Annotated in this window: 42 protein-coding genes, 1 tRNA gene and 3 pseudogenes; 21 read left to right on the top strand and 25 right to left on the bottom strand. The window is 71.7% G+C overall.

Annotated elements, in window-relative coordinates:
- Nucleotides 1-61: 61 nt before the first annotated feature.
- The 4 genes and pseudogenes from ACWD0Y_RS25355 to ACWD0Y_RS25340 all read right to left on the bottom strand — a co-directional run.
- Nucleotides 62-1,270: pseudogene (locus ACWD0Y_RS25355) on the bottom strand (FGGY-family carbohydrate kinase); the annotation flags it as partial.
- A 52-nt stretch (nt 1,271-1,322) separates the two neighbouring features.
- Nucleotides 1,323-2,711, bottom strand: coding sequence for an MFS transporter (locus tag ACWD0Y_RS25350; protein ID WP_450262616.1), 1,389 nt, complete (start codon nt 2,709-2,711; stop codon nt 1,323-1,325).
- Nucleotides 2,712-2,822: 111 nt separating this feature from the next.
- On the bottom strand, nt 2,823-3,596 hold the full coding sequence (locus ACWD0Y_RS25345; RefSeq protein WP_450262615.1) for a DeoR/GlpR family DNA-binding transcription regulator: 774 nt from the start codon (nt 3,594-3,596) through the stop codon (nt 2,823-2,825).
- A complete protein-coding gene (locus tag ACWD0Y_RS25340) occupies nt 3,593-4,237 on the bottom strand; it encodes a histidine phosphatase family protein (RefSeq protein ID WP_450262614.1) in 645 nt (214 codons plus the stop codon). The genes ACWD0Y_RS25345 and ACWD0Y_RS25340 overlap by 4 nt, the downstream gene beginning before the upstream one ends.
- A 161-nt stretch (nt 4,238-4,398) precedes the next feature.
- On the opposite strand from ACWD0Y_RS25340, the gene ACWD0Y_RS25335 reads away from it, so the two are divergent.
- Both ACWD0Y_RS25335 and ACWD0Y_RS25330 read left to right on the top strand, forming a co-directional pair.
- Entirely contained in the window at nt 4,399-5,442 is a 1,044-nt protein-coding gene (locus tag ACWD0Y_RS25335; protein WP_450262613.1) for a 2-hydroxyacid dehydrogenase, read from the top strand.
- Nucleotides 5,439-6,929, top strand: a complete 1,491-nt coding sequence (locus ACWD0Y_RS25330) for an FGGY family carbohydrate kinase (RefSeq protein ID WP_450262611.1) — start codon at nt 5,439-5,441, stop codon at nt 6,927-6,929. Before ACWD0Y_RS25335 ends, ACWD0Y_RS25330 begins: the two co-directional genes overlap by 4 nt.
- An 81-nt stretch (nt 6,930-7,010) precedes the next feature.
- On the opposite strand, the gene ACWD0Y_RS25325 is transcribed toward ACWD0Y_RS25330, so the two are convergent.
- Nucleotides 7,011-7,505, bottom strand: coding sequence for an NUDIX domain-containing protein (locus tag ACWD0Y_RS25325; protein WP_450262610.1), 495 nt, complete (start codon nt 7,503-7,505; stop codon nt 7,011-7,013).
- A 130-nt stretch (nt 7,506-7,635) separates the two neighbouring features.
- Between ACWD0Y_RS25325 and ACWD0Y_RS25320 the strand changes: the two genes are divergently transcribed.
- Nucleotides 7,636-8,391, top strand: a complete 756-nt coding sequence (locus tag ACWD0Y_RS25320; RefSeq protein WP_450262609.1) for a ZIP family metal transporter — start codon at nt 7,636-7,638, stop codon at nt 8,389-8,391.
- A gap of 37 nt (nt 8,392-8,428) precedes the next feature.
- Here ACWD0Y_RS25320 and ACWD0Y_RS25315 read toward each other — a convergent pair whose 3' ends face one another.
- Both ACWD0Y_RS25315 and ACWD0Y_RS25310 read right to left on the bottom strand, forming a co-directional pair.
- Nucleotides 8,429-9,523, bottom strand: a complete 1,095-nt coding sequence (locus ACWD0Y_RS25315; protein WP_450262608.1) for a sialidase family protein — start codon at nt 9,521-9,523, stop codon at nt 8,429-8,431.
- Nucleotides 9,524-9,811: 288 nt separating this feature from the next.
- Nucleotides 9,812-10,315, bottom strand: a complete 504-nt coding sequence (locus ACWD0Y_RS25310; protein WP_450262607.1) for a metallophosphoesterase family protein — start codon at nt 10,313-10,315, stop codon at nt 9,812-9,814.
- A 163-nt stretch (nt 10,316-10,478) separates the two neighbouring features.
- Here ACWD0Y_RS25310 and ACWD0Y_RS25305 point away from each other — a divergent pair.
- The 3 genes from ACWD0Y_RS25305 (at nt 10,479) to ACWD0Y_RS25295 (ending at nt 11,324) form a co-directional block, all read left to right on the top strand.
- Nucleotides 10,479-10,554: transfer RNA gene (locus ACWD0Y_RS25305), tRNA-Trp, on the top strand.
- Nucleotides 10,555-10,781: 227 nt separating this feature from the next.
- Nucleotides 10,782-10,973, top strand: a complete 192-nt coding sequence (locus tag ACWD0Y_RS25300; protein ID WP_344494135.1) for a DUF6381 family protein — start codon at nt 10,782-10,784, stop codon at nt 10,971-10,973.
- A gap of 174 nt (nt 10,974-11,147) precedes the next feature.
- Nucleotides 11,148-11,324 (top strand): hypothetical protein, encoded by a 177-nt coding sequence (locus ACWD0Y_RS25295; protein WP_450262606.1) that lies wholly within the window; start codon nt 11,148-11,150, stop codon nt 11,322-11,324.
- 512 nt (nt 11,325-11,836) lie between these two features.
- Here ACWD0Y_RS25295 and ACWD0Y_RS25290 read toward each other — a convergent pair.
- A complete protein-coding gene (locus ACWD0Y_RS25290) occupies nt 11,837-12,322 on the bottom strand; it encodes an excalibur calcium-binding protein (protein ID WP_450262605.1) in 486 nt (161 codons plus the stop codon).
- A 522-nt stretch (nt 12,323-12,844) separates the two neighbouring features.
- Here ACWD0Y_RS25290 and ACWD0Y_RS25285 point away from each other — a divergent pair.
- Nucleotides 12,845-13,792, top strand: a complete 948-nt coding sequence (locus ACWD0Y_RS25285) for a glycosyltransferase family 2 protein (protein ID WP_450262604.1) — start codon at nt 12,845-12,847, stop codon at nt 13,790-13,792.
- A 178-nt stretch (nt 13,793-13,970) separates the two neighbouring features.
- On the top strand, nt 13,971-14,399 hold the full coding sequence (locus tag ACWD0Y_RS25280) for a DUF5709 domain-containing protein (protein ID WP_450262603.1): 429 nt from the start codon (nt 13,971-13,973) through the stop codon (nt 14,397-14,399).
- A 66-nt stretch (nt 14,400-14,465) separates the two neighbouring features.
- Here ACWD0Y_RS25280 and ACWD0Y_RS25275 read toward each other — a convergent pair whose 3' ends face one another.
- The 3 genes from ACWD0Y_RS25275 to ACWD0Y_RS25265 form a co-directional block, all read right to left on the bottom strand.
- Complete coding sequence (locus ACWD0Y_RS25275) at nt 14,466-14,741, bottom strand: GlsB/YeaQ/YmgE family stress response membrane protein (protein WP_450262602.1); 276 nt, start codon at nt 14,739-14,741, stop codon at nt 14,466-14,468.
- Between the two features lie 103 nt (nt 14,742-14,844).
- Nucleotides 14,845-15,126 carry a hypothetical protein gene (locus ACWD0Y_RS25270; RefSeq protein ID WP_450262601.1) on the bottom strand — a complete coding sequence of 94 codons (282 nt, stop codon included), beginning with the start codon at nt 15,124-15,126 and terminating at the stop codon, nt 14,845-14,847.
- Between the two features lie 124 nt (nt 15,127-15,250).
- On the bottom strand, nt 15,251-15,883 hold the full coding sequence (locus tag ACWD0Y_RS25265; protein ID WP_450262600.1) for a hypothetical protein: 633 nt from the start codon (nt 15,881-15,883) through the stop codon (nt 15,251-15,253).
- A 178-nt stretch (nt 15,884-16,061) separates the two neighbouring features.
- Here ACWD0Y_RS25265 and ACWD0Y_RS25260 point away from each other — a divergent pair, with 178 nt between their 5' ends.
- Complete coding sequence (locus ACWD0Y_RS25260; RefSeq protein WP_450262599.1) at nt 16,062-16,388, top strand: STAS domain-containing protein; 327 nt, start codon at nt 16,062-16,064, stop codon at nt 16,386-16,388.
- 74 nt (nt 16,389-16,462) lie between these two features.
- Here ACWD0Y_RS25260 and ACWD0Y_RS25255 read toward each other — a convergent pair whose 3' ends face one another.
- Nucleotides 16,463-17,218: an aquaporin gene (locus tag ACWD0Y_RS25255; protein ID WP_450262598.1), complete on the bottom strand. Its 756-nt coding sequence runs from the start codon at nt 17,216-17,218 to the stop codon at nt 16,463-16,465.
- A 119-nt stretch (nt 17,219-17,337) separates the two neighbouring features.
- Between ACWD0Y_RS25255 and ACWD0Y_RS25250 the strand changes: the two genes are divergently transcribed.
- Together ACWD0Y_RS25250 and ACWD0Y_RS25245 are read left to right on the top strand one after the other, a co-directional pair.
- On the top strand, nt 17,338-17,772 hold the full coding sequence (locus ACWD0Y_RS25250; RefSeq protein WP_450262597.1) for a hypothetical protein: 435 nt from the start codon (nt 17,338-17,340) through the stop codon (nt 17,770-17,772).
- Nucleotides 17,773-17,919: 147 nt separating this feature from the next.
- The gene (locus ACWD0Y_RS25245; RefSeq protein ID WP_450262596.1) at nt 17,920-18,237 is read left to right on the top strand and encodes a hypothetical protein; all 318 of its coding nucleotides are present in this window, start codon (nt 17,920-17,922) and stop codon (nt 18,235-18,237) included.
- A 66-nt stretch (nt 18,238-18,303) separates the two neighbouring features.
- On the opposite strand, the gene ACWD0Y_RS25240 is transcribed toward ACWD0Y_RS25245, so the two are convergent.
- Nucleotides 18,304-19,044, bottom strand: a complete 741-nt coding sequence (locus ACWD0Y_RS25240; RefSeq protein ID WP_450262595.1) for an SDR family NAD(P)-dependent oxidoreductase — start codon at nt 19,042-19,044, stop codon at nt 18,304-18,306.
- A 219-nt stretch (nt 19,045-19,263) separates the two neighbouring features.
- Entirely contained in the window at nt 19,264-20,007 is a 744-nt protein-coding gene (locus tag ACWD0Y_RS25235; RefSeq protein WP_450262594.1) for an SIR2 family NAD-dependent protein deacylase, read from the bottom strand.
- 306 nt (nt 20,008-20,313) lie between these two features.
- Here ACWD0Y_RS25235 and ACWD0Y_RS25230 point away from each other — a divergent pair, with 306 nt between their 5' ends.
- Together ACWD0Y_RS25230 and ACWD0Y_RS25225 are read left to right on the top strand one after the other, a co-directional pair.
- Complete coding sequence (locus ACWD0Y_RS25230; protein WP_450262593.1) at nt 20,314-21,810, top strand: family 43 glycosylhydrolase; 1,497 nt, start codon at nt 20,314-20,316, stop codon at nt 21,808-21,810.
- The gene (locus tag ACWD0Y_RS25225) at nt 21,810-23,204 is read left to right on the top strand and encodes a family 43 glycosylhydrolase (RefSeq protein ID WP_450262592.1); all 1,395 of its coding nucleotides are present in this window, start codon (nt 21,810-21,812) and stop codon (nt 23,202-23,204) included. The genes ACWD0Y_RS25230 and ACWD0Y_RS25225 overlap by 1 nt, the downstream gene beginning before the upstream one ends.
- A gap of 140 nt (nt 23,205-23,344) precedes the next feature.
- On the opposite strand, the gene ACWD0Y_RS25220 is transcribed toward ACWD0Y_RS25225, so the two are convergent.
- The 4 genes from ACWD0Y_RS25220 to arfA form a co-directional block, all read right to left on the bottom strand.
- Nucleotides 23,345-24,217, bottom strand: coding sequence for a carbohydrate ABC transporter permease (locus ACWD0Y_RS25220; RefSeq protein WP_450262591.1), 873 nt, complete (start codon nt 24,215-24,217; stop codon nt 23,345-23,347).
- The gene (locus tag ACWD0Y_RS25215; RefSeq protein ID WP_450262590.1) at nt 24,214-25,125 is read right to left on the bottom strand and encodes a carbohydrate ABC transporter permease; all 912 of its coding nucleotides are present in this window, start codon (nt 25,123-25,125) and stop codon (nt 24,214-24,216) included. Before ACWD0Y_RS25215 ends, ACWD0Y_RS25220 begins: the two co-directional genes overlap by 4 nt.
- Nucleotides 25,122-26,480, bottom strand: a complete 1,359-nt coding sequence (locus tag ACWD0Y_RS25210; protein WP_450262589.1) for an extracellular solute-binding protein — start codon at nt 26,478-26,480, stop codon at nt 25,122-25,124. The genes ACWD0Y_RS25215 and ACWD0Y_RS25210 overlap by 4 nt, the downstream gene beginning before the upstream one ends.
- Before the next feature lie 78 nt (nt 26,481-26,558).
- Complete coding sequence (arfA, locus tag ACWD0Y_RS25205) at nt 26,559-28,070, bottom strand: arabinosylfuranosidase ArfA (protein ID WP_450262588.1); 1,512 nt, start codon at nt 28,068-28,070, stop codon at nt 26,559-26,561.
- Nucleotides 28,071-28,363: 293 nt separating this feature from the next.
- On the opposite strand from arfA, the gene ACWD0Y_RS25200 reads away from it, so the two are divergent.
- Nucleotides 28,364-29,392 carry a LacI family DNA-binding transcriptional regulator gene (locus tag ACWD0Y_RS25200; RefSeq protein ID WP_450262587.1) on the top strand — a complete coding sequence of 343 codons (1,029 nt, stop codon included), beginning with the start codon at nt 28,364-28,366 and terminating at the stop codon, nt 29,390-29,392.
- A gap of 35 nt (nt 29,393-29,427) precedes the next feature.
- Here ACWD0Y_RS25200 and ACWD0Y_RS25195 read toward each other — a convergent pair.
- The 3 genes and pseudogenes from ACWD0Y_RS25195 to ACWD0Y_RS25185 form a co-directional block, all read right to left on the bottom strand.
- Nucleotides 29,428-29,834 (bottom strand): annotated as a pseudogene (locus tag ACWD0Y_RS25195) (mycothiol transferase).
- Between the two features lie 56 nt (nt 29,835-29,890).
- Nucleotides 29,891-31,204, bottom strand: a complete 1,314-nt coding sequence (locus ACWD0Y_RS25190) for an amidohydrolase (protein WP_450262586.1) — start codon at nt 31,202-31,204, stop codon at nt 29,891-29,893.
- On the bottom strand, nt 31,201-31,599 hold the full coding sequence (locus ACWD0Y_RS25185) for a hypothetical protein (RefSeq protein ID WP_450262585.1): 399 nt from the start codon (nt 31,597-31,599) through the stop codon (nt 31,201-31,203). The genes ACWD0Y_RS25190 and ACWD0Y_RS25185 overlap by 4 nt, the downstream gene beginning before the upstream one ends.
- Before the next feature lie 105 nt (nt 31,600-31,704).
- Here ACWD0Y_RS25185 and ACWD0Y_RS25180 point away from each other — a divergent pair, with 105 nt between their 5' ends.
- The 4 genes from ACWD0Y_RS25180 (at nt 31,705) to ACWD0Y_RS25165 (ending at nt 34,264) form a co-directional block, all read left to right on the top strand.
- The gene (locus ACWD0Y_RS25180) at nt 31,705-32,733 is read left to right on the top strand and encodes an Lrp/AsnC family transcriptional regulator (protein WP_450262584.1); all 1,029 of its coding nucleotides are present in this window, start codon (nt 31,705-31,707) and stop codon (nt 32,731-32,733) included.
- Nucleotides 32,734-32,870: 137 nt separating this feature from the next.
- Nucleotides 32,871-33,290: a helix-turn-helix transcriptional regulator gene (locus ACWD0Y_RS25175; protein ID WP_450262583.1), complete on the top strand. Its 420-nt coding sequence runs from the start codon at nt 32,871-32,873 to the stop codon at nt 33,288-33,290.
- 10 nt (nt 33,291-33,300) lie between these two features.
- A complete protein-coding gene (locus ACWD0Y_RS25170; RefSeq protein WP_450262582.1) occupies nt 33,301-33,717 on the top strand; it encodes a VOC family protein in 417 nt (138 codons plus the stop codon).
- 343 nt (nt 33,718-34,060) lie between these two features.
- A complete protein-coding gene (locus tag ACWD0Y_RS25165; protein WP_093797295.1) occupies nt 34,061-34,264 on the top strand; it encodes a cold-shock protein in 204 nt (67 codons plus the stop codon).
- A 182-nt stretch (nt 34,265-34,446) separates the two neighbouring features.
- Here the strand turns inward: ACWD0Y_RS25165 and ACWD0Y_RS25160 are convergent, their stop codons facing one another.
- Nucleotides 34,447-34,821: a hypothetical protein gene (locus ACWD0Y_RS25160; protein WP_093797293.1), complete on the bottom strand. Its 375-nt coding sequence runs from the start codon at nt 34,819-34,821 to the stop codon at nt 34,447-34,449.
- Between the two features lie 427 nt (nt 34,822-35,248).
- On the opposite strand from ACWD0Y_RS25160, the gene ACWD0Y_RS25155 reads away from it, so the two are divergent.
- Together ACWD0Y_RS25155 and ACWD0Y_RS25150 are read left to right on the top strand one after the other, a co-directional pair.
- Nucleotides 35,249-35,452 (top strand): cold-shock protein, encoded by a 204-nt coding sequence (locus ACWD0Y_RS25155; RefSeq protein ID WP_450262581.1) that lies wholly within the window; start codon nt 35,249-35,251, stop codon nt 35,450-35,452.
- Nucleotides 35,453-35,675: 223 nt separating this feature from the next.
- Nucleotides 35,676-36,299, top strand: a complete 624-nt coding sequence (locus ACWD0Y_RS25150; protein ID WP_450262580.1) for a histidine phosphatase family protein — start codon at nt 35,676-35,678, stop codon at nt 36,297-36,299.
- A 167-nt stretch (nt 36,300-36,466) separates the two neighbouring features.
- Here the strand turns inward: ACWD0Y_RS25150 and ACWD0Y_RS25145 are convergent, their stop codons facing one another.
- From ACWD0Y_RS25145 to ACWD0Y_RS25135, 3 genes are all read right to left on the bottom strand, one after another.
- A complete protein-coding gene (locus ACWD0Y_RS25145; protein ID WP_450262617.1) occupies nt 36,467-38,023 on the bottom strand; it encodes a molybdopterin-dependent oxidoreductase in 1,557 nt (518 codons plus the stop codon).
- 229 nt (nt 38,024-38,252) lie between these two features.
- Complete coding sequence (locus ACWD0Y_RS25140) at nt 38,253-38,675, bottom strand: DUF2637 domain-containing protein (protein ID WP_450262579.1); 423 nt, start codon at nt 38,673-38,675, stop codon at nt 38,253-38,255.
- An 813-nt stretch (nt 38,676-39,488) separates the two neighbouring features.
- Nucleotides 39,489-40,808, bottom strand: a complete 1,320-nt coding sequence (locus tag ACWD0Y_RS25135; RefSeq protein WP_450262578.1) for an aldehyde dehydrogenase family protein — start codon at nt 40,806-40,808, stop codon at nt 39,489-39,491.
- Nucleotides 40,809-41,397: 589 nt separating this feature from the next.
- On the opposite strand from ACWD0Y_RS25135, the pseudogene ACWD0Y_RS25130 reads away from it, so the two are divergent.
- Nucleotides 41,398-41,707 (top strand): annotated as a pseudogene (locus ACWD0Y_RS25130) (hypothetical protein); the annotation flags it as partial.

The following is a 41,707-nucleotide window of genomic DNA, read 5'->3' as shown; positions in this document are numbered from 1 at the left end:
ACGATGGGCTTCGCGCCGGCCGCCGAGTCGGCGGCCGGAGACGTACTGATCACCCGGGCCCACTCCTACCGCACCCCGCCGCGCACCGCCCCCGCACCTCGACGCCCAGCGCCTGGACGTGTTCCAGGGCGAGGCGCTCCAGGAAGGCCACGCCCTCCAGCGTCGCCCGGTGCCGGTCCGCCTCGTCCTGCGGCGTACCGGTACGAAAACCGCGCGCCTCGCCGCAGACGAACGGGAACCGCTCGCCCTCACGGCGCAGCGGGTACTCCAGGTACGAAGCCGGACCACGGACGTCCGCCGCCGCGTCCAGGCCGGGCAGGCGGGCCGGGTCCACCGCGGCGAGCGCTTCGCCACCGGTGTTCGAGGCGCCGCCCGGCAGCCACCAGCCGTCGGGGTGGCGGTGGCTGTAGAGGGCGCCCGCCGGGTCGGTGACCAGCTCTCGGGTGACGCCCTTGAGCACGTACGTCGTCCCCAGTACGCCCACGAACTGTCCCGGCTCCACGGCGCCCGTGGCGATCTGGCCCGCGCACCCGTCCGTCATGCCGAGGCGGACCCGGCAGCCGGCGGGCAGGCCGGTCTCGGCCGCCGCCCGCGCCGAGACCGTGCCGGCCTCCGTGCCGGGGGCCCGCACGGCGGGCAGGAGGCCGGAGGGGACGCCGAAGGCGTCGAACACCTCGGTGGCCCACTCGCCCGCGCGCGGGTCGTAGCCGGTCTTGAGCGCGTGGCTCCAGTCGGTGGCCACCGGGTGCCCGGTCAGCCGGCGGCCGAGCAGGTCCGGGGTGTGCAGGAGGAGCCGGCCGGGGCGGGAGCGGTTCGCGTACCAGACGAGCTTCCCGAGCGCGGCCGTCGGGCCGACGGTCAGGCCCAGGGCCCGCCACCGCGGCGCGCCCAGCCCCTGCGCCTTGGCGTTGAGGCCGGCGGCCCGCCGGTCGTCGTACATCAGGGCCGGGCCCACGGGCTCCCCGTCCGCGTCCGCCAGGACCAGCGTCCCGGAGGTGGCGGACACGGCCACCGCCAGGACCTCCCGGCCGCCGCCGGGCAGCGCGGCCGTGGCCTGCCGCAGGGCGGCGGCGGTCGCGGGCCACCAGGCGCGGGCGTCCTGCTCGCTGTGGCCGCCCGCACCGCGTACCGGCTGGGGCAGCGGAGCCCGCCCCTCGGCGAGGACCCGTCCCCGGGCGTCGGCGCACACCACTCTCACCGCGGCGGTGGCCACATCGATGCCGGCCACGACGGGGGCGGGGGAGCGGGGTGCGTCGGCGGTGCTGCTCATGGGCGGGCCGGTCCTTTCGGGTACGCGTGCATGCGTGTACGCGGGTGCGGGGTCAGGTGGTGGCGCGGGCGGCGACCGGTTCGGTGGCGGCCTCCTGGAGGGACTTGCCCTGCACGATGGCCTCCTCCGACGCCCTCGGCAGCTTCAGGAAGAGCGTCAGCACGGCGGCCACGACGTACAGGCCGGCGAAGATCAGTACGACGCCGTCCCGGCCCAGCGGGCCGAGGAACAGCGAGACGATCGCGGGCCCCACGAAGGCCGCGCCGCCCGCGCCGAGGTTGAGGAGCGCCATCGCGCCCCCCTTGTTCTCGGGGGCCAGGGACGGCATCAGCGCGGAGATCGGTACGAACCCGGCGAGCGTGGCGCCGTACACCATGCCGACACCGACCGCGACCCAGTAGTTGTCGGTCAGCAGCTTGGGCACGAAGTACAGGGCAAGGACGCTCAGCGCGCAGCCGACCGCGCCGAACCAGCCGATCGTGGTGCGCCAGCCGATCCGGTCGCTGACCACTCCGAAGAGCAGGTTGAAGAAGATGTTGGTGGCGAACATGATCGACAGCAGACGCAGCCAGTCGCCGTCGGTGAAGCCCATCTCGTCGGTGAAGAACGCCGGGAGGATCACCCAGAGGCCGAACTGCGGGGCGGTGTTGATGACGCGCACGACGCAGCCGACGGCGACTTTCGGGTTGGTCCAGGCGATGGACAGGCTGCGGGCCAGCGACTGGACCGGCTTCACCCCGGGTGGCGCGAGCCGGGAGTACCCGGTCCTTTCGCGTACGCCGAGGAGGCAGAAGGCGCCGCCGATCGCGATCAGGGCGAGCGCGACCCACAGCGTGCCGAACTTCCCGAAGAGCGGGTTGGTGACGGACGCGGTGAGCGAGCCGAGTGTGGGCAGTCCGCCGGTGAAGGCGAAGTAGAACCAGCCGACGGCCGCGCCGAGCCGGGCCACCGGGGCGGTGGCCGTGACCCACACGAGGAACGAGAAGGCGAAGAGCGGATAGCCGAAGCCGCGCAGGCCGTAGAAGACCAGCATCAGCGCGTAGTTGTCCTGGGCGGCGCCGAGGGCGAGGAAGAGGATGTCGAAGACGATCCAGATGGCGAGTCCCAGCTGCATCACCCGCCGCGGGCCCCACAGTTCGGACAGGGCGCCCGACAGCCAGGAGGCGAGCATGACCGTGACGCCGTACGCAGTGATCACATAGCTCGCCCGGACCTCGCTGCCGGCGCCGTTGCCCTCGATGAACGGTGCGATGAAGCCGGACTCGATCCCGTCGCCGATCATGAAGATCAGGACACCGACGAAGCCGAAGAGGAGAGGCCGGGGGATGCCGATGCGGTCCCAGACCGTCTCCGTGCGTCCTGCGGCGGGCGGGGTGCGTCCGGCGGGCGGGGTGCGTCCGGCGGGCGGGGTACGTCCGGCGGACGCGGCGGTGCTGCTCATTGCTCGTGCCTCCACAGTGAGGTGCCGATGGGCCCGCGGACGTACAGCCGCGACGGGAATGCATCATGACCCCTGTGAAATTAACACGCAATATTTTAAGAAGCCTTGTCGTCAGCCGGTGGGCGCGACTCGGACGTCCGTACGTTCCTTCAGTGCGGCCAGCAGGTCCCCGTCCACCCCGTCGTCCACCACCAGGTGGTGGAAGTCGTCGAGCGGGCCGAGCCGGTGCAGCGCGGTCCTGGCCAGCTTCGTGCGGTCCATCAGCAGTACCTTGCGGGTGCCCGAGGCCAGCATCGCCCGCTTGACCAGCACCACGTCCTGCTCCTGGTGGTACGTCATCCGGGCGTCCATCGCCGAGGTGGAGACCAGCACCATGTCCACCGAGAGCGCCTCTATGGCCTCCAGGCAGGGCACGCCCAGGAAGGAGTCGTGGGGGTGCGAGTACTCCCCGCCCAGCGAGATCAGGCGTATGTCCTCCCGGCCGACGAACAGGTCGATGACCCGCCGGGCATTGGTCACCACGGTCAGCGGGGCGTGGTCCACCAGCAGCCGGGCCAGCGCGAGCGCGGTCGTGGAGTCGTCCAGCATCACCGACATGCCTGGCTCGACCAGGTCGGCGGCGGTCCTCGCGATGGCCTCCTTCTCGGCCGTGTTGACGCCGAGCCGGTAGTCGAGATTCGACTCGAAGACCGTCGACGGCAGCGCGGAGACCCCGCCCCGGAAACGGCGCAGCACCCCGCGCCTGGCCAGCTCGTCCAGGTCCCGGTGCACCGTCATCAGGCTCACGCGGGTGAGCTCCGCGAGCTCGGCCCCGCTCGCCGTCCCGTGTTCCAGTACGTGCTCGGTGATGATCTGCCTGCGGGCTTCGGCGCCGGTCGTCGTCATGTGTCCAAGTTTCGCGTACCACCGGGCAGGGGCGCCCAGGTGGGGACGTTGAGCGACCGCAGGGCGGTGTGGGTGTCCGTCACCTCGATCTCGGTCACGGCCGCGTTGTCCAGCCGGGGGAACACCAGGCGGTAGCGGCCGACCGGGATGGAGAGCATCGCGCACAGCGCCATGCGCAGCAGCGTGTTGTGCGCCACCACCAGGACCGTGCCGCCCGGGTGCTTGCGTGCGAGGCCGCGCAGCGCGACCGAGGCGCGGGCCGCGGCCTCGGACGGCGGCTCCGATCCGGCGAAGGCGCCGAGCTCGGCGTCCTCGAGGAAGCGCCGTACGGCCTCGGGGTCCTCGGCCGCCATCTCCGCGATGGTGCGGCCCTCTCCCCAGCCGAAGTCCACTTCGCGCAGCCCCTCGACGACCTCCGGCTCCACACCGAGAACCTCGGCGGCCGGCCGGGCGGTCAGCCGGGCGCGGCTGACCGGCGAGCAGGCCACGGCGTCGACGCCGCGCCGCTTCGCCCAGTTCCCGAGCTCCTCCGCCTGCCGCAGCCCCTTCTCGGTCAGCGCGACGTCGGAGATGCCGGCGTACCGGTTCTCCGCGTGCCATTCGGTCTCTCCGTGCCGTACGAGCAGCAGTCGGGACGTCATCGGAATCTCTCCCTCGCGAGCGGCCGGCGCGGACCGGGGCCGTGCCGGTGGAGCATTGCTTCTTCAAAGCAATGATGTTAAATCTATCAGCGCCAGTGTTAGTTGCGCTGCGGCACTGCTGGAGCCCGGCGCCACCGCGACCCCCGAGAAGGGCCCGCCCCATGCGCATCCTCGCCGCCGGCGATCATTTCGTACGCCCCGACCTCCTGTGCGCCGCCCTGCGCGAGGAGCTCGGATCCGCCCCGGAGATCACCGAACTCACCCTGCCCTGGCCGCACGAGCCCTTCGGCCCGGTCGGGGACGTCCAGGAGGCGAGCGGCACGGAGGAACAGATGGCCGAGGCGCTGGACGGCGCCGAGATCTGCGTGACCCAGATGGCGCCCTTCACCGAGAAGGTCTTCACGGCCTGCCCGGACCTGCGCATGGTCGCCGTCTCCCGCGGCGGCCCGGTCAACGTCGACCTCGCCGCCGCCACCCGCCACGGCGTCGCCGTCTCCTTCGCCCCCGGCCGCAACGCCCCCGCCGCCGCCGAGTTCGCCATCGGCCTGATGCTCACCGCCATGCGCCGCATCACCACCGCCGACGCCGAACTCAAGCACGGAAAGTGGCGCGGCGACTTCTACGCGTACGACGAGGGGGGCATCGAACTCGACGGCGCCACCGTCGGGCTCGTCGGCTACGGCGCCATCGGCCGCATCGTCGCCCGCGTCCTGCGCGCCTTCGGCTCCCACGTCCTGGTCGCCGACCCCTACACCGACCCGGCGGCCGCCCGCGCGGAGGGCGTGGAACCGGTCGAGCTCGACGAACTCCTGCGCCGCAGCAGCGTGGTGAGCCTGCACGCCCGCCTCACCCCCGAGACCCACCACCTCATCGACGCCGCCAAACTCGGCCTGCTCCCCGAAGGCGCGGTGCTGGTCAACTCCGCCCGCGGCGGCCTCCTCGACTACGCCCCACTGCCGGAGCTGCTGAGGAGCGGCCGCCTCGGCGCTCTCGCCCTCGACGTCTACGACATCGAACCGCCGCCCGCCGACTGGCCGTTGCACGACGCCCCGAACGTCGTCACCGCCCCGCACCTGGCCGGCGCCACCCGGCAGACCGCGCACCGCGCCGCCGCCATCACCGCCGCAGAGGCCGGCCGCTTCGTACGCGGAGAGAAGCTCGCCCACCCGGCCAATCCCGAGGTCCAGGAGGCCGCGCGCCCATGAGCGTGATCATCGGCGTCGACATCGGCACCTCCGTCACCAAAGCCGTCGCCTTCGACAGCGAGAACACCCCACTGGCCTCGGCTGCCCGCCGCAGCAGCGTGGTGCGCCTGTCCGGCGGCCGCGTCGAGCAGGACCTCGACGACGTCGTCCGTACGGTCACCGAAGTCGTACGGGAAACCGCCGCCGCACTCGCCGGACCGCCCGCCGCGCTCGCCCTCACCGGCCAGGGCGACGGGCTGTGGCTGCGCGACGCGGACGGCCGCGCGGTCCGGCCCGCCATCTCCTGGATGGACGGCCGCGCCTCGGACCTCGTCGCGCGCTGGCTGGAGAACGGCACGGTCCAGGAGGTGTACGGGCACACCGGCTCCGGCATGTTCCCCGGCTGCCACGCCCCGCTCCTCGCCCACCTCCGGGAACACGAACCGCAGACCCTCCGCCGCGCGGCCACCGCCGGTTACTGCGTGGACGCCGTCGCCCAGCGCCTCACCGGCCGCGTCAGCGTGGACGCCTCCGACGCCACCCTGCCCTTCCTCGACCCGGTGAGCCGCACGTACGCGCCCAAGGCGCTCGCCGCCTGCGGACTGGAGGACCAGGCGCACCTGCTGCCCGCCCCCGCCGCGCCCGGAACCGTCCTGGCCCTCGACGCCCACGGCGCCGGTCTGCTGGGGCTGCCCGCCGGGCTGCCGCTCACCGCGGGGCCGTACGACCTGCCGGCCTGCGCGACAGGCAGCGGCGTACGCGACGTGGGCGACGGACTGCTGATCGTCGGCACCACCCTCGCCTGCCAGGTCCTCACCGACCACGTCCGGACGGACGGCTCCGCCGAACCGGCCGGCATGTGGCTCTGCACCCCGGATCCCGGCCGCTGGCTGCGGGCGATGCCCGCGATGGTCGGCACCGCCGCCCTCGAATGGTTCCTCGCCCTCACCGGCGCCACCACGGCCGACCTCGACCGGCTGCTCGCCGACAGCCCGCCGGGTGCGAAGGGCGTCACCGCGCTTCCGTTCCTCTCCGACGCGGGCGAGCGCGCCCCCTTCGTGGACCCGGCGGCCAGGGGCCGCTTCGACGGACTCACGCTCGCGCACACCCGCGCCGACGCCGTACGTGCCATGTGCGAGGCCATCGGTTACGCCGCCCGCCACTGCCTGGAGGCCGCCGGTCTCACCGGCACCCTCGCGGCCTGCGGCGGCGGCACCCGCTCCGGCCCGTGGGCGCGCCTCTTCGCCGACATCCTGGGGCGTCCGGTCCGCATCCCGCAGGAGAACGAGGTGGGCGCGCTCGGCGCCGTACGGGTGGCACGCCGCTTCCTCGGCGAAGGCCCGGAGACGAAGCCGCAGTCGTTTCGCACCGTGGAGCCGCGCCGGGCGTCACGCGCCGTGTACGAGGACGGCTACGCCGCCTACCGCTCCGCGCTCGACGGGGCACGCGCCCAGTGGGGCGAGGCGGCCCCGCACGCGCACCGGCCCGGGGCCCGGCCGGCCCGGTGACCGGGAACGCCGTCACCGTCACGCTCCCGCCCGGCGGAGGCCGGTGACCGGGGCCGGTCCGCGCAGTCGGCGCCGGCGCGGTCAGCGGCCCGGCGGCGACGGCGGACGGCTGTCCCGCAGGTACTGGGCGAGCCGGTCGAGGAAGACGCGCTGGCCGGTCACGAGCCGGTCGTGGGCGCTCTCGGGCGTGCACCACGCGGCCCGGTCGATCTCGGGGAACTCGCGCCGGACACCGGACCCCCTCGGCCACTCCATGGTGAACGTCCCGAAGACCGCCAGGGCGGGGTCGAGGTCCGCCTCGATCGCCCAGACCGTGACGATCTTGCCGCTCGCCTGGCGGGACTCTCCGAGAGGCACCAGTTCACCGTCGGGCACCGGCAGGCCGAGCTCCTCCGTGAACTCCCGGCGAGCGGCCGCCTCGGGCGTCTCGTCCGGTTCGTACTCGCCCTTGGGGATCGACCAGGCCCCGGTGTCACGGCCGCTCCAGAACGGGCCGCCCATGTGACCGATGAGCACCTCGACCCCCGTTCCCGAGGGCCGGAACAGGAGGAGCCCCGCGCTTCGCTTGCCCGACATGCCGTCAAGTCTGCGTGCCGGGGCGGTGCGACGCCAACGGGAAAGGCCGGTCCCCGGGCGGGCGGGTCCGTTGGTGTGCGCGGCACCGCGTTCCGGCTGTTCAGGTGGGCTTGTGGGGTACACGGGGGGCATGAGCGAAGTGGTGCAGGCAGGAATGTGGGGGCTGGTGGCCGGGTCGGCTCTTCTGCTCGGAGCGGTGTTCGGGTACGGGGTGCGGGTCCCGCAGTGGGTGGTGGCGTCGGTCATGGCGTTCGGCGCGGGGGTGCTTCTGTCCGCGGTGTCCTTCGAGCTGGTCCAGGAGGCCTACGACCAGGCAGGGCTGGTCCCGGCGGCGCTCGGGACGGTGGGCGGGGCGGTGGCCTACACGGCGGGAAACGTGTGGCTGGCGCGCCGGGGTGCCCGGCACCGCAAGCGGTCCGGGCACCGGCGGTCTCAGCCGTCGGAGTCCCAGCAGGCCGGTTCCGGCCTGGCCCTGGCGCTGGGCGCCCTGCTGGACGGTGTGCCGGAGTCGGCGGTGATCGGCGTCAGCCTGGTCGACGGCGGGGCCGTCAGCGTGGTGACGGTGGCAGCGGTGTTCATCAGCAACGTGCCCGAGGGCCTTTCGAGTTCTGCGGGGATGCGCAAGGCCGGCCGCGGCAAGAAGTACGTCTTCGGCATCTGGGGCGCGATCGCCGCCGCCAGCACGGTCTCCGCGGTGCTCGGCTACGCCGTGGTCGGCGGGCTGCCGACCGGTGTGGTGGCGGCGGTGACGGCAGTGGCGGCCGGCGCGATCCTGGCGATGATCGCCGACACCATGATCCCGGAGGCCTTCGAGGACGCCCATCTGGCGATCGGCCTGATCACCGTCAGCGGGTTCCTGGTGTCCTTCGCGCTGTCCCACGCATGACGGGATCCGGGCCACCGGCCCCTGCGCCCTCGTCCTTTCACCCCCCGGACGGCCGTCCGCCGTCACGCCACGCGGCGGTGTGCTCCGGGGGCAGTGGTGTGAAGCGGATGGTGTCGTGGGAGGACAGCGGTCCCGTCTCGTAGAGCAGGCCGACGGCGGAAGCACCCGTCTGCACCAGGTCCGAGTAGCCGGCCGGGTCCTTCGAGACCGACCACACCGGCCGCCACGACCGTCCGCCGTCGTCGCTGGCACGCACCTGCATCCGGAGCCGCCTGTCCGGGTGGGACGGCCCGGAGTACAGCAACGGCCCCTTCTTCCACGGCCGGCCAAAGACCTGAAGCACGCTGCCCTGGACCGTCGGCCCCGTCAGCCGGGGCTGCGGCCGGAAGGGAACGGACAGGGTGAGACCGCCGTCGGCGCTGTAGGCGTCCGCACGGGTTCCCTCGGCCGTCCGGTCGTGGTCGCGGGCGTTGATGTAGACCGTGCCGTCCGGGAGCTCGGCCAGCGTGCTCTCGTTGAGCGAGAGCGGGCCGCTGACCGACCCGCTCACGTACCCGATGCGCCAGGTGTGCCCGCCGTCGTCGCTGTAGAGCGAGTGCGCGCCGCTGAGTCCTGTCGTGCCCGAACTGTGGTTCGCGGGCACCAGCAGCCGGCCCCGGTGGCTTCCGTGCCGCAGGGCGACCGCATGGCCGGGGCCGACGGCGTACCAGCGCCAGTCCGCGGACTTGACCGATCCGGTGATGTCCCGTTGCGCGGACCAGGTCCTGCCGCCGTCGGTACTCCGCTGGACGTACACGCGGCGCACCGAGGCGGCGGCCTTCCCGGACATCACCTGCCGCTTCGTGACACCGCCGATCGTCCGGCAGGTCAGCAGCACGATGTCTCCGGTACGGGGGTCGATCACCGGAACGGGGTTGCCGACCGTGTCCTTCCCGGCGTCGGCGACCAACTGCATCGGCTGCCAGGTGCATCCGCCGTCGAGTGAGCGCCGCAGGACCAGATCGATGTCGCCGTCGTCGGCGGAGGAGTTCCGCCGGCCCTCGGCGAAGGCGAGCAGCGCACCGCCGGGCACGTGGAGCGCGGCCGGGATGCGGAAGGTGTGGTATCCGGACGCCCCCGACCGGTAGGGCACGGAAGCGGCGCACGGCTCCGGTGGCTCGTGTGCCGCGGGCGCCGGAGCCCGGGTGACTCCCAGCCCGGCGACCAGTGTCAGCAGAAGGGCCAGTCGCCGACTGGCAGTGGCACGGAGTCTCATCGCGTCTCTCGTCCGGTGTGGTGTTCCAGGCTTCATCCCGCCCGCCGGAAGGAACGTAACGGCAGGAAACGCCTGTGCCCGCGAGCGCCACGCCCGCGGAAGGAGGTGGCCGGACAGTCCGGTGGCGGCGGACGCGGCGGCGGGGCCACGACGCAGCCCGGGACGTCAGCGGCGGCGGGGGAGGCGGTGCAGGCGGACCTCGCTCAGCCGTCCGTCCTCGACGACGGCGGTCATGCAGGTGCAGTGGGGCTGTCGCCGCCGGTCGGTCGGTGAGCCCGGGTTCAGCAGCCGCAGCCCGCCGGGAGCGGTCGTGTCCCACGGAATGTGGCTGTGGCCGAAGACCAGGACGTCCAGATCGGGGAAGCGCTCCGCGCACCTGAGCTCCCGCCCCCGGGCGGCTCCGGTCTCGTGCACGACGCCGAAGCGCAGCCCGCCGAGCTCGGCCCGCGCCACCTCGGGCAACCGTGCCCGCAGCTCGGGACCGTCGTTGTTGCCGTACACCCCGATGAGGAGCCGTGCGTGCGCGTCGAGCAGGTCGAGGGCGGCCGTGTCCACCCAGTCGCCGGCATGGATCACGACGTCGGCTTCCTGCGCCCGCGCGAGGAGCTCGGCGGGCAGCTCCCGGGCGCGTGTGGGCAGATGGGTGTCGGAGGTCAGCAGCAGGCGCACGTACACCACCGTAGGCGCGTCGGCCGTCCCCGGCGCGGATGCCGGCGCGGGCGCTCGTACACCGGCTTCCTGCGATCGGGTGACCGTCCGTCAAGACGAGTGCGGGACACGGGAAAATGACTCGCCTCTCCCGCCTCGGGAGTGCGAAGCTGATGCGCGTCGAAGGGGCGTAGCTCAGAGGCCAGAGCGCCGGTCTCCAAAACCGGATGCCGCAGGTTCGACCCCTGCCGCCCCTGCCACCGGCACGTGGCCCACGGACTCCGGACGTGGGCCACGGAAGCCTCCCCTCCCCCCGCCCGCGGCGCACGGACGTGCCGACGCGGCTCGCTTCGCCCTTCACCGGGCTCCTTGGGAGACACCGCCTCTGGCCTGCGCGGATAGCGGTGGGTGACCGTTCGGAATGCGCCGGTGCGCGCGTCCTGCTTCGCTAGTGCCGCCCGCTCTTCCCTTCACCCGAGGAGTGATCATGAGCGTTGCAGGTGAGTCCGGCGGTCGTGCCCAGCAGCTGCGTCAGATGGCGCAGGAAGTGGAGCAGGCCGCGGAGCGTGCCACTGACCCGGAGCAGCGTCAGCGGCTGAAGGACAAGGCCCGCCGCCTCAAGGAACAGAGCGAGCAGGCGAGCAGCATGGGCGGCGGGGACATCTACCCCCCGCAGTAGCGCCCTTGCGTGAACACCGGCCGGTGGCTGCCCCCACGCTCCAGGCGTGCGCGAGGCCACCGGCCGGTCACGTTGTGGGGCCGCCGGCCACGAAGCACCCAGCGGGAGTTGCCCGAAAGCGCACGCGCTCATTTGGCACCTGCTGATCTTTCTTTGCCTGTGCAGGACGCGGCAATGACCGGCCCGGCAGTGACCGGTGACGACCTGGTGCGGGTGCTCGCGACGCTCTCCGACCCGCACCGGCTGCGGGTCGCCGCCGCCCTCGCAGGCGGGCGCAACTACATCACCGCTACGTCAGCAGACTCGCGCGCGAGCTGGGTACCGGCCGTGCGCTTCTTCAGGTCCGTCTGACTCCGGAGGGCATCGTCACCGCGGTACGGCCACTGAGCGACGAGAAGGGCCCCTCCAGGGACGGCGGGGCAGGAGCCGGGCAGGAGAGCCGTCCCCGTAGACACCACAGAGATCCGGCACACCACGCGATCTGGGACGTCGAGCGGCAACTCGACGTCCCAGCAAGGGAAAAAAGCCGCATCGACCCGCCTGCGGGCGAGCCTTCACCGGAACGCTTCCCCACGCGGAGGAGAGCAGCTCGCGCCGGCCAAAATCAAGCCGGTCCCGGCGTCCGTCCGCCACGGCATCGCCGTCCTCCGGCTCCCTGTCTTCGTGACGCTGCCCGCCATCGAGTACGAGATGCCGGGTACGGGAATGGCCGTGGCCGTCCTCGTCGGCGCGACCGTCGTACGAGGCGTACTGCTGCCGGCCGCGGGCCGAACCGTTCCATTCCGCAGTCCGGGCCGCGCCGGGCCCGGACGGGACCATGGACGGCGGGCCCGCCGTCGTCCATGACGGCGGGCCGGTGGCGGCTACTCCGCCGGCCGCTTGGCGTGCCTGCGGCGCCTGGCCACTACGCAAACCGCGGTCAGAGCGGCGGCTCCGGCTGTCAGGCCGAGGCCGTACGCGGTCTCGGCGCCGCCGCTGCCACCCGCGGTACCGCCGGTGCCGGCGTCGACCCCACGGGTCGGGGTCGGGACCGCGGTCACCTGCCCGGGCGCCGTGGGAGAAAGGGACGCGGTGGGAGGAAGGGACGCGGTGGGAGGAAGCGGCGCGGCGGTGGCCGTGCCGACGCTGTCCCTGCTGGGCAGGGCCTCGCAGGCTATGCCGTCGTCCGGCCCCTGGTCCTCGTCCAGACGGTTCGGATCACTCGGGTCCCGGTCGAACTCGGCCTGTGCCTCTTCCTGGAAAGCGAAGTCGCGACAGTCGAGGTCGACCTGTGCCTGCGAAACGCCGGACAGCTGTACGGAGGCGGCGACAGCCAGTACCAGGGCGGCCGCAGCTGTGCGAAGGTTCATTTCTCGACCGTAAGTACGGTGATGTTGGTTGGCCAGGGCAGGGATCTTCCACAGCCGGGAGCCGGCGGCCGGGAGACGGACGGGAGACGGGCAGCAGTCGCCGATCGCCCCGAGTAAGTGATCACCACGTCGACGTGGCGGGGCGGGCGGGTGACCGGGCGGGCGGGTGACCGGGCGGGCCCCGGGCCATGATGCGATCCGCATGGCTCCGGGCAGCAGGGGAACGGGACACCGGTACTTCACTGCGAGACCCGGGGAGCTGACGGACGATGGAGCTCAGGGACCGGACCGCCGGGCCATGGGGCGGCCGCACACCGTACGGGCCGGATGAGGCATGGCCGGCCAGGTGGACCGGGGCGGCACCCGGTACGGACAGGCAGTCCCGGAGCGGCCCCGGCTGCTCCGGAAGTCATGGCCTCGCCCCGTACCTGCCGCACGTCATCAGCCGACCGACCGCGGACGGCCTCCGCCCGCCACCACTGCCGCCGCCGAGGCGCCCGGATGAACAAGGGAGCAGCAGGGATGCCGGAACGTCCTCTCGAGACGCCCGCCCCGGGCCGGGCGGTCCAGAGCGCCCCGGACGGCCGTACCACCGTCGTGGTGATCACCAAGGACCGCCGCGCCGAGCTTCTCCGGACACTGGGGATGCTGCGCGAGCTGCCGGAGCGGCCGCTGGTGATCGTCACGGACAACGCGTCGGACGACGGCACGGCCGAAGCCGTCGACCGGCGGTTCCCCGAAGTCGTGCTGCTGCGGCCGGGGCGCAATCTGGGCGCGCTGGGCCGCAATCTGGCGGTGCGCCACGTGCGTACTCCCTATGTCGCCTTCTGCGACGACGACACGTGGTGGGAACCGGGATCGCTGCGGCACGCGGCAGACGTCCTCGACGCACGGCCGCTCCTGGCCGCGGTCACGGCCAGGATCGTCGTCGAGCCGTCGGGCGAGGAAGACCCCATCGTCGCCGACCTGCGCGATTCACCGCTGTCCGGCCCCGAATGGCTGCCGGGGCCCGCCCTGGGCTCGTTCCTCGCCGCCGCGACCGTGATGCGTACGGACGCCTTCCGCGCGGGGGGCGGATTCCACCCGGGCCTGTGGTTCGGCGGCGAAGAGGAACTGCTGGCCACCGACCTGCTGCGGCGGGGCTGGTGGCTGAGTTACGTTCCGGCGCTCACGATCCACCATGCCGCCTCCACGGCGCGGGACAGTACGGCGCGGCGGATCGTGGGGCTGCGCAACACGCTGTGGTTCACCTGGCTGCGCCGTCCGTTGGCCCCGGCCCTGCGCCGCACCGGCTACCTGCTGCGGACAGTCCCGCGTGACGTGGCGTCCCTGCGGGCTTTCGCCCACGCCGCCGCGGGCCTGCCGTGGGTCCTCAGGCAACGCGATCCGGTGCCCCCCGAGCTGGAAGCGCGGCTGGGGGCGCTGGAGGAAGCGCAGCGGGCCTCCACCGCGCGGAAATACGTGGGGTGAGCGCCGACGCATGAGAGCGCCGGGCTGTGAGTGCCGCTCAGTGAGGAATGCGAGAAATGTGGTGTGTTGTGTATCCGGCCGGGTACGCGGAGAAACACGCCGACTCCGAGGGGCGCTTGACCCGCTGCCCTGTGTGCCAGCTTTTCCGGGAACGCTTCCGCAAGAGAGGAATCGACGTATGTCCGACGAAACAGCACGAGGCGACGACGTCTACCAGCCCACGAATTCAGGTGCGGACGACCGGCCGACCGACGATCTCGACATGGAGAACGCTCTCGGAGAGCGGGAGGCCGACGAGGTGCAGGTCGAGGGGTACTCCCCGCCCGACCGGCCGATGGCAGCCACCAAGCACGGCACCACGGGCGAGGAGCAGCGAGAGGGCGAGTCCCTCGACCAGCGGCTGGCGGAGGAAGTGCCCGACGTACAGCCGCCGGCGGGCGACCGGATCGATGACCTGCCCGGGGGCGAGGGCGAGCTGTTGGAGGGGGCGGCGCCGCGGCACGACACCGGCGTACCGGGTCAGGACGCCGGCACGGACGGCGCCGTGGGACCGGCCGAGGAGGCCGCGATGCACATCGACTCCCCGGAGGACGACGACGCGCTGTAGCCGGAGAGGCTCGGCGGCGGAGCCCCTCCGGGCCGGGCGGACCGGACGGATCGGGCGTGTGAGGGATCAGGCGCGCGATCGGTTCCGGCCCCCTGTGATCAAGCGGTACAGCACCAGGAGGATGAGCGATCCGACGATGGCCGCGATCCACGTCGACAGCTCGAAGAAGCCGTCGATGGAGTCGACGCCGAAGATCACCTTGCCGAGCCAGCCGCCCAGCAGCCCGCCGGCTATGCCGATGAGTATGGTGATGATGAAACCCCCGGGGTCCTTGCCCGGCAGCAGTGCCTTGGCGATGAGGCCGGCGAGCAGTCCGATGACGATCCAGGCGATGATGCCCATGGGTATCTCCTCGTCTCGCACGATGTTCTCGTCTGAGCGCGTAGACCTCGGGCGAGTTTTCGTATATGCGGACACCGCGCGGTGGACACCGGCGGGCCGGGTCTCAGGGGCGCGGCGCGGAGGCCAGCCGGTCGCACTCCCGGCAGGCCTCCGCGGGGCCGGGGAGAGGCGGCATCCAGGTGTCCCACGGAGTGGCCGGTTGGTCGAGCGGCGCCGGCTGCATGTTCGTGGTGTCCAGACCGCACAGAGTCCGCCGCTCCGGTGCCCGGCCGCTCGCGTCGGTCTCGGCGGCGTGCAGGACGCCGATGTCTTCCACTGCGCCCATACCGCCGAGGGAGCGTTGAGCGGTGATGGCGACCTCGAATACCGCAGCGTAGCCGTTCACATTTCCACCCTAACCACGTCGGTGGGCGGCTGCCTGCCGACGGTTTCCCGGAGATTTCGCGGGCTCCCGGGCCGGTGTCCGGCATCACGCGCGTGACGGAGCGCCGAGGGCCGGCAGGCCGCTCTCAGGCCCCTTCGAGGGACCGTCCGCCGGTCCTTCCGGCGCCCAGGCGTTCCAGTTCCGCGCGTCCGTCGTCGCAGCACGTGCCGCACACCAGGCGTTGCGCCCCGGCCTGCCCGGGGAGGTTGTACGCCGGCCGCCGGCCGGCCCCGCGCGTACGCAGGTCGAAGCCGCACCGTGCGCACAGCAGGCCCATCGCCGCGGCCTGGATCACGGTCCAGGCGGGCCATTCCGCAGCGAACGAGGAGAGCGTCAGCACGGCCACCCCCGTCTCCCGCGGCTCGCGGTAGGCGAAGGCGAATCCCGGTGCCCGGGCGGGCAGTTCGTCGATCGGCTGCTGGAGCGAGGGCACCCACCGCACCAGCCGTCGCAGCTCGGTGAAGGCGACCCGTACTTCCCGGCCCTCGCGCCACCGCGGCTCACGCCCCCGTGGTGGCCGGAAGGCGGCCACGGTCTCGTGCGGTACGTCGAGGGTGTCCAAGTCCTGCGACAGCCCGGCCGCGCTCTCCGTCCACTCCCCGGCGTCGTGCTCCCGCCACATCGCCAGCCCGCCACCGGTCAGCACGCTCGAGGTCCGTACGGCCCCGACGACGCGGCGCTGAGCCGCCCGCTGGGGTTCTGTCACCGGCTGAGCCATCAGGCCCCGTCCCTTCACCACCGGTCACCGCCGGGGGACGCACAGGAGTACCCACCCTGCCCGCTCAACGAGACCGGACCCGGACGGTTGCTCCGCCAATGGTGGACAGCGCGTTCGCTCGGGCGTTCCCTGGGAAGTGCAGGCGCATCAGCACACGAGGGAGCGCCCAGTGCTCGAAATGATCAACGTTGCGGTCCGTCCCGCCGGGCCCGGCAGCTGCCGGGTGACCGTGGCCGGAGACCTCGATGTCGAGACCGCCCCGGAGGTCCGTGACGCCCTGCACGGTGCGCTGGCCGCGTACGGGCACGTAACCGTGGACCTGTCGGCCCTGCGGTTCTGTGACTGCGCCGGACTGAGCGCGCTGCTGAGCGCCGCCCGTACGGCCAGGGCGGACGACGCCGACCTGGTCCTGTCCGCAGTGCCGGACTTCCTGGCCCGCCTCTTGAGGCTGTCGCACAGTGACGAGGCGTTCACGTGCCGGGAAGAGGCGCTCGGGGACGGCTGACGAGCCGCCGCGTCAGTACGTGCGTGCCGGCCGGCGCCGTGTCCGCTCGCGACCGGGCGGTCCGTCGGGACGCGTCACGCACGGCGGGAGGAGATCCGGCCTCGCGAGCCGTCGCTCAGCACCAGGCCGGAGGGCAGCGGGCGAGCCGGGGACGGCCCGTACAGAACAGTCGCCAGGACGGTGCCGAGGAGGCCGCCGAGGAACTGTGCGCCGATGAAGCCGGGGAGCGACGCGGGGGCGATGCCGGTGAGGGAGTCCGTGAGCGAGCGGCCGACCGTCGCCGCTGGATTCGCGAAGGACCCCGACGAGGTGAACCAGATCGCTGCGGCGATGTACGAGGCCACTGCCACCGGGGCGAGCCGCGCGCGGCCTGTGCGGTCCAGTCCGTACACCAGCAGCACCAGTCCGGCCGTGGCGACCGTTTCGCCGAGCAGCAAGTGGCCGGCGGACCGCACTTGGGTGGACCAGACACCGGGGGGCCTGCCGAACATCGCTTCGGCGAGCAGAGCTCCCGCGACGGCCCCGGTGAGCTGCGCGGTGATGTAGACGCCGGCCTCCCGGCCGCTGAAGCCGGTCCTGTCGCGCCGCCGGGACCACCACGTGAACAGCGTGATCACCGGGTTGAGGTGAGCCCCGGAGACCGGGCTGAACAGGACGATCAGCAGGCCGAGTCCGATCGCCGAGGCCAGTGCGTTGGCCAGGAGCCGGACTCCGGCGTCCTGGCTGAGCCCGGTGGCCTGGATGCCGGAACCGATGACGACGGTCACCAGGGCCGCGGTCCCCACCAGTTCGGCGGCCGCCCGGCGTGGCAGTGCCTTCTCGATGTCCATGGTGCGATTCCTCCCCCGGACGCAGTGTAACGGAAAATATATTCCGTATCTTGGAAATAATGTAGAGCCTCATCCGGGCCGGGCTCCGCACGGGGCTGCTTGTCCTGCAGGGTGACGAGATGCCATTGGCGGCATTCGGGTGGCAGGCGGTCCCGCGCGCAACCGGGCGTCGCCCCGCGGGAGTCCTGTCGGTCAGCGACGACACCCAGGAGGTTCCGATGGACGGCAAGGGCACAGAGGTTTCCGCAGTTCCGGTCAGGACGCCGCAGTGGGCACTCGACCCGTACCGCTTCCCCGGTCTGCAGGACCTCGACCAGCAGGGCGCCGCGGGAGCCGTCGACGGGGCCGGGGACTGCTTCCTGCCCGCCCCGGACCCCCAGCGGCGGCCGTCCTTCACCCCGAGCGCGGCCGACAAGCGCCGCCTGGACCTTCACGCCGCCCTGACCACCAGCGGGATCGCGCCGCTCCCCGGCGACCTCGAAGCCATCCACGCCCTCAGCGCGCTCGACGACATCACCATCAGCGCCGTCCTGCGATGGATCACCAGCGCCTGACCGCTCCCGCCGGCACCGACCGGGGAAAGCCCCCCATCCGCCGGGACGGGCGATCACATACCCTGAACCGGGCGCCGGGCGGCACGATCACACCGGACCGGCACCGCACCACCCCTCTGGCCGGCAACTTCAGGATGGAAACAGCCCATGGGAATGCTGATCGTCATCGGCGCGGGCATCGTAGGCGTAGTAGTCGTCGGCATCGTGGTCGTAGCGGTCCTGAGCCGGCGCAACCGCAATGGCGGCGGCGCGGCGCCCTTCCAGGGGGGTTACCCGCCCCAGCCCCCGCAGTACCCGATGCCGCAGGGGCAGGCGTACCCCCCGGCTCAGCAGGGCCAGGCGTATCCACCGGCCCCGCAGGGCCAGGCGTACCCCCCGGCTCCGCCGAACCGGCCCCCGTACAACCCCAACCCGCAGCCCCAGCAGAGCCCGTACCCCCAGCAGCCTCCCTTCCAGGGGCAGTGAGCGGGTGCGGCCGCTGCGCGGCGGGATTCTCCGGGCACAACGCGCCGTCGTTGTGTCCGGAGTGCTTTATCGGCCCCCGGAGACCCTCAGGACCGTACCGGTGGTGTAGGAGGCGTCGGCCGACAGGAGCCAGGCGACGGCGGCGGCGATCTCCGAGGGCTCGCCGGGCCGTCCGAGCGGGATCCCGGCAGCCGCCTTGGCCGGGCGGTCGGGGTCGCCCATGGCGGCGTGCATCTCGGTGTCGATGATGCCGGGGGCGACGGCGTTGACCCTGATGCCGTCCGGACCGAGTTCCTTGGCGAGACCGATGGTCAGGGCGTCGGTGGCCGCCTTGGTCGCGGCGTAGTGGACGTAGTCGCCGGGGCTGCCGAGGGTGGCTGCCGCCGAGGAGATGTTGACGACGGCGCCGGAACCCGCACCCGCCATGTCCTGGGCGGCACGGCGGCAGCACAGCAGGTAGCCCAGGAGGTTCACCTCCACCACCCGTCGCAGATCCTCGGTGCGGGCGTCGGTGAGCCTGCCGAGCGGGCCGGTCACGCCGGCGTTGTTGACCAGTCCGGTCACCTGCCCGAGTTCGGCCGCGACCGTGTCGAACAGCCGCTCCACGTCCGCCTCGTCGGAGGTGTCGGCCCGTACCGTGACGCAGCGTCCCCCCGCCGCGCGCACGGCGGCTGCGGTCTCCTCGGCGGCCGCGCTGTTGCTGACGTACGCCAGGGCCAGGTCGTGTCCGTCGGCTGCCAGCCGGACGCACGTCGCAGCGCCGATACCTCTGCTGCCGCCTGTGACGATGGTGACGGGACGTGACATGCGCTGACTCCTGTGGTCCTTGGCCAGTGGGGCGTTCGCACCCGAGTTCTACCTCACCTGGTCTGGATGACGCGCCACAGGCGGCGGGGCGGGCCGCCTTCCTCGAAGGAGCGGACCTCGTCGGGTGTCCAGCCGTCGGCCTCGGCGAGCGCCGCCCGCCGGCGCACCCGCATCCCCTGAAGGGCCTCCGCAGGGCCGGGGCCCGTACGGACCCCGGCCTCAGGCCGCCAGCTGCTTCAGCAGGGTCGGCAGCGCCGTCCCGATCGGCTCGCGCACGACCTCGTCGGCCACTTCGTCGTAAGGGGTCGGCTCGGCGTTGACGACGACGAGCCGCGCGCCGTACTCCGCCGCGATCCCCGCGAGCGAGGCCGCCGGCTGCACGTGGAGACTGGTGCCGACGGCCACGAACACATCGCTGGCCTTGGCGATCGACAACGCCTGACTCATCACCACGGGGTCGAGTCGCTGCCCGAACATCACGGTGGCCGATTTGAGGATGCCTCCGCACGCGCGGCACGGCGGGTCCTCCTCGCCCGCCTCCACCCGCGCCAGTGCCTCCTCCATCGGGGCGCGGGCATGGCAGCCGGTGCACACCGAAGACCGGGCGCTGCCGTGGAGTTCGAGCACTTTACGGGCGGGCAGCCCGGCCATCTGGTGCAGCCCGTCGACGTTCTGGGTGAGGACCCGGACCGGGATCCCCGAGCGTTCCAGCTCGGCGATCGCCCGGTGGGCGTCGTTGGGCCGGGCGCGCAGCGCGGGACTGTCCAGACGCATGCGCCAGGCGCGACGCCGGATGTCGGGGTCGGACATGTAGAAGTCGTACGTGACGAGCTTCTCGGCCTCCGGGTCGCGCCGCCACAGGCCGTTCGGCCCCCGGTAGTCGGGGATGCCGGAGTCCGTGGAGATCCCTGCTCCGCTGAGGACGGCGACCAGGGGCCGCCGTGCCGTGCCGTTGTCGCTCATGGGGCCGAGCGTAGGCGGCGCGGCGCGGCGTCGTCGACGGGATTGATCCTCGCTCCCGTCCGGTTCCGGGCCGGCGGCCCGCCTCTCCCCGGCAGGCGGGAGGCAACCGCTTCCGGTGTTCCCCGCGCAGCGTTCGAGCGGTCCGGTGCGTGCGGGGCGGCGGGGTGCGCGGGGACCGGCAACAGCCTTCTGGGGCGCAGCCGTTGACAGCTGCATTGCGCTTTCCTACGGTGACGCCCGACCGTTACATCGATGTAAAGAGCGTTCCCTCCACGTCCTCACCAGGGCCATGCCGAAGGGACCACCATGCCCCCGCGCTCACCCGACGGCCCAAGACGCACCGCTCGAACCGTCGTCTTCCTGACCGCTCTCCTCGCCCTGCTGCTCGGACCGGCTCCGGCCGCTCCGGCCGCCCCCGCAGCCCCGGTCGCAGCCCCGGCCGCCCTGCCCGGACCGGAGGCGACGGCGGCTGCCGCAGGCACCTTCCGCAATCCGCTGAATACCGGTCCCGACCCGTTCATGACGCACTGGAAGGGCTCCTACTACCTGACCACCAGCCAGAACGACCGCATCACGATGTGGCGCTCTCCCTCACTGAGCACCCTGCTCACCGCCGACCCCGTCACCGTGTGGACCGACACGGACGCCTCCCGGAACAAGAACATCTGGGCGCCGGAGTTCTACCGTTTCGGTGACCGCTGGTACCTGTACTACACGGCCGACGACGGCGTCGACGACCATCACCGGCTGTACGTCCTGGAGTCGGAGCGCGACGACCCGGCGGGCCCGTACCACTTCAAGGCGAAGCTCGCTCCGCCCAACCACAGGGACGACTTCTCCATCGACGCCGGGATCCTCCAGCTGGGAGGCCGGCTGTATCTGGCGTACAGCGGGATCAACCAGTACCAGCACAACGGCCTGAACATCGCCCCGATGTCCAACCCGTACACCGTCTCGGGCGACGCCGTGGCGATCGACGCCGCCGGAGGGTGCCCGGAGGTCCGTGAGGGCCCGGAGTTCCTCCACCGGGGCGGCCGTGCCTGGATGACGTACTCGGCCTGCGACACCGGGAAGCCGGACTACCAGGTGTGGATGATGTCCCTGCCGCAGACCGCCGACCCGCTGGTGCCCGGCAACTGGACACAGCACCCCGGCCCGGTCTTCTCCCGCGCCGACGGCCGGGGCGTGTACGGCCCCGGCCACCACGCCTTCTTCCGCTCCCCGGACGGCACCGAGGACTGGATCGTGTACCACGCCAAGACCACGTCGGCGTACACCTACGGCAACCGCGCCACCCGGGCGCAGAAGTTCACCTGGAAACCCGACGGCAGCCCCGACTTCGGCCGGCCGCTCGCCCTCGGCGCCACCCAGGACCTGCCTTCCGGCGATCCAGGGTCCGGCAACTACTGGATCAACGACGACGGCCGTTCCAGCGGCCCGGGGAGCGTCACCTACAGCGGCTCGTGGAACTCCGGTACGGGCTGCGCCACCCAGTGCTTCTGGAGCGACGACCACTGGAGCGACCGCGCCGGAGCGACCGCCGTCCTCTCCTTCACCGGGACCCGGATCGCCCTGCTGTCCGTCGAGGACGTCGGCAACGGGTACGCCGCCATCAGCGTCGACGGCGGCCCGGAGACCCGCGTGGACTTCCACGGCTCCCTCCGCGCCGGAGAGGTGCTCCAGTACCTGAGCCCGAAGCTGCCCCCCGGACCCCACACCCTCAGGGTGCGCGTCACCGGCGAACGCAACCCGCAGTCGCAGGCCGCCCATGTCAGCATCGACCGAGCCGAGGTGTACTCCTGATGAAGCACCCGACAGACCGGAAGCGGACGCCGCGGAGAACAACGCCCCCACGGCCCTTACGTCCGGCGGCCGCAGCGCTCGTGGCGCTGCTCGCCCTCGTCCTCGCGTGGACCTCACTCGCCGTGCTTCCCGCGGCCGCCGCCGTGGGCGGCCCGGTCCTCGACCGGAACTTCCCCGACCCGGACATCGTCAAGGCCGGCAGCACCTACCACGCCTACGCCACCAACGGCGACGGCAAGAACATCCAGCGCGCCACCTCCACCGACCTCGTGAACTGGTCGGTCGCGGGTACGGACCCGCTGCCCCGCGTGGGGAACTGGGCGCTGCCGGAACGCTCGCTGGTCTGGGCGCCCGAGGTCTTCGACAACGGCAACGGCTTCACCATGCTCTACACCGCGCGCGACCGGGCCACGGACAAGCAGTGCATCGGCGTGGCCCTGTCCGGCTCGCCGCAGGGCCCGTTCCAGCCGGCCGACGGCGCGCCGCTGGTGTGCCCGGGGGACCGGGGCGGAGCGATCGACGCGTCCTCGTACACCGAGAACGGCCGGCGCTACATGCTGTGGAAGAACGACGGCAACTGCTGCGGCCAGGACACCTGGCTCTATCTCCAGCCCCTCTCCTGGGACGGGACGCGCACGACCGGAGCCGCCACCGGACTGATCAAGCAGGACCGTTCCTGGGAGGGCGCGCTCGTCGAGGCGCCGACGCTCGTCAAGCACGGCGGCCGTTACGTGCTGTTCTACTCGGCCAACCACTACGGCGACACCTCCTACAAGACCGGCTACGCCACCGCGACCTCGCTGAACGGCCCGTACACCAAGGCTCCCGCCCCGCTGATGACGACGGACACCTTCGCCGGCTCCGTGCGCGGGCCGGGCGGGCAGGACGTGGTGACGGGGCCGGACGGGCGGGACCGGATCGTCTTCCACGGCTGGAGCGGCGACTACTCCAGGCGTGCGATGTACGCGGTCGATCTCGGCTGGGCGAACGACTATCCCGTCGTGCGCGGCAGCAAGGTGATCTACCAGGCCGAGAACGCCCGGGTGAACAACGCGGTGGTGCGGGACGCGGCGGGCGCCCTGGACGGCCGGGCGGTCGGCCACATCGACCACGCCGACAGCTTCGTGGAGTTCACCGTCTTCGCGGCCTCCGCCGGGCAGCACACCCTGACCGTGCGCTACGGCAACGGCTCCTCCAGCGGCGGCTCGCCCGTCACCTCCTCGCACGGGCTGAGCGTCAACGGCAACGCGGCGGGCTGGGTGGGTTATCCGCACACGGGCTGGGACAACTGGCGTCACGTCGACAAAGCGATCGCCCTGAACGAAGGGTGGAACACCGTCCGTCTCGCCAAGGGCGACCACTGGGCGGAACTGGACTCCATCGAGATCGCCTGACGGTCCCGGCCATCGGCCCTGACCCACGGGCCCGATCCGCGGGCCCGATCCGCGGGCCCGATCCGCGGGCCCGATCCGCGGGCCCGGCCCGCGGCCGGACAGATCGGCGGTGGCCGGCAGGACAACCTGCCGGCCACCGTTCAGCCCTTGAGCCCCGAGCGGGACACGCCCTCGATCACCCACCGCTGGGCCACCACGTACAGCAGCAGCACCGGCAGGCTCGCGACGACCGCCCCGGCCATCAGCAGGTCGTACCGGATGTTGTTGGCCCCCTGGAAGTTGGCCAGGCCCACGGGCAGCGTGAGGGACTCCGGGCTGAGGAGGACGTACAGCGGCCACAGGAAGTCGTTCCAGCTGGCGAGGAAGGCCAGCAGGGCCAGCGTCGTCAGCGCCGGACGGGACAGCGGCAGGACGACCCGAACGAAGATCTGCCAGCGGTTGCACCCGTCGATCTCCGCGGCTTCCTCCAGCTCGCCGGGCAGCGAGAGGAAGAACTGCCGCAGGAAGAAGACGCCGAACGCGCTCGCCGCTCCCGGCACGATCACCGCGGGCAGTGTGTCGATCCAGGCCAGCTCGTTGACCAGCAGGAAGTTGGGCACCAGCAGGATCACCGGCGGCACGAAGAGGGTGGCCACCACGCAGGTGAACACGGCGCTCCGGCCGCGGAACTCCAGCCGGGCCAGCGCGTACGCCGCCGGGGTGGCCGTGGCGAGCACCAGCACGGCGTGCGCGGTGGCCACGAGCAGACTGTTGACCAGCCACCGCAGGACCGGGCTGTCGGTCGCGCTGAAGATCTCCTGGTACGCGTCGAGGGTCGCGGGGCCGGGGAGCCACTCCGGGGCGCTCGCCCCGGCCGACTCCCGGTCCTTCAACGACGTGACGAGCATGTAGAGCAGCGGGCTCAGATACAGGGCGGCGACCACCCCCAGGACCAGGTGGAGCAGCGAGCGGCGCATCCGGCGCCCGGCCGACGGCCGGTTCGTGGCGTCGGAGCGCGGCGGTGCGAGGGTCATGACGTCTCCTGCCGGTCACGGAAGACGCGGAAGACGACCGCGCTGGTGACCATGAGGGTGAGGGCGAGCAGGAAGCTCATCGCCGATGCGGTGCCCATGTCGAAGCGGCGCAGGCCGGTCTCCGCGATGAGGAAGATGGCGGTCTTCGTCTCGTCCGCCGGCGCGCCCGTGGTGATCAGGTAGGACTGGCCGAACATGTTCGCCGACGCCAGGAGCGTGGAGTTGACCACGAACAGGGCCACCGGCCGCAGCCCCGGCACGGTCACGTGGCGGAAACGCTGCCAGGGACCGGCCCCGTCCACCTTGGCTGCTTCGTACAGCTCCGCCGGGATGTCCTGGAGTCCCGCCAGGTAGATGACGGCGTTGAAGCCGAGCGTCCACCAGACGGTGACGCCCACCAGTCCCCACCAGGCGGCGGGTGTGCCGGTGGTCCACTGGATGTCGTCCGGCAGCCCGAACGCGCCGAGGTAGTGGTTGACCATGCCGATGTTGCCGTCGAGCAGGAAGCGCCACAGCAGACCGACGACGGCGACCCCGAGGACGTACGGCGCGAAGTACACCGCCCGGTAGAAGTTCCGTCCCCGGAACTTGCCGTTCATCAGCAGCGCCACCAGCAGCGGCACGACGAGCAGGAAGGGCAGCGACAGGGCGGTGAAGACGCCCGTCGCCCTCATGGCGATCCAGAACCGGCCGCCGTCCACACTGCCGCTGTCCAGCAGCTCGGTGTAGTTGTCCAGTCCCACGAACGGCTTGACGGCGAAGTTGATGTCCCAGTCGTGGAGGCTGATCCACAACCCCCAGCCGATCGGGACCACCATGAACGCCGTGAAGAGGACCAGGTACGGGGTGAGGAAGACGTACGGGGTCCACCACCGGTAGGAGCGGGTGGCGAGACGCGCGGCCCTCACTTCGCGTACTTCTTCTTGTTCTCGGCGAGCAGCTTGTTCGCGGTGGCCACCCCGTCGCGCAGCGCCCGGGCGGGCCCGGCCTTCTTCAGCACGGCCTGCTGGACGGCGAGTTCGAGCGCCTTGGCCTGTACGTCGCCGACGCCCGGCAGCGCGGGCAGGAAGCGGAAGGCGTTCACGTCCTCGGCCAGCGCGACCTGCGGGAGGCCGGCGACGGCCGGGTCCTCGCGGACGGAGTTGCGTGCGGGGATCATGCCGGCCTTGGCCCACTCGGTGGACCGCTCGCTCATGTAGTCGATGAAGAACTTGGCGGCGGTGACCTTGTTCTTGTTCTTGGCGCCCTGCGAGGTCAGCACGAAGTTGTGCGAGGCGCTCCACATGGCGGCCGTACCGCCGATGTTCGGCAGGGCGTTCATGCCCCAGCGCAGGTTGCGCGCATTGTTCCTGAGGTCGTTGATCTGCCAGATGCCGTCCCAGGTGAAGCTGACCTTGTTGTTCTTGAAGGCGTTGTACTGGGCGTCCTGCGCGACCTGGCCCGGGCTGAAGTCCTTGTCGATCTGGGCGACCATCCACTCCAGCGCCTCGACGCCGGCGTCGGATCCCCACTGCGCGCTCGCCCCGTCCTCGCTGTAGAGCTCGCCGCCGAACTGCCACAGCAGCGACATGAACATCAGGTGCCCGGGCCACTTGTTGGGCATCCAGAACGGGTTGGCGATGCCCTTCTTGGTGAGCGCGGTCAGCGCGTCCTCGAAACCGGCGCGGTCGGCCGGCGCCTCCTTGAGACCGATGCGCCCGAGGTGGCTCTCGTTCCAGTAGTCGGCGAGGCAGTGCACGTCCAGCGGCACGCTGTAGCGGTGCCCGTCGTAGACGCCGGCCTGCCACACGGCGGGGATGAAGTCCGACTCGGTGAGCTTCAGCGCGGAGACGACGTCGTCCAGGGGCACCAGGGTGCGGCGCGCGGCGAAGGTGGCGACCCAGTCGTTGTGGATGACGGCGACGTCGGGACCCTTGCCCGCGGTGATCGCGGTGGGCATCGCCGGGTAGAGGTCCTGCCACTGACGGGTCGTGTTGCGGACGCTGATCCGGCCCTCGTACTCCTTGTTGAAGGCGGCGAGCATCTGCTTCATGTGCGGGCCGTCGCCGCCGGTGAAGCCGTTCCAGTACTCCAGGGTGACCTTGGGGCCCTTGTACTCACCACCGTCGAAGCTGGGGCCGGCGTTCCGGGAATCGCCCTGGTCCGCGCCGAGCTTGGTGCCGCCGCTGCACGCGGTCAGCAGTCCGGCGGCGCCGGTGCCGGCGGCCAGGCCGAGGAAGGCGCGGCGGCGCAGGTGCTCGCGGGACGGAGGGACGGTGCTCATGAGGTGCTCCTTCGCTGGGGGTCTTGCGTGTCCTGGACCGGCGAACCGAACCGCCGCCGTGGGGGAGGGGAGAAGCGGTCAGGCGGTGACGAGCCGCACCATCGACCAGGAGGCCGGCGGCAGTCCGACGGTGAGCCGGCCGTCCTGCGCCCTGGTGCCGTCGACGGCTGCCGGACGTACCCGGTCCGGCGCTTCACGGGTGTTCGCCGCTGCTGCCGCGGCTCCCGAACCGTCGAGCACCACGTGCTCGGCGACGCGCAGGCCGGGCAGGGGGCGCAGGTCCAGCGTGAGCGTGAGCGGCGAGGTCCGGTCCCGGTTGACCGCGAAGACCGCCACGTCGCCGCTCTCCTCGTCGTACGTCGCGGTGGCCCACAGGGCGGGGACCTCGCCGTACCGCGCCGTCTCGACCACCGGCGACCGCGGCTCCACGCGCAGGACCGTGCCCCGGGCGTGGCGGGCCGTGAGCGCGAAGGGGTGGAAGACCGTCTGGCGCCAGGCGGGTCCGCCGGGCTCAGTCATGATCGGCGCGATGATGTTGGCCAGCTGGGCCTGGCAGGCCACGTCCACCCGGTCGGCGTGCCGGAGCAGGGTGATCAGCAGACTGCCGACGACCACGGCGTCGACGGTGTCGTACACGTCCTCGATCAGGCGCGGGGCGGTGCGCCACTCCAGCGCGGACTCACCGGGGAAGCGGCTCTGGTACCAGACGTTCCACTCGTCGAAGGAGAGCTTGATCTTCTTCCTGCTGCGCAGCTTCGCACCGATGTGGTCGGCGGTGGCCACGACGGAACCGATCATCCGGTCCATCTCCGCGCCGCTCGCCAGGAACGAGTCCACGTCCCCGTCGACCGGTTCGTAGTACGCGTGCAGCGACACCATGTCGACGTGCTCGTACGCGTGCTCCAGCACCGTCGCCTCCCACGAGGCGAACGTGTCGATGTACGCGTTGGAGCTGCCGCAGGCGACCAGCTGGAGGGCGGGGTCGAAGCGCTTCATGGCGCGGGCCGTCTCCGCCGCGAGCCGGCCGTACTCCTCGGCGGTCTTGTGCCCCATCTGCCACGGGCCGTCCATCTCGTTGCCCAGGCACCACAGCCGGATGCCGTGCGGCTCGGCGACACCGTGCGAGCGGCGCAGGTCCGACAGGGCGGTGCCGCCGGGGTGGTTGGCGTACTCCAGCAGGTCCAGTGCCTCGGCCACACCGCGGGTGCCGAGGTTGACGGCCATCATCGGCTCGACGCCGGTGCGGTGCGCCCACGTCATGAACTCGTTGAGACCGAAGGCGTTGCTCTCGACGCTGCGCCAGGCGTAGTCGAGCCGGGTCGGGCGGTCCCCGGCCGGTCCCACCCCGTCCTCCCAGCGGTAGTTGGAGACGAAGTTGCCGCCGGGGTAGCGCACCAGGGTCACGCCGAGCTCGCGGGCGAGGTCCATGACGTCCTGGCGCAGGCCGTCGGCGTCGGCGGCGGGATGCCCGGGTTCGTAGATACCGGTGTACACCGAGCGCCCCATGTGTTCCACGAAGGATCCGAAGAGACGCCGGTTCAGGTCTCCGACGCGGAAGCCGGGATCGAGGGTGAGACGGGCCGTGACCATGTGCGGGACTCCAGGTGTCGGTGCGGGGGTGAGCGAGGAGTGAAGGCTCCGGAGGCGCCCGGCCCGGAGAGGTTCCGGCAGGCGTGTCTTCTGCCGGTCGACCGACGGGTCTCTGCGGCTGGGCGTAAGATTTGCATCGTTGGAACAGCGTTGTAAATAGGTCGTGTGCCGTGGTTTTCCCGCCGTTGGGCCTGCCCGCCGGACCGGGGAGTTCCCCGGCGATCAGGTGTGCGACGGTGGTCGTTCACATCACGGACGGGCATCTTGGGACATGAACGGAAGGTGGGTGCGCGGTGGCGAGCCTGAAGGACGTGGCACAGCGGGCCGGGGTGTCGGTGAAGACCGTCTCGAACGTCGTCAACGGGTACGCCTATGTGGCGTCCGGGACCCGCGAGAAGGTCGAACTGGCCCTGAGCGAGCTGGACTACCGGCCCAACCTCTCGGCGCGGAACCTGCGCCGCGGCCGTACCGGAGTGATCGCGCTCGCCGTCCCCGAGCTGGACGCTCCCTACTTCGCCGAGCTCGCCCGCTCCGTCATCGAGGCGGCCGCCGAACGCGGCTGGATGGTGCTGATCGACCAGACCGACGGCGTGGCCGCGCGCGAGCGTGAACTCCTCCAGGGTGTGCGCGAGCAGTCGGTCGACGGGCTGATCTTCAGCCCGGTGGCGATCGGCCGTGACGACCTCGCGGCCCGCACGGACGCCACCCCGCTGGTCCTGCTGGGCGAACGCGTCCTCGACGGCCCCACCGACCACATCGCCGTCGACAACCAGCGCGCCGCCCGCGAGATGACCGCCCACCTCGCCGGACTCGGCCACACGCGGATCGGCGCCGTCGGGGCGCAGGACCGGCCGGGCATGGGCACCGCCCGGCTGCGGCTGGCCGGCTACCGCGAAGGGCTCGCCGCCGCCGGGCTGCCGTACGACGAGGACCTGGTCGCTCCCACCCCGGCCTACCGGCGCGCCGACGGAGCGGAGGCGATGCGCCGGCTGCTCGCCCTGCCGGAGCCGCCCCGGGCGGTGTTCTGCTTCAACGACCTCCTGGCCCTGGGGGCCCTGCGCACGGCCCTTTCGCAAGGGCTGCGGGTGCCCGAAGACGTGGCGATCGCCGGATTCGACGACATCGAGGACGGCCGGTACAGCACGCCGACCCTCACCACCATCTCGCCGGACAAGGACCGGGTGGCGAAGACCGCGGTCGAGTTGCTGGACACCCGCATCGACGCCGGCCGGCGGGCGGGACACGGATCGGCCGCCTGCCGTGAGATCGAGGCCCCCTACCGGCTGCTCGTCAGGGAGAGCACTGTGGGACGGGCCGGCTGACGCGCCTCCTCATGAGCCCGCGACCGCACACGGTTTCACTGTCCCGCCCTTCCGTCGATGCGCTCGCGCAGGAAGTCGGCGTGGCCGTTGTGCCGGGCGTACTCCTCGGTCGTGCGCACCAGCACCTCGCGCGGTTGCATCTGCTTCCCGCCGTAGAAGTCTCCGTCGGGGCCGGCGCCGGAACGGCAGCGCCGGGAGACGCCCTCCCGGCCATGTGGCGCACCAGCCCCAGCAGCGACAGACTCGACGGCTCCACGGAGCGACGGGCCGGAGCGGCGGCATGGGGAGCGGAGCACTCCGTCTCCAGCGTCAGACGCTGATCGCGCGGGTACCCGGTGGGCACGGCCCGCTCACCCTCGAACCCGCCGTCGGTCCGCGTGTCACTGCCGGGGTGTACGAGCGCGCAGGCCCACCCGAAGCGCGGGGCGGACCGCTGCTCCAATGGCCCGTCCTCCCCGGTGTGTCGGTGCCGTTTCCGTCGGGCTCATCGGCCGCCCGTCACCGTGCCGGGCGCAGGCAGGCCAGGGCCGCCGTGGTCAGTGCCGTCACCCCCACCCCGAGCGCCGCCGGATCGGGCGCGAACCGGGGGGTGTGGTTGCCGGGCACCGCCAGGAGTTTCTGCGCCGGCCCGTCCCCCGGGGCGGCCTCCCAGGTGCTCCACGGGGTGGATCCGATGAACCAGAAGGCGTACGGGATCTCCGTCCCGCCGTTGTGCCCCGCCGCGCCGAAGTAGGGGAAGTCCTCGCTCCCCATCAGCGTGTCGTACTCGATCACCGCCGCCGCGCCGAACGCCTGCCGCTGCGCCTCGCTCACCCGTGCCACCGTCGCCGGATCGTTGGAGGTGACGGGGAAGTCGTGGGTGACGGTGATCTCCGGGGGCCGGGGACAGCCGGAGGCCGTGCACTCCGCCTCGGCGATGCGCCGTACCGCTTCCAGGACCCGCGTGCGCACGTCCGCGTCCTGCGTACGGATGTTGAGGGTGATCCGGGCCTCCTCCGGGATGATGTTCGCCTTGGTGCCGGCCCGGATCCTTCCCACCGTCAGCACCACGGCGTCCCTGGCGGCCACTTCCCGCGAGACGACCGTCTGCAACCGGGTCACCAGATAGGCGGCGGTGACCACCGGGTCGACGCAGTGCTCGGGGGAGGAGCCGTGACCGCCCCTGCCGAAGATGCGGATGCCGACGTCCGTCGCCGCGGACATCAGCAGCCCGGCGCGGTGGCCGACCGTACCCACCGGGGCCGGCCCCACGTGCTGACCGAGGACGACGTCGGGCCGCGGGAAGCGGGTGAACAGCCCGTCACCGAGCATGGCCAGCGCGCCCCGCGCGACCTCCTCGCCGGGCTGCCCGACGACCAGCAGCGTGCCGCCCCAGGCGTCCCTGCCGCGCACCAGCGCCTCCGCGGCTCCCGCCAGGCACGTCATGTGCACGTCGTGGCCGCAGGCGTGCATCACGCCCGGCACGGTCGAGGCGTACGGAAGTCCGGTCTCCTCGGTGACGGGCAGCGCGTCCATGTCCGCGCGGAGCATCACCACCGGGCCCTCGCCGTTGCGCAGGAGGGCCACCACGCCGGTGCCGCCGACGCCTTCCGTCGTCTCCAGGCCGGCGTCGCGCAGGCGCCCGGCGAGCCGGGCGGCGGTGCGGTGCTCCCGCAGGGAGAGTTCGGGGTGCGCGTGCAGGTCCTGGTAGAAGGCGAGGAGGCGGTCTCCGTGCACGTCCGCTGTCAGGCGGCGGGCCGTGGCCGCGGCCGTGCTCGCAGCCGTGCGAGTGGTCTCCGGGACGGAAGTTTCCGTGGTGGCAGGGGTGTTCATCGGTTCTCCGGTGCGGGCAGGGGCGGGACGCTTTCGGGAAGGCGGCGGGTGTACGGCTCGGCGGGCGCCCGGCCGGCCTCCTGGCAGGGGCCGTGCTCCACCACCCGCCCGTGGCGCACGACGGCGACCTCGTCGCTGGTGTCACGTACCACGGCGAGGACGCGTGAGACGAAGAGCATGGACGGCGCCAGGACGGGCAGCGGCCTGCCCCGAGCCGTGCGCAAGCGGTCCTGGTCGAGGACGCACACGCCGCCGTCGCCACTGCCGCTGGAGGAGGAAGAGAAGGAGGAGCTGCCGCCCTCCCCGGGCGTACTGGACGAGGTCGTGCACGCGGAGGTGACGAGCGCCGTGGAGACGGCCGGAACGGCGCTCGCGGTGAGTCGGGGACGTGGCACTGCGCAACTCCCGGAGCGAAGGGGGAACCCGGTGGGCTGCAAGAATCAGCACGGCCCGGCCCCGCACCGGCGAATTGCAAGAATCCGCAGGAGAGTTGCCGCCTCATGCACGGAACCGCCACGCCGGATGAACTCGATCTCGCTCTGATCAACGCCCTCCAGCTCGACCCGCGCGCGCCGTGGAGCCGGCTCGCCGGCCCGCTGGGGGTGGATCCCGCCACTCTGTCGCGCCGCTGGGCACGGCTGAGGGAGAGCGGCAACGCCTGGGTGACCTGTTGCCCGGGTGCTTCCCAGGCCGAGTACGGGGCGTTCGCACTCGTCCAGGTGGCGTGTGCGCCGGGCGCCTGCGAGGAGGTCGCGGGCAGGCTGGCGCGCGACGTTCACGCGCTGAGCGTGGAGATCGTCACCGGCACGTACGACCTGCTCGTCACGGTGGCGACGCCGAACCTGTCGATGATGGGGCGGTACGTCCTGAACCGGCTGGGCCGGATGCCGGGCGTCACGGCCACCCGCACCCATCTCGCCCAGCGCATCCACCGGGAGGCGAGCCGGTGGCGCATGGACGCCCTCGACCAGCACCAGCAGCGCAACCTCCGGCGCTCCGGCAAGGACCGCACCGCCCCGGGCCCCGCGAGCGTCGAGGAGCGACGTCTGGTCACCACGCTGGCGGCCGACGGGCGCCTGTCCTGCGCGCGCCTCGGCGAGCTGCTGGACCGCCCGGAGAGCACGGTACGGCGGCTGCTCACCGCGACGCTGGGCAGCGGACGGGCGGTGGTGCGCTGCGAGACGGCGCACCTGCCGGCCGGCTGGCGGGTCACGGCGACGCTGTGGCTGACGGTGCCGCCGGCGGAACTCGAATCCACCGCCGACGGACTGGCCGCGACGCGGGAGACCCGCCTGGTGTGCTCGACGGCCGGAGAGGCCAACCTGCTGGCGCAGATCTGGCTGCACGGTCTCAGCGACTTCTCGCGCTACGAGGCCCAGCTCGCCCGGCGCTTCCCGGCCGCCCGCGTGCTGGACCGCTGCACCACCTTCACCTGGGTGAAGCGGATGGGGCGGCTCCTGGACGCCGAGGGGCGCAGGGTCGAGTACGTGGCGATGGAACCGGGCCGCCCCGTTCCCGTGGAGGGGTGAGACGGCCCGCGCGGTCCTGCGGCGCCTTCCGCGAAGCCGCCGCAGGGCGGGCCGGCGCCGTCGAGGACGCAACCGCCGGCCATGCCGTCACCCTGCGCCGGCACCGGTGACGCCCGGCGCTGTGGGATGGTGGTCGCGTGACGTTGGAGGATCTCGTCCGGCTGCGCCGGACCCGTGACCTGATGGACCGTGAATACGCGAAGCCGCTCGACGTTCCGGCGCTGGCGCGCGTCGCCCTCATGTCGTCGGGCCATTTCTCCCGCAGCTTTCGCGCCGCCTTCGGGGAGACGCCGTACAGCTACCTGATGACGCGCCGGATCGAGCGAGCGAAGGCGCTGCTGCGACGGGGAGACCTGACGGTGACGGAGGTCTGCTTCGAGGTCGGCTGTACGTCGCTGGGGTCGTTCAGCTCGCGGTTCGCCGAGCTGGTCGGCGAGAGTCCGAGCTCATACCGGGCCCGCCGCCATGACGAGGGTGCCGCCGTCCCGGCCTGCGTCGCCAAGATCCACACGCGACCGGTCAGGAACGGAGAAGCGAAACCCCACCCCGGCCCCTAGCGTGAAACGCATGGACATCAAGCTTTCGCAGTGCTTCATCGCCGTCGACGACCACGACAAGGCGCTCGCCTTCTACCGGGACATTCTCGGCCTGGAGGTGCGCAACGACGTCGGGTTCGAGGGGATGCGCTGGGTGACCGTCGGGTCGCCCTCGCAGCCGGACGTGAACATCGTCCTGGAACCGCCCGTGGCGGACCCGAACGCATCGCCCGCCGACAGGCAGGCCATGGCGGAACTCATGGCGAAGGGCCTGCTGCGCGGCCTCATCTTCTCGACCGACGGCTGCGACGCGACCTTCGAGCGCATCAGCATGGCGGGCGGCGAGGTGCTGCAGGAGCCGGTCGATCAGCCCTACGGCGTCCGTGACTGCGCCTTCCGCGATCCCTCGGGCAACATGCTGCGCTTCAGCCAGCCTCGCAGGCAGTGAGCTGCGGTCCCGCGAACCGGGCGCCGCCCTGCCGGCCGGCCCTGCGCCCCGCATCCGCGGATATCTATTGCCGCGGCGACAGAAATCCGTGCAATAGGCGGTGAGAGTTTATGACGTGCCGGGCGGAGTGATATCACTTGCCGCACTCCGCCGCTTGCACTGTGCTATGTTGATCTCAGTTGCAGTTGTGGTTCCCAAAGACTTCAAGTGCTCTTACTGGCTCCTGTGCCGGTGGGCGCGCTTTTGTATTGCCGGTGTTGTTTTCCGGGCGGGACAATCATTGCGGCGACTCGGGCGCCCGCACAGTGCGGGCCCTTGGGCATTGCCCCGAAGGAGATATGACATGGCTACTGGCACCGTGAAGTGGTTCAACGCGGAAAAGGGCTTCGGCTTCATCGAGCAGGAGGGTGGCGGCCCCGACGTCTTCGCCCACTACTCGAACATCGCCGCCCAGGGCTTCCGTGAGCTCCAGGAGGGTCAGAAGGTGAACTTCGACGTCACGCAGGGCCAGAAGGGCCCGCAGGCCGAGAACATCGTTCCCGCCTGACGCTGAGGCGTACAACAGGGCCGGGGCCCGCACCTTCGGGTGCGGGCCCCGGCTCGTTGTGTTGTCGCGGGTCCGGTCCGTGCGCCGTCACCGTTCCGCGAACGGTGCGGTCACGCCGTGCTCTGTGGTCCTGCCCCGCGCGAGCCGGTGACGAAGGGCCGGGCGGGGGTGGGGGTGGGGGTTCAACGGTCCGAGTAGCTGAAGTCCCCTATCGTCCACGCGCTTACGTCCTCGATGGCGATGCGGTACATCCCGCCGGTTTCGGGAATTCCGAGACTGCCCTGGAGGATCCTCGCGACATGGAAATGCAGATGGGTGGGGGGCTTGTCCTGCTTCGGACGGAGGTCTGCGTCGGCGGCCATGAAGATGCCGGCGAACGGACCCAGCCGATCTGAATCCTTCAGTACCTCGGCAACCCGCTCCCGCCACACCGCCTCGGGAGCCAACCGTCCAGTGATGACAGCTCCACCGGCGACCACGGTGAGTGACATCTGATTACAGTGCTCGGACTCCACCGTCGCGGCGACGTCAACAAGCAGATCATCAGGGTTCGACATGGCAGGTGATTTTACTACCGTTGAACCTCGCCCCGGTAGGCCGACTTGCGGACGCCGACGAGGCGGGCGCCTCTCCGGTCCGGAGGCGCGGGACCCCTGCGCCCCGCCCGGAGCGCACCACGTTCCCCGGCCGCGGCCCGGCCGGGGGCGTCGTAATTCGGGATACGGATGCTCGGCGAAGTTGAATATGTTTCCTTGCGGGCACAGAAAATCAGGCAATGTGCGACGAAGGTTTATGGCCTGGCGGTCGGGGTGGTATTACGTCGGGTTCCCGGTTGCTTATGCCGTGCTACTGTTGGGTAGCCTTGCGGTAATGGTTGCCGAATTCGCTTTTCCGCCCATGGTGCGCTTTCGGACGAGGCAACTCGCGCGGCGACGCAAGGATCGCACAGCACAGGCCTTGAAACCGCTCACAAGGAGGTACGGCATGGTTACCGGAATCGTGAAGTGGTTTGACGCGGCCAAGGGTTTCGGCTTCATCGAGCAGGCAGACGGCGGCGCTGACGTGTTCGCCCACTTCTCGTACATCGCCGACCGGAGTCTTCTCGGGCTGCTCGAAGGCCAGGAGGTGGCCTTCGAGATCAGGCAGGGACCCAAGGCCCCGCATGCGGTGAACATCGTTCTCGCCTGAAGCCTGAAGCCTGAAGAACTGGCGTCGCGTCGCCCGGCCCAGCCTCGCTTGAAGTCCAGGAACCCCGGGATGCCCGTGCGGTGTCTTCGGCATCGGCATCGGCATCTCAGAGCGTCGGGCCGGAGCCGGCCCCAGGACCTTCCCGGAGGGAACCGAGAGGCAGGGTTCCCGCGTCCACCTGCTCAATGCGCAAGATCAACGATGTTGACAGGGGACCCCGGGCGTGAAGGGCATGGCCACTCGATACCTCTACCTCACTCGGCACGGCGAGGCGTCAGCGGACGAGACGGCTCTGACCGAAGGCGGTCGCCGCCAAGCTGTTCTCCTCGGTGAACGGCTCCGCGGCGCTTCCCTGTCGGCGATCCACCATGGTCCGCTGCCCCGGGCGGAACACACGGCCCGGCTGATCGGTGAACAGCTCGACGGTGTCCCGCTGCATCCGTCGGAGCCGGCCGGGGACTACGTCCCCCACCTGCCGCAGAAGCAGGAACTGCCGCCGGATTCGGCCGGTCTCCTGCTCGACTTCCTGGCCCGGCTTCCGGCGGACGACCGTGAACGGGGCCCCGCGCTGGCCCGGGAAGCACTTGCGGAGTTCACAGGGCCGGTCGAGGGCGGCCGGCCTCGTCATGAGCTGGTCGTCACCCATAACTTCCTCATCGGATGGCTGGTCCGAGCCGCCCATGACGCGCCCGAATGGCGCTGGATGGGCCTCAACCACGGCAACGCGGCTCTCACGGTCATCCGGTACGCGCCCGGCAGGCCGTCCAGTGTGCTCCTGTACAACGACATGCGGCACTTGCCCGCAGAGCTGTGCTGGACAGGCTCCCCGCCCGAACTCCGCATCTGACCGGCAACAGCCGTCCGGGCCGGCCGGTCCGCTGACCACCGGGAAACGAATGGTCAGCACATGGAGCCGGGGTTCGGTGGCTTCCCGCGCGATCCGTACACCGCCGACGCCCTTCCCGGGGGCCGAGGGATGAAGAAGGTCTGCGACAGGCGCGGGGCAAGGCCCGGTCAGCCGACGGTGACGACCACCGAGTGCCGGCCGCTCGCGCCGTCGGGGATGGTCCGGGTGCGCTTCCCGGTCTGGACTTCGCCCGTACGGTCGGTGGCGCGCACGGTGAGGGTGTGGCCGCCGGGGGTGGCCTGCCAGGGGAAGGACCACTGCCGCCACGTGTCGACGGTGTCCTGCGCGGCGAGGTCGGCGGGCCGCCAGGGCCCGTCGTCGACACGGATTTCGACCTTGGCGATGCCGCGGCGCTGGGCCCACGCCACGCCGGCGACCATGACGGTTCCCGCCTCGGGCCGCGCGAAGGGCTTGGGTGTGTCGATGCGGGACTGTGTCTTGACCGGAGCCCTGCGGGCCCACGCGCGCTTGACCCAGTACGGGTCGTAGTCGTCGAACGTGGTCAGTTCGATGTCCTCGATCCACTTGCAGGCGGAGACGTATCCGTACAGTCCCGGGACGAGCATCCGGACGGGGAAGCCGTGCACGAAGGGCAGCGGCTCACCGTTCATTCCGACCGCGAGCATCGCGTCGCGGCCGTCCATGACGTCCTCCACCGGGGTGCCGAGTGTCATGCCGTCCACCGAGCGGGCCACCAGCTGGTCGGCGGGGCCGCCTCTGGACGGCGGCTTCACCCCGGCCTCGCGCAGCAGGTCCGCCAGCCGTACGCCGATCCAGCGGGCGTTGCCCACGTACGGGCCGCCGACCTCGTTGGAGACACAGGTGAGTGTGATGTCCCGCTCGATCAGCTCCCGGTCCAGCAGCCCCTGGAAGGTGACGGTCGTCGGGTGCTCGACGCCTTTGCCGTGGATGCGCAGCCGCCAGCCGGTGGCATCGACCTTCGGCACCACGAGAGCGGTATCGACGCGGTAGAAGGTCTTGCTCGGCGTGGTGAAGGAGCTGACGCCCGGAATCCGCAGCTGCGCGCCGGAGGGCACGGGAGGAGCGGGCGACGCGGGTGGCGGGAGCACCACCCCGGCACGCGAGGCGACCGCGTCCCGGCCGCGACTGCCGTTCAGCGCGCGGCCCAGCACACCGGCGCCGCCGGACGCGACCGCCGCCGCCGAGGCGGCGATCAGGAATCCCCGCCGGTCCCACCCCCTGTCGACGCTCGACGGAGCGTCCGCGCGTCGCCGTGCGGTGAGCCTGCCGGTCAGTACACAGAGCACAGCGACGCCGGCCACGGCGCCGGCCAGTGAAGGCAGCCCGTCCGCGAGCCCGGTCGAGTCCGGGCGGCTCACTGCCGCTGCTGCCCCCACCGCACCGAAGAGCAGCACACCGGCGGAACCGGTGCGCCGGTGGCGCAGCGCGACCACACCCAGTGCGAGTGCCAGGACGGCGAGTGCCGCCAGAATGCCGAGCTGCAGAACCAGCTTGTCGCTCTCGCCGAAGTTACGGATCGCCCAGTCCTTCACGGGCGCCGGAGTGCGGTCGATCGCTGCGCCGCCCACCGCGGTGACGGGGCCGGCCCCGGCCCGTACGGCCGCCGAGACAAGCTCGGCAACGGCGAGCGCCGCGAATCCGGAGAGCAGGCCGCTGAGTGCGGCGAGCCCGCCACGGGCCATGTTCCTGCGGGAGATCTTCACGCCCGCTATTCGGTACCGGCCGCGGAGCGGATTGGTCCGTCGTCCGGCCGTACGGAAACCCGCCGGGAAGCACGCTTCCAGGCGCCGCCACCTGCCACCGCCCGCGGCCGGCAGAGACGCTGTCCCGAACACGCCCGCCGTCAAAGACGCGATGGTGCGGAAGAGATACCGGGCCGGACGGCGCCGTGGCCGTGCCGGCCGGGCGCGGTCAGGGCCGGTAACGGTAACGGGTGTCGGCGCGGTGTGCGGCGGCGCGTGCGAGAGCGTGGCGGGGGCGGGCGAGAGTGATCTGGCGAATGAACTGATGGAAGCAGGCCAAGGCCGCTGCGGGGGGCAGGGCGGTGACTGCGATGCCGGGCAGGGTTCTGGGAGCCTGGGTGACGGAGAGGGTGACGGCGATGGCGGTGAAAAGCACCACGACCGCCCAGGCGTGGAGGGCGCGGCGACGGTGCAGGGCGGCGCGCAGGACGGTGAGACAGGCCACGAACCAGGGACCGAAGACGAGCAGTGGCCAGCCGTGCGCCAGGCCGGGAGTCACACCGGAGGCGGCCAGGTGTGTGAGCGGGGCGTAGGAGACCATCGCGCCGAGCACGCTGACCGTTGTCACGATGAAGGCGGTCAGTGCCGCCATGCTGAGGCTGACCACCCGCAGCCACGGCCAGCCCCTGAGAGGACTGGTCCGCCTGGGTCTGCGGCGGTTGTGGGAGCGGGGGCGTGGAAACGCCGATGCGGCCGATGCGGTGTGTGGCGCGGAGGTTTGCAGCAGCTGGGTGAGTTCTTCGTCCCAGTCGAATGCCCGCTCCATGGCCGGGACGGGCGGGAAAAAAGCTTCCTGCACGTCCGTCGCCCGGTTGGCTGTCGGCAGGCCGGGGCCGTGCGGGTGCAGTGGTGAGTCGGAGGGGGCGGGGCGGGCATCGATCGGATTCGGCCGGTCATACACGGCGTGTCCGCCCCCGCAGGCTCTCTGGCGTACCGGAAGCGACGGGTGGCAGTTCGGGAGGCCGGGGCTCCGTGCGATTGCCGACGGGCCGGGAGCGGTGGTGAAAGTCGGTCTGAATCCGTTCCAGCCTGTGGAGGAACTCTTCGAGCAGGTCTGAGAAAAGGTACGGCCAGGGCTCCCCGGTCCCCCGTTCCTGGCTGTCGCGTGCTGGGTGTTCCCCTTCGGTGCCGGACGAACACGCTGAAGGGCCGGCGTCGTCGGCACGGCCCTCATACGGGGGATACGGCTTGGGTGGAGTCACTTCCCGTCAACGACCCCGGCTCGGGGCCGGGTGTCCGGCGACCGGGTGACTGGTCACCGTCCGAGGATGATTCGTACGCCGCCGCCTTGACCCGGCCGTACATACAGTCCGGCCGGTGTGGGCACCGGCATCTCCCACCGGTGAGGAGCCGCGCCCCCACGACGGGCCGCCGCCCGTCACCGAGGCGGCGGCCCGCGCACGGATCAGCCGAGCGGCTTGTCCAGTACGGCCTTGCGGTGGCTGAACGTCTCCAGCGAGTAGTGGCCGTGGTAACGGCCCATGCCGCTCTCGCCGACGCCTCCGAAGGGCAGGTCGGACACGGTGAGATGGGCCACCGGGAGACCGAAGCCGACGCCGCCCGAAGAGGTCTCCGACACCAGCCGGTCACGCGTCGTTCCGGATTCCGTGAACGCGTACAGCGCCAGCGGCTTGTCCCGGTCGTTGATGAACGCGATGGCCCGGTCGAGGTCTTCCACCTCCACGATCGGCAGAATCGGACCGAAGATCTCCTCTGCCATGACCGGGGAGTCCGGGGAGACCTCGGCCAGTACCGTCGGAGCGAGGTAGCGGCGCGTACGGTCGTGCTCGCCCCCGACGACCGGGCGGCCCGAGCCGAGCAGGCCGGTCAGCCGGTCGAAGTGCCGTTCGTTGACGATCCTGCCGTAGTCGGGCGAGTCGGCCGCATCGGTTCCGTACGCCGCCCGTACGGCCTTCTCCAGCGCGACTTCGAGTTCGCGCGCGGTCTGCGGGTCGGTGAGCACGTAGTCCGGGGCGACGCAGGTCTGCCCGGCGTTGAGGAACTTCGTGGCCACGAGCCGGGAGGCCACCGTCCGCAGGTCCGTGCCCCGGTCGACGAACGCCGGGGACTTTCCACCGAGCTCCAGGGTCACGGGTGTGAGGTGCTCGGCGGCCGCGCGCATCACGATGCGGCCCACCGTGCCGTTGCCCGTGTAGAAGATGTGGTCGAAACGCTGCTCCAGCAGGGCGGTGGTCTCCGGTACGGCGCCTTCCACCACGGCCACCGCATCGCTGTCGACGTACCGCGGCAGCAGCTCGGCGACGGCGCGCGAGGTGGCAGGTGCCAGCTCGCTCGGCTTCGCGACGACGCAGTTGCCCGCGGCGAGCGCGCCGGCCACCGGGGCGAGCAGCAGCTGCGCCGGATAGTTCCACGGTGCGATGACGAGGACGACGCCCAGCGGGTCCTGCACCGTCCACGCCGTCGCACCGCCGAGGTGCGGCGGGACGTCGACGGGTTCGGGCCGCAGCCAGTCCTCCAGCCGCTCCAGGGTGTGGTCGATCTCGCGCACGGTGAAGTCGATCTCCGTACGGAAGGCCTCGCGCTCACTCTTGCCCAGGTCGGAGTGGAGCGCGGCGGCCAGTTCCTGACCGTGCTCGGTCAGCAGGGTCCGCAGGCCGCGCAGTTGCTCCGTACGCCAGGCGAGAGGCTTGGTACGTCCGGTCTGGAAGGTGGCGCGCAGTCGGGTGACGACATCTGCGGGCTGTTCGACGGTGGAGTGCACCATGGCTCCTCACTAGGGGGTGTGACCGCTCTCGCCGGGCCCGGCGGCGGCTGCCGTGCGGTGACGGCCGCGCGGCGAAAGCTTTACATGCATATAGCAACCATGGAGCTCGGCGGCTTGTTCCCGGGGCGGCGAGCTCATTGCGACAGCTTGTGTGGGTGTGGGTGTGGGTGTGGGGGCGGGGGCGGGGTGCGGCTGTGGCCCGGCGTCTTTCCGCAGCTCGCTCTCCGTGTGCGGCACCAATCCGGGCGGCGCGCGCGGGGGAGTCGGCCGACGCCTTGAGCAGGCGGCCGACGGGGAGGGGATCGCGCTCTGTCCCCGCATCTCTCCTGCGGCAACCTCGCCGCAGGCGTGGGCTCTTGAAAGAGGGAAGCCGACCGCGGGGCCCATGACTTCGGGCGCGTACACGTGCGCGTAAGGCTCGTCGTGGCCGTAACTCTGTGCCGCCTGCTCGTTTCGCATGCCCGCGTCCATGAGGCCGAAGGCCGCCCCTGTCACACTCGCTCGCCGCGCGGCGTCAACGCGGTGACGGACTCATCGCACCCGGCCGGAGCGAGCGGCTCCGGCGTCCACCCGATGAGGAGCACCATCGATGTCCACCGCCTACGTCGTCGCCACCCTCCTGGCCGCCGCCCTGACGGGCTTCTCGGCCGCTTCCGTCTTCTTCCGCGCCAAGTGGGTCGTGCGGCCCATGGCCGACTACAGCGTCCCCCCGTTCCTGGTGGACCTGGCTCGGTACGGCAAAGGCCGCAGGGGCCGCGGGTCTGCCGGCCGGCCTTTTCGTACCGGTCGTCGGTGTCCGGCCCCGGTACTGGTGAGCTCGCGTATTCAACTGTCGCAAGTGGTGCTGCCAAAGCGTCGGTGCAGTCACTGTGTGTTGGGGTGCCGCAGGTCATGGTCTG

This window comes from Streptomyces altiplanensis, from assembly GCF_053591575.1.
This window is presented reverse-complemented; position numbering and strand designations above follow the sequence as displayed.

What these genes read in the sequence shown, in the direction of transcription:
- ACWD0Y_RS25350 (WP_450262616.1), bottom strand. Translation starts at nt 2,711, where the DNA reads ATGAGCAGCACCGCCGCGTCCGCCGGACGTACCCCGCCCGCCGGACGC.
- ACWD0Y_RS25345 (WP_450262615.1), bottom strand. Translation starts at nt 3,596, where the DNA reads ATGACGACGACCGGCGCCGAAGCCCGCAGGCAGATCATCACCGAGCAC.
- ACWD0Y_RS25340 (WP_450262614.1), bottom strand. Translation starts at nt 4,237, where the DNA reads ATGACGTCCCGACTGCTGCTCGTACGGCACGGAGAGACCGAATGGCAC.
- ACWD0Y_RS25335 (WP_450262613.1), top strand. Translation starts at nt 4,399, where the DNA reads ATGCGCATCCTCGCCGCCGGCGATCATTTCGTACGCCCCGACCTCCTG.
- ACWD0Y_RS25330 (WP_450262611.1), top strand. Translation starts at nt 5,439, where the DNA reads ATGAGCGTGATCATCGGCGTCGACATCGGCACCTCCGTCACCAAAGCC.
- ACWD0Y_RS25325 (WP_450262610.1), bottom strand. Translation starts at nt 7,505, where the DNA reads ATGTCGGGCAAGCGAAGCGCGGGGCTCCTCCTGTTCCGGCCCTCGGGA.
- ACWD0Y_RS25320 (WP_450262609.1), top strand. Translation starts at nt 7,636, where the DNA reads ATGAGCGAAGTGGTGCAGGCAGGAATGTGGGGGCTGGTGGCCGGGTCG.
- ACWD0Y_RS25300 (WP_344494135.1), top strand. Translation starts at nt 10,782, where the DNA reads ATGAGCGTTGCAGGTGAGTCCGGCGGTCGTGCCCAGCAGCTGCGTCAG.
- ACWD0Y_RS25295 (WP_450262606.1), top strand. Translation starts at nt 11,148, where the DNA reads ATGACCGGCCCGGCAGTGACCGGTGACGACCTGGTGCGGGTGCTCGCG.
- ACWD0Y_RS25290 (WP_450262605.1), bottom strand. Translation starts at nt 12,322, where the DNA reads ATGAACCTTCGCACAGCTGCGGCCGCCCTGGTACTGGCTGTCGCCGCC.
- ACWD0Y_RS25285 (WP_450262604.1), top strand. Translation starts at nt 12,845, where the DNA reads ATGCCGGAACGTCCTCTCGAGACGCCCGCCCCGGGCCGGGCGGTCCAG.
- ACWD0Y_RS25280 (WP_450262603.1), top strand. Translation starts at nt 13,971, where the DNA reads ATGTCCGACGAAACAGCACGAGGCGACGACGTCTACCAGCCCACGAAT.
- ACWD0Y_RS25275 (WP_450262602.1), bottom strand. Translation starts at nt 14,741, where the DNA reads ATGGGCATCATCGCCTGGATCGTCATCGGACTGCTCGCCGGCCTCATC.
- ACWD0Y_RS25265 (WP_450262600.1), bottom strand. Translation starts at nt 15,883, where the DNA reads ATGGCTCAGCCGGTGACAGAACCCCAGCGGGCGGCTCAGCGCCGCGTC.
- ACWD0Y_RS25260 (WP_450262599.1), top strand. Translation starts at nt 16,062, where the DNA reads ATGATCAACGTTGCGGTCCGTCCCGCCGGGCCCGGCAGCTGCCGGGTG.
- ACWD0Y_RS25255 (WP_450262598.1), bottom strand. Translation starts at nt 17,218, where the DNA reads ATGGACATCGAGAAGGCACTGCCACGCCGGGCGGCCGCCGAACTGGTG.
- ACWD0Y_RS25250 (WP_450262597.1), top strand. Translation starts at nt 17,338, where the DNA reads ATGCCATTGGCGGCATTCGGGTGGCAGGCGGTCCCGCGCGCAACCGGG.
- ACWD0Y_RS25245 (WP_450262596.1), top strand. Translation starts at nt 17,920, where the DNA reads ATGGGAATGCTGATCGTCATCGGCGCGGGCATCGTAGGCGTAGTAGTC.
- ACWD0Y_RS25240 (WP_450262595.1), bottom strand. Translation starts at nt 19,044, where the DNA reads ATGTCACGTCCCGTCACCATCGTCACAGGCGGCAGCAGAGGTATCGGC.
- ACWD0Y_RS25235 (WP_450262594.1), bottom strand. Translation starts at nt 20,007, where the DNA reads ATGAGCGACAACGGCACGGCACGGCGGCCCCTGGTCGCCGTCCTCAGC.
- ACWD0Y_RS25230 (WP_450262593.1), top strand. Translation starts at nt 20,314, where the DNA reads ATGCCCCCGCGCTCACCCGACGGCCCAAGACGCACCGCTCGAACCGTC.
- ACWD0Y_RS25225 (WP_450262592.1), top strand. Translation starts at nt 21,810, where the DNA reads ATGAAGCACCCGACAGACCGGAAGCGGACGCCGCGGAGAACAACGCCC.
- ACWD0Y_RS25220 (WP_450262591.1), bottom strand. Translation starts at nt 24,217, where the DNA reads ATGACCCTCGCACCGCCGCGCTCCGACGCCACGAACCGGCCGTCGGCC.
- ACWD0Y_RS25210 (WP_450262589.1), bottom strand. Translation starts at nt 26,480, where the DNA reads ATGAGCACCGTCCCTCCGTCCCGCGAGCACCTGCGCCGCCGCGCCTTC.
- arfA (WP_450262588.1), bottom strand. Translation starts at nt 28,070, where the DNA reads ATGGTCACGGCCCGTCTCACCCTCGATCCCGGCTTCCGCGTCGGAGAC.
- ACWD0Y_RS25190 (WP_450262586.1), bottom strand. Translation starts at nt 31,204, where the DNA reads ATGAACACCCCTGCCACCACGGAAACTTCCGTCCCGGAGACCACTCGC.
- ACWD0Y_RS25180 (WP_450262584.1), top strand. Translation starts at nt 31,705, where the DNA reads ATGCACGGAACCGCCACGCCGGATGAACTCGATCTCGCTCTGATCAAC.
- ACWD0Y_RS25170 (WP_450262582.1), top strand. Translation starts at nt 33,301, where the DNA reads ATGGACATCAAGCTTTCGCAGTGCTTCATCGCCGTCGACGACCACGAC.
- ACWD0Y_RS25165 (WP_093797295.1), top strand. Translation starts at nt 34,061, where the DNA reads ATGGCTACTGGCACCGTGAAGTGGTTCAACGCGGAAAAGGGCTTCGGC.
- ACWD0Y_RS25160 (WP_093797293.1), bottom strand. Translation starts at nt 34,821, where the DNA reads ATGTCGAACCCTGATGATCTGCTTGTTGACGTCGCCGCGACGGTGGAG.
- ACWD0Y_RS25155 (WP_450262581.1), top strand. Translation starts at nt 35,249, where the DNA reads ATGGTTACCGGAATCGTGAAGTGGTTTGACGCGGCCAAGGGTTTCGGC.
- ACWD0Y_RS25145 (WP_450262617.1), bottom strand. Translation starts at nt 38,023, where the DNA reads ATGGCCCGTGGCGGGCTCGCCGCACTCAGCGGCCTGCTCTCCGGATTC.
- ACWD0Y_RS25140 (WP_450262579.1), bottom strand. Translation starts at nt 38,675, where the DNA reads ATGGCGGCACTGACCGCCTTCATCGTGACAACGGTCAGCGTGCTCGGC.
- ACWD0Y_RS25135 (WP_450262578.1), bottom strand. Translation starts at nt 40,808, where the DNA reads ATGGTGCACTCCACCGTCGAACAGCCCGCAGATGTCGTCACCCGACTG.